Annotated in this window: 58 protein-coding genes, 3 tRNA genes and 1 pseudogene (1 of these 62 only partly in view); 21 read left to right on the forward strand and 41 right to left on the reverse strand. The window is 59.0% G+C overall.

The genetic code is table 11. The features are described 5' to 3' along the window. The 8 genes in view from AGR13A_RS17895 to AGR13A_RS17925 are tightly spaced (at most 37 nt apart) and all read right to left on the reverse strand, a layout consistent with a single transcriptional unit that may run on beyond the window. Positions 1 to 426 carry the beginning of a DNA cytosine methyltransferase gene (locus AGR13A_RS17895; RefSeq protein WP_374701886.1) on the reverse strand. 1680 nt of this gene lie to the left of the window's left edge, so the window shows 426 of its 2106 coding nt (coding positions 1-426); its start codon is at positions 424 to 426; the stop codon falls past the left edge of the window. Positions 427 to 463: 37 nt separating this feature from the next. Continuing rightward, positions 464 to 880, reverse strand: coding sequence for a hypothetical protein (locus AGR13A_RS25005; protein ID WP_167377583.1), 417 nt, complete (start codon positions 878 to 880; stop codon positions 464 to 466). Further along, positions 880 to 1458 (reverse strand): hypothetical protein, encoded by a 579-nt coding sequence (locus AGR13A_RS17900; RefSeq protein ID WP_080838227.1) that lies wholly within the window; start codon positions 1456 to 1458, stop codon positions 880 to 882. Before AGR13A_RS17900 ends, AGR13A_RS25005 begins: the two co-directional genes overlap by 1 nt. Further along, on the reverse strand, positions 1455 to 1805 hold the full coding sequence (locus tag AGR13A_RS17905; RefSeq protein WP_080838231.1) for a hypothetical protein: 351 nt from the start codon (positions 1803 to 1805) through the stop codon (positions 1455 to 1457). The genes AGR13A_RS17900 and AGR13A_RS17905 overlap by 4 nt, the downstream gene beginning before the upstream one ends. After that, positions 1802 to 4411 (reverse strand): DNA methyltransferase, encoded by a 2610-nt coding sequence (locus tag AGR13A_RS17910; RefSeq protein ID WP_080838234.1) that lies wholly within the window; start codon positions 4409 to 4411, stop codon positions 1802 to 1804. The genes AGR13A_RS17905 and AGR13A_RS17910 overlap by 4 nt, the downstream gene beginning before the upstream one ends. Further along, entirely contained in the window at positions 4411 to 4596 is a 186-nt protein-coding gene (locus tag AGR13A_RS17915) for a hypothetical protein (RefSeq protein ID WP_080838237.1), read from the reverse strand. Before AGR13A_RS17915 ends, AGR13A_RS17910 begins: the two co-directional genes overlap by 1 nt. Beyond that, entirely contained in the window at positions 4593 to 5042 is a 450-nt protein-coding gene (locus AGR13A_RS17920) for a GNAT family N-acetyltransferase (protein ID WP_080838240.1), read from the reverse strand. Before AGR13A_RS17920 ends, AGR13A_RS17915 begins: the two co-directional genes overlap by 4 nt. Continuing rightward, positions 5039 to 5539: a hypothetical protein gene (locus tag AGR13A_RS17925; protein WP_080838244.1), complete on the reverse strand. Its 501-nt coding sequence runs from the start codon at positions 5537 to 5539 to the stop codon at positions 5039 to 5041. Before AGR13A_RS17925 ends, AGR13A_RS17920 begins: the two co-directional genes overlap by 4 nt. Before the next feature lie 178 nt (positions 5540 to 5717). Here AGR13A_RS17925 and AGR13A_RS17930 point away from each other — a divergent pair, with 178 nt between their 5' ends. Beyond that, positions 5718 to 5981 carry a hypothetical protein gene (locus AGR13A_RS17930; protein ID WP_139786091.1) on the forward strand — a complete coding sequence of 88 codons (264 nt, stop codon included), beginning with the start codon at positions 5718 to 5720 and terminating at the stop codon, positions 5979 to 5981. A gap of 176 nt (positions 5982 to 6157) precedes the next feature. Here AGR13A_RS17930 and AGR13A_RS17935 read toward each other — a convergent pair. Together AGR13A_RS17935 and AGR13A_RS17940 are read right to left on the reverse strand one after the other, a co-directional pair. Continuing rightward, positions 6158 to 6234: transfer RNA gene (locus tag AGR13A_RS17935), tRNA-Met, on the reverse strand. 19 nt (positions 6235 to 6253) lie between these two features. Next, positions 6254 to 6562 (reverse strand): transcriptional regulator, encoded by a 309-nt coding sequence (locus tag AGR13A_RS17940; protein ID WP_080838250.1) that lies wholly within the window; start codon positions 6560 to 6562, stop codon positions 6254 to 6256. Here AGR13A_RS17940 and AGR13A_RS17945 point away from each other — a divergent pair. From AGR13A_RS17945 to AGR13A_RS18025, 18 genes are all read left to right on the forward strand, one after another. Next, entirely contained in the window at positions 6561 to 7256 is a 696-nt protein-coding gene (locus AGR13A_RS17945) for an XRE family transcriptional regulator (RefSeq protein WP_080838254.1), read from the forward strand. The genes AGR13A_RS17940 and AGR13A_RS17945 overlap by 2 nt on opposite strands. Before the next feature lie 487 nt (positions 7257 to 7743). Further along, positions 7744 to 7938: a hypothetical protein gene (locus AGR13A_RS17955; protein WP_080838262.1), complete on the forward strand. Its 195-nt coding sequence runs from the start codon at positions 7744 to 7746 to the stop codon at positions 7936 to 7938. Between the two features lie 67 nt (positions 7939 to 8005). Further along, a complete protein-coding gene (locus AGR13A_RS17960; protein WP_080838265.1) occupies positions 8006 to 8191 on the forward strand; it encodes a hypothetical protein in 186 nt (61 codons plus the stop codon). After that, a complete protein-coding gene (locus tag AGR13A_RS17965; RefSeq protein WP_208612409.1) occupies positions 8191 to 8898 on the forward strand; it encodes a hypothetical protein in 708 nt (235 codons plus the stop codon). Before AGR13A_RS17960 ends, AGR13A_RS17965 begins: the two co-directional genes overlap by 1 nt. Continuing rightward, positions 8895 to 9185: a helix-turn-helix domain-containing protein gene (locus tag AGR13A_RS17970; RefSeq protein ID WP_080838268.1), complete on the forward strand. Its 291-nt coding sequence runs from the start codon at positions 8895 to 8897 to the stop codon at positions 9183 to 9185. Before AGR13A_RS17965 ends, AGR13A_RS17970 begins: the two co-directional genes overlap by 4 nt. A gap of 53 nt (positions 9186 to 9238) precedes the next feature. Then, complete coding sequence (locus tag AGR13A_RS25010; protein ID WP_167377584.1) at positions 9239 to 9382, forward strand: hypothetical protein; 144 nt, start codon at positions 9239 to 9241, stop codon at positions 9380 to 9382. Beyond that, positions 9382 to 9873, forward strand: a complete 492-nt coding sequence (gene ssb / locus AGR13A_RS17975) for a single-stranded DNA-binding protein (protein ID WP_080838271.1) — start codon at positions 9382 to 9384, stop codon at positions 9871 to 9873. Before AGR13A_RS25010 ends, ssb begins: the two co-directional genes overlap by 1 nt. A 35-nt stretch (positions 9874 to 9908) precedes the next feature. After that, positions 9909 to 10265: a hypothetical protein gene (locus tag AGR13A_RS17980; protein WP_080838274.1), complete on the forward strand. Its 357-nt coding sequence runs from the start codon at positions 9909 to 9911 to the stop codon at positions 10263 to 10265. Between the two features lie 24 nt (positions 10266 to 10289). Further along, complete coding sequence (locus tag AGR13A_RS17985; protein WP_308400299.1) at positions 10290 to 11219, forward strand: DUF2303 family protein; 930 nt, start codon at positions 10290 to 10292, stop codon at positions 11217 to 11219. A 14-nt stretch (positions 11220 to 11233) separates the two neighbouring features. Continuing rightward, positions 11234 to 11743 carry a hypothetical protein gene (locus AGR13A_RS17990; RefSeq protein ID WP_080838279.1) on the forward strand — a complete coding sequence of 170 codons (510 nt, stop codon included), beginning with the start codon at positions 11234 to 11236 and terminating at the stop codon, positions 11741 to 11743. A 2-nt stretch (positions 11744 to 11745) separates the two neighbouring features. After that, the gene (gene dnaN / locus AGR13A_RS17995; RefSeq protein ID WP_080838282.1) at positions 11746 to 12858 is read left to right on the forward strand and encodes a DNA polymerase III subunit beta; all 1113 of its coding nucleotides are present in this window, start codon (positions 11746 to 11748) and stop codon (positions 12856 to 12858) included. Positions 12859 to 12868: 10 nt separating this feature from the next. Continuing rightward, entirely contained in the window at positions 12869 to 13096 is a 228-nt protein-coding gene (locus AGR13A_RS18000) for a hypothetical protein (RefSeq protein WP_139786093.1), read from the forward strand. Then, positions 13083 to 14003, forward strand: coding sequence for a hypothetical protein (locus AGR13A_RS18005; RefSeq protein WP_080838290.1), 921 nt, complete (start codon positions 13083 to 13085; stop codon positions 14001 to 14003). The genes AGR13A_RS18000 and AGR13A_RS18005 overlap by 14 nt, the downstream gene beginning before the upstream one ends. A gap of 3 nt (positions 14004 to 14006) precedes the next feature. Continuing rightward, positions 14007 to 14429, forward strand: coding sequence for a DUF4031 domain-containing protein (locus AGR13A_RS18010; protein ID WP_080838293.1), 423 nt, complete (start codon positions 14007 to 14009; stop codon positions 14427 to 14429). Next, the gene (locus tag AGR13A_RS18015) at positions 14416 to 14658 is read left to right on the forward strand and encodes an Arc family DNA-binding protein (RefSeq protein ID WP_080838296.1); all 243 of its coding nucleotides are present in this window, start codon (positions 14416 to 14418) and stop codon (positions 14656 to 14658) included. Before AGR13A_RS18010 ends, AGR13A_RS18015 begins: the two co-directional genes overlap by 14 nt. Next, a complete protein-coding gene (locus AGR13A_RS18020; protein ID WP_208612410.1) occupies positions 14655 to 15152 on the forward strand; it encodes a hypothetical protein in 498 nt (165 codons plus the stop codon). The genes AGR13A_RS18015 and AGR13A_RS18020 overlap by 4 nt, the downstream gene beginning before the upstream one ends. Next, the gene (locus AGR13A_RS25015; RefSeq protein ID WP_167377585.1) at positions 15152 to 15322 is read left to right on the forward strand and encodes a hypothetical protein; all 171 of its coding nucleotides are present in this window, start codon (positions 15152 to 15154) and stop codon (positions 15320 to 15322) included. Before AGR13A_RS18020 ends, AGR13A_RS25015 begins: the two co-directional genes overlap by 1 nt. A 10-nt stretch (positions 15323 to 15332) precedes the next feature. Continuing rightward, a complete protein-coding gene (locus AGR13A_RS18025; protein WP_080838298.1) occupies positions 15333 to 16424 on the forward strand; it encodes a tyrosine-type recombinase/integrase in 1092 nt (363 codons plus the stop codon). A gap of 217 nt (positions 16425 to 16641) precedes the next feature. On the opposite strand, the gene AGR13A_RS18030 is transcribed toward AGR13A_RS18025, so the two are convergent. From AGR13A_RS18030 to AGR13A_RS18060, 7 genes and pseudogenes are all read right to left on the reverse strand, one after another. Next, entirely contained in the window at positions 16642 to 17397 is a 756-nt protein-coding gene (locus tag AGR13A_RS18030) for a sulfite exporter TauE/SafE family protein (protein ID WP_308400300.1), read from the reverse strand. Positions 17398 to 17682: 285 nt separating this feature from the next. Next, a complete protein-coding gene (gene pbpC, locus AGR13A_RS18035) occupies positions 17683 to 19761 on the reverse strand; it encodes a penicillin-binding protein 1C (protein ID WP_080838304.1) in 2079 nt (692 codons plus the stop codon). Next, positions 19758 to 25211, reverse strand: coding sequence for an alpha-2-macroglobulin family protein (locus AGR13A_RS18040; RefSeq protein ID WP_080838306.1), 5454 nt, complete (start codon positions 25209 to 25211; stop codon positions 19758 to 19760). Before AGR13A_RS18040 ends, pbpC begins: the two co-directional genes overlap by 4 nt. Positions 25212 to 25331: 120 nt before the next feature. Further along, complete coding sequence (locus AGR13A_RS18045) at positions 25332 to 25520, reverse strand: Trm112 family protein (RefSeq protein WP_035222506.1); 189 nt, start codon at positions 25518 to 25520, stop codon at positions 25332 to 25334. 11 nt (positions 25521 to 25531) lie between these two features. Beyond that, positions 25532 to 26203 carry an LON peptidase substrate-binding domain-containing protein gene (locus AGR13A_RS18050; protein ID WP_167377586.1) on the reverse strand — a complete coding sequence of 224 codons (672 nt, stop codon included), beginning with the start codon at positions 26201 to 26203 and terminating at the stop codon, positions 25532 to 25534. A gap of 68 nt (positions 26204 to 26271) precedes the next feature. Next, positions 26272 to 27239: pseudogene (trxA, locus tag AGR13A_RS18055) on the reverse strand (thioredoxin). A gap of 54 nt (positions 27240 to 27293) precedes the next feature. Beyond that, a complete protein-coding gene (locus AGR13A_RS18060) occupies positions 27294 to 27803 on the reverse strand; it encodes a prolyl-tRNA synthetase associated domain-containing protein (RefSeq protein WP_051796194.1) in 510 nt (169 codons plus the stop codon). Between the two features lie 258 nt (positions 27804 to 28061). On the opposite strand from AGR13A_RS18060, the gene AGR13A_RS18065 reads away from it, so the two are divergent. Continuing rightward, a tRNA-Gly gene (locus tag AGR13A_RS18065) sits at positions 28062 to 28136 on the forward strand. An 832-nt stretch (positions 28137 to 28968) separates the two neighbouring features. On the opposite strand, the gene AGR13A_RS18075 is transcribed toward AGR13A_RS18065, so the two are convergent. From AGR13A_RS18075 to ruvC, 24 genes are all read right to left on the reverse strand, one after another. Continuing rightward, positions 28969 to 29045 (reverse strand) — tRNA-Met (locus tag AGR13A_RS18075). A 136-nt stretch (positions 29046 to 29181) separates the two neighbouring features. Then, positions 29182 to 30378, reverse strand: coding sequence for a tRNA 2-thiouridine(34) synthase MnmA (gene mnmA / locus AGR13A_RS18080; protein ID WP_080838311.1), 1197 nt, complete (start codon positions 30376 to 30378; stop codon positions 29182 to 29184). 206 nt (positions 30379 to 30584) lie between these two features. Next, entirely contained in the window at positions 30585 to 31775 is a 1191-nt protein-coding gene (locus tag AGR13A_RS18085) for an OpgC family protein (RefSeq protein WP_080838314.1), read from the reverse strand. Between the two features lie 514 nt (positions 31776 to 32289). Beyond that, the gene (locus tag AGR13A_RS24710) at positions 32290 to 33369 is read right to left on the reverse strand and encodes a Tim44 domain-containing protein (RefSeq protein WP_139786094.1); all 1080 of its coding nucleotides are present in this window, start codon (positions 33367 to 33369) and stop codon (positions 32290 to 32292) included. Positions 33370 to 33594: 225 nt separating this feature from the next. Next, positions 33595 to 35190 (reverse strand): phosphoglycerate dehydrogenase, encoded by a 1596-nt coding sequence (gene serA / locus AGR13A_RS18095; protein WP_035222256.1) that lies wholly within the window; start codon positions 35188 to 35190, stop codon positions 33595 to 33597. An 83-nt stretch (positions 35191 to 35273) separates the two neighbouring features. Further along, positions 35274 to 36452 carry a phosphoserine transaminase gene (locus AGR13A_RS18100; RefSeq protein ID WP_080838317.1) on the reverse strand — a complete coding sequence of 393 codons (1179 nt, stop codon included), beginning with the start codon at positions 36450 to 36452 and terminating at the stop codon, positions 35274 to 35276. Between the two features lie 208 nt (positions 36453 to 36660). Then, positions 36661 to 37506 (reverse strand): outer membrane protein, encoded by an 846-nt coding sequence (locus AGR13A_RS18105; RefSeq protein ID WP_035222250.1) that lies wholly within the window; start codon positions 37504 to 37506, stop codon positions 36661 to 36663. 185 nt (positions 37507 to 37691) lie between these two features. Next, positions 37692 to 39044: a phosphoglucosamine mutase gene (glmM, locus tag AGR13A_RS18110; RefSeq protein WP_003497557.1), complete on the reverse strand. Its 1353-nt coding sequence runs from the start codon at positions 39042 to 39044 to the stop codon at positions 37692 to 37694. 191 nt (positions 39045 to 39235) lie between these two features. Beyond that, positions 39236 to 41200: an ATP-dependent zinc metalloprotease FtsH gene (gene ftsH / locus AGR13A_RS18115; RefSeq protein ID WP_035222247.1), complete on the reverse strand. Its 1965-nt coding sequence runs from the start codon at positions 41198 to 41200 to the stop codon at positions 39236 to 39238. 155 nt (positions 41201 to 41355) lie between these two features. Beyond that, a complete protein-coding gene (tilS, locus tag AGR13A_RS18120; protein ID WP_080838319.1) occupies positions 41356 to 42693 on the reverse strand; it encodes a tRNA lysidine(34) synthetase TilS in 1338 nt (445 codons plus the stop codon). A gap of 26 nt (positions 42694 to 42719) precedes the next feature. Next, complete coding sequence (ybgF, locus tag AGR13A_RS18125) at positions 42720 to 43733, reverse strand: tol-pal system protein YbgF (RefSeq protein WP_167377587.1); 1014 nt, start codon at positions 43731 to 43733, stop codon at positions 42720 to 42722. 158 nt (positions 43734 to 43891) lie between these two features. Then, positions 43892 to 44425, reverse strand: a complete 534-nt coding sequence (gene pal / locus AGR13A_RS18130; protein ID WP_035222239.1) for a peptidoglycan-associated lipoprotein Pal — start codon at positions 44423 to 44425, stop codon at positions 43892 to 43894. A 208-nt stretch (positions 44426 to 44633) separates the two neighbouring features. Beyond that, positions 44634 to 45941, reverse strand: coding sequence for a Tol-Pal system beta propeller repeat protein TolB (gene tolB, locus AGR13A_RS18135; RefSeq protein WP_035222753.1), 1308 nt, complete (start codon positions 45939 to 45941; stop codon positions 44634 to 44636). 20 nt (positions 45942 to 45961) lie between these two features. Next, positions 45962 to 47131, reverse strand: a complete 1170-nt coding sequence (locus AGR13A_RS18140; RefSeq protein ID WP_035222237.1) for a hypothetical protein — start codon at positions 47129 to 47131, stop codon at positions 45962 to 45964. 9 nt (positions 47132 to 47140) lie between these two features. Beyond that, on the reverse strand, positions 47141 to 47602 hold the full coding sequence (tolR, locus tag AGR13A_RS18145) for a protein TolR (protein WP_003506238.1): 462 nt from the start codon (positions 47600 to 47602) through the stop codon (positions 47141 to 47143). Between the two features lie 57 nt (positions 47603 to 47659). Continuing rightward, a complete protein-coding gene (gene tolQ, locus AGR13A_RS18150; RefSeq protein WP_003497570.1) occupies positions 47660 to 48379 on the reverse strand; it encodes a protein TolQ in 720 nt (239 codons plus the stop codon). A gap of 261 nt (positions 48380 to 48640) precedes the next feature. Further along, on the reverse strand, positions 48641 to 49081 hold the full coding sequence (gene ybgC / locus AGR13A_RS18155; protein ID WP_080838321.1) for a tol-pal system-associated acyl-CoA thioesterase: 441 nt from the start codon (positions 49079 to 49081) through the stop codon (positions 48641 to 48643). Beyond that, the gene (locus AGR13A_RS18160) at positions 49078 to 49614 is read right to left on the reverse strand and encodes an NUDIX hydrolase (protein ID WP_080838324.1); all 537 of its coding nucleotides are present in this window, start codon (positions 49612 to 49614) and stop codon (positions 49078 to 49080) included. The genes ybgC and AGR13A_RS18160 overlap by 4 nt, the downstream gene beginning before the upstream one ends. Continuing rightward, positions 49611 to 50138 (reverse strand): NUDIX hydrolase, encoded by a 528-nt coding sequence (locus AGR13A_RS18165; protein ID WP_035222231.1) that lies wholly within the window; start codon positions 50136 to 50138, stop codon positions 49611 to 49613. Before AGR13A_RS18165 ends, AGR13A_RS18160 begins: the two co-directional genes overlap by 4 nt. Then, on the reverse strand, positions 50135 to 50716 hold the full coding sequence (locus AGR13A_RS18170) for a DinB family protein (protein ID WP_080840299.1): 582 nt from the start codon (positions 50714 to 50716) through the stop codon (positions 50135 to 50137). Before AGR13A_RS18170 ends, AGR13A_RS18165 begins: the two co-directional genes overlap by 4 nt. Positions 50717 to 50751: 35 nt before the next feature. Beyond that, entirely contained in the window at positions 50752 to 50970 is a 219-nt protein-coding gene (locus AGR13A_RS18175) for a DUF2945 domain-containing protein (protein ID WP_080840301.1), read from the reverse strand. Positions 50971 to 51022: 52 nt separating this feature from the next. Further along, positions 51023 to 52063: a Holliday junction branch migration DNA helicase RuvB gene (ruvB, locus tag AGR13A_RS18180; RefSeq protein ID WP_080838327.1), complete on the reverse strand. Its 1041-nt coding sequence runs from the start codon at positions 52061 to 52063 to the stop codon at positions 51023 to 51025. Between the two features lie 125 nt (positions 52064 to 52188). Next, the gene (gene ruvA / locus AGR13A_RS18185) at positions 52189 to 52806 is read right to left on the reverse strand and encodes a Holliday junction branch migration protein RuvA (protein WP_035222226.1); all 618 of its coding nucleotides are present in this window, start codon (positions 52804 to 52806) and stop codon (positions 52189 to 52191) included. A 29-nt stretch (positions 52807 to 52835) separates the two neighbouring features. Then, positions 52836 to 53348 (reverse strand): crossover junction endodeoxyribonuclease RuvC, encoded by a 513-nt coding sequence (gene ruvC, locus AGR13A_RS18190; RefSeq protein WP_003523217.1) that lies wholly within the window; start codon positions 53346 to 53348, stop codon positions 52836 to 52838. 248 nt (positions 53349 to 53596) lie between these two features. On the opposite strand from ruvC, the gene AGR13A_RS18195 reads away from it, so the two are divergent. Further along, a complete protein-coding gene (locus tag AGR13A_RS18195) occupies positions 53597 to 55906 on the forward strand; it encodes a methyl-accepting chemotaxis protein (protein ID WP_080838330.1) in 2310 nt (769 codons plus the stop codon). The last annotated feature ends 4 nt before the right edge of the window (positions 55907 to 55910 follow it).

Raw genomic sequence — 55910 nt, forward strand, 5'->3', positions numbered from 1 at the left:
GCCGCCGAGGCGGCGAAGCTTCTTGCACCATTGTTGGAAGGTTTCGCCTTTCCGCTCCGGATCCGGCATCAATCCCCGGTCAGTCTGGACGAGCGGCCCCCACGTCGCAAATTCCTCGACGTTCTCCATGATGATGACATCGATCTTGCCGCCGCTTTTCTGAACACGCTCAACCCAGAACGGAATGATATGAGCGAGGTCGCGGATATTCCGCTCGACCGGCTTGCCGCCCTTGGCTTTCGAAAAATGCTTGCAGTCGGGTGAGAACCAGGCAAGGCCGATGTGCTGGCCCGCCACATAGTCCAACGGATCGACCTTGTAGATGTTCTCCGAAATGTGCAGCGTATCAGGGTGATTGGCGGCATGCAGCGCAAGAGCCTGCGGATTGTGGTTGATGGCAAGGTCAGGCGAGCGACCCAGCGCCATCTCGATTCCGGTGGAGGCGCCGCCGCCTCCGGCGAAGCTATCGATGATCAGCGGCAGACCGTGGTCCCAACGGTTCCTGCTGGAGAATTGTGGTGGCGGCGCCAGATGATTGAGCAGCGTTTCGGCATACATTATTGGCAAACTCCGGTTGGCGAAGATCGGAAAGTTCAGCGTCACTTGCGATCCGCAGGCGTCCACTGAGGAGGAATGCGTCCACGACCGTGCTCAGTTCTCGGCCGCTTTGGGTCGCAAACCAGCTGTCGCGCTCCGACAGTGCGATGAATGGCGTGCCGCGCGACCAGCCGCGCAGGTGATGCGCCTTGGTGACCGAACGTATTTCATCGATGCTCGAAAGAGGGATGCCGAAAGCGTCAAGCGTCTTGCGGCACTCATAGAGGGTGGGCGCTATCACCAGCACGATGCGGGGGCGCCGGGTGGCAAGACGGCTCAACATCAGCCATCCCCGTTGGTAGCGGTCGAGATATCGCGAGGATCTATCGCCTCGGCAACCACGGCGCCCACTTTCGTCAACTCGTAAGGCTGGATGAAACCTTGCTCCGCAACACCTATGGGACGAACGAGACCCTTCGCCTGCAGGTCTTTCAGGGCGTGCACGCCGTGGTTATGCCGAAGGCCTGTTTCGTCCTCGATCTGCCCGCGCCGCCAGTGCGTCCGCCCAACCTTTGGCATCTTCGCGAGCACGCGGCAGGCATAAAGGTCGAGGCTTTCCACGATCTCGTCGACCTGGCGCGGCGTGATGCGTTCGCCGCTATGGCGCGCAGCCTGCATCCGTTCAGGCATACAATATCGGTGGCGCTGCGCCAGATGTTCCGCGAGCGCCATAGCCGAGATGCCGCAGAGCTGGAGGATGCGGCGAGCAGAATATCCTGCATCGGTGAGCATGCGGCATAGATCCGAACGCATATGAGGTGGCAAGCCATCGAACTTTTCAGGGGTCACATCGAACGCACTTGGTGCGGCCGGATGTTTTCCCTGCACAGCATAATCCCTGAAAACCGTCACCATCGTCATGCGTAATTCCCCTGTCGTTCATGGTCTTGTGAATGTTGGGCGAGCAGCTTCCGCTCGTATTCGAGCCTCTTGTCGAGCCAGACCTCGATCTTGTCCCTGAGAGCTTCGTGGTCGTAAAAGAGGCCGCCGCGGAGACGGCGTTCGAACCACACCTGTTCAGCCGTGGACCGGCCGCCGGTTGCAAAATGCGTGAGGACGCTCTTCCCGTTTGGGATTTCTTCGATCTCGATGATGGAAGTGACGACCTGCACCCAGTCAGGAAGAGACGCAACGCGGCAGTAAAAAAACCGCTGTGCCGCCTGCTCCGCCCGATCCGTGACGATGTAGAGAGAGACCGGGTCGCTCACTCCGCAGCCTCCAACGTGTCGAAGAGACTTGGCATGTCTTTCTCACGGGCCATCGCTTCCACGTATTTGCAGCCATCGAGAAAGTAGCCCGCGTTAAGCTCAGTCGCGACGGCCTTCCGCTCCAGTTTGATCGCTCGGTACGGCACGGTCATCAAACCGCCGAACGGATCGAACACCGTCTCACCCGGCTCTGAATATTGAGCAATGGCCCGATCAACGATGTCGAACTGAAGCGGGCAAAGGTGCATTTCCTTACCCACCGCAGCCTGCAGCGTGTTCATCGAGAGCATGCGCGTAATATCGGTCCAGGTATCGTCAGCCGTGGAATGTGGTGGCAGCAGCATGAAGGTAGAGGGCAGCATGCCCCGCTCTTCCAGATGCTCGGCGATTTTCACATGGTGCTCAAAATCATAGACTGTCTCGAGCGAGTATCGCTTCCACAGTTTGAAGATCTGGTGATGCTCCAAACCCGCCATTTCTTCGGTCGAAAGCAGACGATTGCCCGAGCTCGGCATGAAGCCGTGGGCGTCAAGCTGCCAACGGGCGCGGCTGTATCCAGCAGGATTGTCCCAGTGCCCCTGCTTCCATTCCCGCTTCTGCTTTTTGACAGGAAAATCCGCGTATCCGTTCGAACTATCGGACGGAGGCTTACGGAATATCAGCAGATATTCCGGCAGGCCGTTACCCATGCGGCTGCCGTCCTTGCATTGCTCAGACCATCCCAGGCGATACGTCTGGTTATTTTCCCGGACAACATCCGTGGTGATCGTCTTGCGCGAGAGGAACGCGAATCCGTGGCGCTTGAACCGGGCGATGCAATCGTCGGAGAATGGGTAGACGGTTTGAAACCCTAGACCCGTCATACCACCGGGAACGATGCGATCCTTCACATGGATTGCGGCGACACGTCCCGGCGCCAAAACCCGCAGCAATTCGGGGATGAGGAAATCCATCTGCTGCCAGAAATGCTCATTGTCTTCGGTATGACCGAAGTCGGCATAGTTCGGCGAATACTCGTATTGGGTGGAAAACGGGATCGATGTGACAATCAGATCAACGCTGTTGGAGCCCATCTTCTGGCATTCCATCACGCAATCATTGTTGACCAGCCGATAGCCCGGGCCGGAAACTTCGATCCGCTCAACACCCATGGCGCGCGTGAGGGTTTCAGCCATCGCCGCAGACGACAGGCCATATTTGCGAATGATATCTGTCATGATTGCCATCTGCTCCACATGGCGACGCCATTTGGCTTCGAGGTTGTCGCGCACCGGTCGTTCCGCTTCGGTGTAGATGAGGTCGATGCGAACTTTGTGCGTCTGGAGAAAGCGCTGGATGCGGTGAACGGCCTGGATGAAGTCATTGAACTTGTGACCAATGCCGAGGAAAATCGCCCACCAGCAATGTCGCTGGAAATTGCAGCCCGAGCCGAGCATGACGGGCTTGGCTGCGATTTCGCGGATGCGCCCATGCGAGAACCCGACGATCGACTGTTCACGATCATCGAGGTCCTGTGCGCCATAGACGCTGACCACGTCGGGAATGGCCGCCTCGATCGCCAGCCGCTCAGCCTCCAGATCGTGCCAGATGATGCGGTGCGCATCGGGATCTTCGGCGCGCAGTTCCATCATCCTGGCAATGCGAATACCGAGGCTGTCGCGCTTCTCCCTTGCCGTATCGGAAAGAGACGCTGCAGCATTACGCAGAAGGCGACCCTGACCGCTCTTTTCCATACCGGCCGATGCATGATCGGCGGGCAACTCATGCCAACGCACCTCAATTTCCGGTAGCTCGTAACCGTCGTCAGAGCATCCGAGATCGGAGGGCTTCTGGACAAACAGCCCCCAGCTTGCAACCCACAGCCAGAACTCATGCTCCTTGTGCGGATGAATGGTGAGCGTGTCGGCCTTCTCCGAATTGCGCTTGAAAAACCGCGTTTTCGCCTGCCCGACATCCATGACTTCGAGGAACGCGGAATAGGCCAGCAGTTCTACATACTGGTTTGGCGACGGTGTCGCCGTCGCGAGGAACTTGAACCGGATGCCATCAAACAGGCGCATGAACTCGCGGAATATCTTTGTCCCACCGAACCCTCGAAGGCAGGCAGCCTCGTCGAGCGACGCGACAGTGAACAGGCGGGGGTCAAGCTTTCCCTCGCGCACCGTCTCGTAGTTCGTCATATAAAGGCCAGCCTCGCCGGCTTCGCCAATCGACCGGATGAAGGTGAGCGACGGCACGCGCTCGGGATGGCCTTCCTGCCAGGTATGAAGTTCAGCACGCTGCGTATCGGTGATACGAGGATGGATGCCGGTAACCAGCAATTCACAGTCCTGCCGGAACTCCTGCCGAACCCCGAGAGGAAGCACCAAAAGCCCGCGCCCGCCGAACCTGGCAATGACAATGCGAAGAATTTCAATCTGGATCACACTCTTGCCAAGCCCGAAGGCAGCGAAGATGGCCCGCCGCCCGCCGCGGCAGGCCCAGATGATGATCATCTTCTGGTGAGGCTGCAGAATCGGATTGATCTCGTCAGCCGAGACTTCGAAACCACCTTCCTGGGCGATTGCGACTTTCGATGCGAGGAACTGATTATAATCGCGGAGCATCAATCGCGCTCCCCGACATGAGCGATGGCAGCCTTGATGGCAGCCATGCAATCGTCCGCCGACGCACCATCGCTCCAGCGCTTCACCTGCCGACGGATTTCTTTCAGCTGCGCCTTGCGGCTTTCACCGACACGCTGGCGGAGACGATCACGATCGGCTTTCGATTTGCAGAGAGGCGGCGTCATCGCGTCGCCCTCCGCGCCAGGCGTTCCGAGAACACGAGCGCTGGCCCATGCACCTCGGATGACATGAAAAATCCCGGCTCACGACGGACGAGCGCGCGCATCGGCATATTCGTCAGCAGCGTGCCGAAACTCATTTCGCGAAATTGCTGGCTCACCGCGTGCGCGCGGGTCTCCAGCAACAACTGCCAGCCGACATTCTGGCGTCGAAACTCGGGTTCGACAAAAAGCATATCAAGCCACAGCAGGCCCGGCTCAGGCTCGTAGAAGACAGAAACACCGAGGCGCAAGAACCCGTCTTGCGTCGCGCGGCGGGCAATCAACGCTGTCTCATGCCCCGTCAACGGTCGACGGTTTGCGGGAATGGCGCCTTCCACCTGTCCGCGATCCATGCACTTCTGCGCATATGCCAGCGTATCGTCGTCGCAGGGCTTCAGGAGAAAGTTCATTGCTCTCCTCCCTTGACTACGCGGAGGCCGACTATCTCACCGCCGCGCGCGGCAACGACTGCCAAGGCCTGGCGGAATTTCGCCGTAGCCTGCTCAATCTCGTTCGAAATACGATCCATCTGCCGGCTTTCAGCCACACTGAAAAAACCATCTGAAGAAGCAGCAGCGCTGCTCGACATGAGTTCCCCAACCTTAGCGATCAGGGCTGCCTTTGCCTGCTGGACGCAGATGTCGGCCTGGCGATCAAGATCGGGATCCGATAACCGACGGCCCGAAAGCTCCGCCATCGCGGAAGTCACGACCGGAACGCCACAGTCATCTTCGAGCGCATGCACAGCCGAAAGCGGCATCAACTCTGGATCAGCCGCATTATTCATGCGGCCGATGTGGCTTTTAGAGATGGACGATATCTCGGCCGCACGCTCGATGCCGCCGACGAGTTTGATCAGGTCTCGCTGTGCGGACTTGATGCGGTGAAACCATGCGTCTTGGAACATGACAAAGCCTTTCCCGCGCCGGGAAATTTCCCTGCGTTTTCCCGTGGTGGGAATGAATTGAAAATGTGAGGTTCAGTGCGTCAGCAGATCACGGGGGATCACATGACGGAGACTTTCTTTTTTCATCGCCGGAGGGCAGAACAGCATGCGACAGTCCGCTACCAACCTGGGGCAACTCATGACCGATATTCCCACCGACGACGGCAGCCAGATCACGGGGCGCATCTTCGCGCTGGAGATCATTCTCCGGCAACTTCTGGAGACGCACCCCGATATCGAAAACTTTCTGAACGAGACGGATGCACGCCTCGATCGACAGGAGGCCGCGCTTTTGAAGGCTGCCCCCAACGAGGAGAGGTACATCGTCAACATGCTCGAAGGCGGGCGAATGACGGTGGACGAATTCCGCTTCCAGCTGGTCGGGCGGCGCACTCGGCGGTAGCCGGCACGGAAACCGCACGAGCAGACGCTCCGGAAGCAGTATCGCTGTTTCGGCAAGCGGTTTCGTCGAGGACCGGTCGCGACCGTAGCCCGACAGACGGAAAAAGGCGCATGACAGCCGGGAGCCCCCAACCGTCATGCGCCAGCGTACTCCCGGGAGGAAAGGGAGCAGGTATTTGGTTGCGGAGGCGAGATTCGAGCTCGCGATCTCGTGGTTATGAGCCACGCGGGATGACCTCTTCCCTACTCCGACGTGATTTCCTGAAAACCCGATCATTCTGCGGCCTCCACTGCTTCGGACCCAAAGACATCCGGTCTCTGAACATGTCGAGAGACCCCGAATGCCTTTTCGAGGCGGAGCACATACTCCGGAGGCACGGCCTTCCATTGCGCGACTGCTTGTGGCGTCACCCCAACGATGCGCGAGACTGCACTCGCTCCGCCGGCGCTTCGCTTCACAACTTCCAATCCAACACTGTTCGGGTTCTGTTTCATGGCCGAAATTAAAAGCACAGCTTTAAAATCAATGCAAGCGATACTTAAATGGACGAGCGATGAAAGTTCAACTTTCATCCGCCCCATGGATCAGAGCGAACTTTTTAAAAATATTGGATCGGCAATCCGGACTGCGAGGATCCGCCGAAGCCTTGTGATGCGGAACCTTGCTGAAGCAGCCAATGTCACCACCGGTGCAGTCGGGAACTGGGAGCGTGGCGCCAATGCTATTGCGATGGAGCATCTGCAGGTCATAGCACGAGTCCTGAAGATCGATCCGGTCGCGCTAAGCAACGGGGAATTGCGGTATCTGGAAGACGAAGAAGGTCTTGGTGACGCCGAGCGAGTTACGGATTTTGGCCCGGCACCAACCGGGCCGATGGATGTGGAAATCCTGGGAGTGGCCGTAGGTGGCGATGATGGCGACTTCACGCTGAACGGAGAGGTTGCGGGACACGTTCGTCGACCACCTGGCATCGCTCACCTCAGAAAAGTCTTTGCATTGCATGTCCTCAGCGACAGCATGGTTCCACGCTACGATCCAGGCGAGTTAATCTACTGCGGTGGTCGCGACCCGGTTCCCGGCGACCATGTCGTGATCGAAACCTTCCCCAGCGAAGGCGAGGCCGTCGGAAAAGCTTACGTAAAGAAGCTCAAAGGCCGCACAAAAAGCGTCATCACCTGCGAGCAATACAATCCACGCAGAGAGCTCGAGTTTGATGCATATGGAATTAAAAACATGTGGCGCATCATCCCACTGCGCGAGCTCCTAGGCTATTAGACCTCCAAGCCTCTGCGCGGATCCGGTCGTTTTCGAAAGAGAAAGCGGCTTGCAGCACGATGTTCCGCCCCTCCATCCCTTCTGACTGGCACGCCGAACAAACAAGCCTGCTTCCGAGTTCGCACAGCGGAGTGGAGGGAGCCACACCTTTCAGGCGATAAAGCTCTTGCGGCTTCCTCCATCGCGCCCGGCCGCAGTCACCACATTCAATCGACAAAGACATCACCTGTCCAAGGGTTGGGGGAATGCCTGCAGTCATCCTTTTTCTCCATCATGTTCTTGTTTGGTTCTAATGATTGATTCTTTTTCTTCAATTGTCGAATCGTTTTTTAGCACTTTCATTTTAAAGTATAGCTTGCACATGAATTAAAGCTGTGCTTACTATCGCGCCATCCAAGCCGAACCACATGGCATGGAAACGACCGGATGGCGCCCACGTCCCCTGCCCCGCGCCATCCGGTCCAACCTTCAGAGGATGGAGAGAATTATGCAGACTGCGAACAGCAAGGAAGAAGAACTCATTCAGGACATGGCCGACGCGATGCGTCGCTATGGTGAGGGCTGCACTTCCGAAGAACTGAACCGTCATTTCACGCAATCTGAAATCGCTCACTACGGCGCTCGGGCGCGAGCTCGTGCCAATGATCAGGCTGTTCGCCAGATCCGTAAGCGCGCGGCGTGACATCACGTCCGGTTTCGGTGACCGCCTCCGTCTTGGGGCGGCATCCGAAACGGATGGAGACGAACCTATGATCCAAATCTTGCCGATGTGCGCTTCACCTAAAGAGCAGGTTCAAACCGAACTGCCGCACCGGGTCGACCTGCTTTGCCGCGTGCTTTTCGCACTCGCTGTGTTCTTCGCACTGGTTTCAGCCACCGGTTTCGTCTGTGGCGTTTCTATGATTGCCAGAGACGCTATCGGAGGGATCGTTTGATGACATCGATCTCCGCCCCCCGCCTCTGCAACAAGCGCATCGACTTCTTTCGGCCGGACGGTTCGTTGATGGACCTTGCGCATCCCGAAGCATGTGAGATCGATTTCAACGAAGTGGCCTTTGGCCTTGCCAAAATCAATCGCTTCACCGGCACCTATCCCGGCCTCGGTTACAGCGACGCCCAGCATTGCGTAATGGGCGCGCAAGCGCTTCTGCGTGAAGGGGAAGATGAACTCACCGCGGCGCTATTCCTCCTGCACGATGCGCACGAATACAAGCTTGGTGACGACAGCCGCCCCAAACAGGATCTTTTGGCAGCGATGCTCGACGACTTTTCGCCGAAGGCCGCCGAAGCTTTTCGATCCGTAGTCGCCTCTGCGAAATCCGGATGGGACAGCGCCATCTATGCGGCAGCAGGACTGCCCGCCCCAAGTGCATGGACAAAAAAGCAGTCGCATGCCGTCGAACGCATGGATGTTCGCATGGCAGCGGCCGAGGCCGAGAGCCTGTTCGGCTCCGCCGCCCGCAAGAAATATCCTATGTCCAGGTTCCCAGCGCCACTAACAATTGGCGCGATCACGCCTTGGGCGCCGGCGAAAGCAGAGATCGCGTTTCTGGAAACCTTTGACCGGCTGATTGGCATCCAGCAGCGGATGAACGCAGCAAATAACAACCTGATGCATCGGAAGATCGTGAGCGGTCGATGAAACAGGACGCTATCAAACTTGCGGACCGGATCATGCTGCCTCGCAGGCAGCGCCAGATCTTTTTGGCACTTGCTGAAGCCCGGAGCTTCCTTTCTGCCGATCAGCTTGCCGATCGCATCTACAGCGACGACCCAGACGGCGGCCCGTTGGATGCCCGGGCTTGCACTTACGCATTTTTGAACCGCCTTCGCCAGTCGGTAGCTCCGCATGGCGTCTCAATCATCACCAGTCGCCATCTTGGTTATCGCCTTGAAATGCCGGCACGAGCGGAGGATCACCATGGCTGACAGCCCCCCCCCCAACCCGAGACACGATCGAACGACTTCAGCAGGAGCTTGCCATGCTGAAGAGACAGTACCTAACAGCTCCTAGCTCAAAAGAGCGCGACAACGATTTCGCAGCACGCGAGATCGCACTGGCGGAACGCTTCCGGGCAATCGGCGCTGAGCCTTCCTATCCACCACATTTCCTCTGGAGCCTCTGATGGCCGGTAGCGTCAACAAAGTCATTCTTATCGGCCATCTCGGCGCCGATCCCGAAATCCGAAAGACACAAGCCGGGGCCAGCATCGCCAGCCTTCGCCTTGCGACTTCCGAAACCTGGCGGGATCGCGACAGCGGCGACCGTAAGGAGCGCACCGAGTGGCACAGCGTCGTCGTCTTCACCGAAGGCCTCGTCAAGGTTTGCGAGCAATATCTGAAGAAGGGCTCGAAGGTTTACATTGAAGGCAAGCTGCAAACCCGCAAGTGGCAGCACTCCGACGGTGGTGATCGCTACACAACCGAAGTGGTGTTGAACGGCTTCAATGCGACGCTGACCATGCTCGACAGTCAGGGCGGTGGCAATCGTCCGCCCCCGGCGTCCGATCCCGACCAGTACGGGCAACAATCCAGCCGACAATCCGGCTCAAGCGGCTCTAGCCCGAGCACGGGCCGCGATTTCAGCCACGACATGGATGACGACATCCCGTTCTGAGGAACGGCTCACCTCTCTTTCAACCGGAGTAGACCATGCAGATCATCAGAGATGCGCAATCCCTCCTCGGCATGCTGGAAAGCGGCGATCTGAACGCCGAGCTTTCCAGCAAGCTGACGGAAACCCTCGAAAAGCTGCTCGAGCTTTCGAACGACAGGCCGAACGTCACCTACAAGGGCGGCGTTTCGCTCAAGCTCAACCTCGCCGTCAAGAATGGCATGGTCGAGATCAATGCGGAAATCCCGCCCCCGACGTTGCCAAAGCTGCCCCGGAAGGCATCGGTTTACTGGGTGATAGAAGGCGGTCGCCTGTCCACCGAGCATCCGCAGCAGCACGACATGTTCCCCGGCCCGCGCGAAATCGACCGCAGCCGCCCCAACCTCAACCAGTAAGACAGCCAGGAAAGGAAACACCCAGTGGCTACTGATATGCTCAACGCATCCGCCGTCGCGGCGATTGCAAATCTTGCAAAGGAAACCGGTCTCGATGTCCGCTTCATCGAGGCGCCCGACGATGCAGTCGGCGTTCCCAAAAAGGTCCCAGCCATCTTCGATCCGAAGGACGGAAGCGTCGTCGGCACCAAGAATCTATTCGACAGCTGGCGCACCAGCCCTGAAACGAAGCTCGGGACCGCGCGCGTCACGACGCTGGTGAGCTTCATCGAACTGGTAAACCGTCACAAGACGGAGCATTCCGTTATCTTCGCCAACATGGACTGGCAAAAACCGTCGCTTACGGCGGTGATCGATTACCACCAGAAGGAAAACGGCGGCGCGGCCGACAACGGCAAGCATCGCATCCAATACGAGTTCCCGCTCTCTGAAGAGTGGAAGGCGTGGACAGCGATGAATGGCAAGGGAATTTCCCAAACCGATTTTGCCGAATTCATCGAAGATCATATCGCCGATCTCGCCGCCCCCGACGAAGCGGAAGAACTCGAATTCCAGAACAAGTTCTCGTTCAAGGTGGCATTCCCGAACCAACTCGTCACCCTCTCCCGCGGTCTCCTGGTCACCGCCGAAACGCGTGTCAAAAATGTCGTGTCGCTGCAGAACGGCGCCGGCCAGATCGTGTTCGAGGAAGAGCATCAGACGCACGACAAGGAAGGCAACCGGATCGACGTGCCGGGCATGTTTATCCTCTCGGTTCCACCCTTCTTCGAAGGGGAAACGGCACGCATTCCCGTCCGCCTCCGGTACCGCAAGACGGGTTCGGGTCTCGTCTGGTCGTTCCATCTCTATCGCCCCGATCACTACGTCACCAAGCAGGTGCGAGACGATTTGACGCGCGCTGCAGCCGATACGGATTTGCCCAGCTTCCAGGGCACTCCGGAAATGCAGGTCTGATAGGAGCGGCAGCCATGACTTCAGAGAAAACCTGGTATCCGACGCTCATGATCGATGAAGTTTTGCCGACAGGTAAACCTTCTCCTGAGGCATGGCTGCCCTATCTGACCACCGCTTCCGCAGGTCAAAAGGCGCTCTTTCTGCCAGGGCAAGAACTATCCTTCAGGTACGTAGAGCAGCGCGGCAACATCGAGATCGTCATCAACCCAGACGGTACCCATGGGAATACCCCAAGGTGCGCCCACACACTCGAGATGTTTGATGGCGCGCGGCCGATCGAGCCTCAAGCCCAAGACGACGGGCGGCACGAAGCCAATTCCTTCTGGGAGTATGAAAGCGAGACATTCGCCGAAACGCTTGATGAATTCGCCAGCATTTATGCCGAGTGCCATCGCGAAAGCGAGCCCCTGAGCGTCGTTGTCGACACTTCCTACTGGTCACCGAAATTTCACTACCGGATTTCCGACGACTGCAAATCACTCATTCAGCAGCCGGCAACAGACGCCGAAAGCGCGGAGGAATAATCATGTTCACAGCCAGCAAATCAGCCCTTGCCGCCGCCCTTGCGCTTTCCAGCGATGTCGTCGAGCGGCGAAACACAATCCCGATCCTGGCCAACGTCGCGATCGAGCGGACGGACGACGGCCTGCGGGCTCGAGCAACCGATCTCGACACGGAAGCCATGGTCGAATTTTCGGCTACCGTCGCGATGGATTTTCAGCCTTTCAGCGTTCAAGCCCATCTGCTTCGCGATATCGTTCGAAAGCTTCCGGACGGCGCGGACATCTCGGCCGAGGCGAAAGAGCGGGAAGGCTCTCCCGATTCGGTTACATTCAAGGCGGGCCGGTCCCGGTTTTCATTGCAGGCGCTGCCGCCCAGCGACCTGTCGTCGATGGATGTCAGCAACCTGCCTCACAAGTTCACGATACCGGCGAAAGCCCTGCAGTCTGCTATTGCAGCGGTAGGCTTTGCGGTCTCAACCGAAGAGACGCGCTACTATCTGAACGGGATTTACATGCATCCCACGACCGACGGCATGCTGTTCGTTGCAACCGACGGGCATCGCCTCGCAAAGCGGATCGTGATGATTGACCATGTTCCGGTAGATGCGCCCGGCGTGATCATTCCGCGCAAGACCGTTGCAACTCTCTCGAAGATCTTGCCGAAAGATGGTGACGTTTTCGTCGAGCTCAGCCATGCAAGGATTTGTTTCATGGTCAGCGGGACACGCCTCGTATCGAAACTGATTGACGGCACTTTCCCTGATTATGTCCGGGTTATCCCCGCCAACAATGCCACCGAGGTGACGGCGGATGCCAAAGCCATCGCCTCGACCGTCGACCGTGTGTCGTCGGTTTCAACCGAGCGCGGCCGGGCGATGAAGTTCCACTTCTCGGAAGGCACGCTGAAGCTTCTCGTGACCAATCCTGACGCCGGCAGCGCGGAAGACGAAGTCGCCTATGAGGGGCAGGCTGAAATGGAAACGGGGTTCAACGCAAAATACGTCCTCGAGGCGCTTGAGCACCTGCCGGAAGGCACCGTTCGTATTGCCCTGGGCGAGAGCACCAGCCCGACGATTTTTCGCGCCGACGGCGACCATAAGGAAAATCTCATCGTGCTCATGCCGATGCGTGTGTGAGGCGGTGGACATGGATCAAACCACACTCCAAGCGATGAACGCCATCCAGCAGATCCTTGAGGGTCTTTCCGTCGAAAACAAACTGATGGCACTCGGCGCAGTATCAGCGCTCGAGATCGCCAATCATCACATGGGCCGAGACGAGAAGAATGAGCTAAGCCATCGGTTCGCCGCCAGCTTCCTCGGCACCTTTTCCGATCTCATGGAGATGAGGGGACGCACCAATGCTCACGGCTGAAAAATCTACCGATCCAAACCCTGCCCGGGCGCTCTATGAAAACTTCATGACCGGCGAATACGGGAAAAAGTGGGATGATCTCCCGGCCGGCGTTCAGAAGCGATGGGCTGATGCGCTTGCCGCCGGCATGGTCGCAATGACAAGCGTTCGAATTGAGCCTGTCGCGGATTTTGATATGGACGCATTCCGACCGTCCGCTCTTGAGAATGGGAAGATCGCAGTTTTGCCCACGCAAACCGATCTCGTTTTCAGTCATGGCGAACCCTATGCCGCCATGACGGTGGACTATCTTGGTTGCGAGTATCTGAGCCGCGACGTTGAGGCGATCGAGAAGATAGCCGCTGCGGGCAGCAAAGGCCCGACCGAGGTCGTCTATCTTTTCCGCGGAGCCAAATCGAAAAACCTTCCGCACAAGCCTGTCGGCTATGTGACCGCCGCCAGAGCAAAGGCGATGCGTGAGGGCCTTGCCGGGTCGATGACTGTTTATGAAGATCAGAATGCATACTTATCAGATCCGGTCTACTTATGCGCTTCACCTATGCTATCCGTGGCCGTGAAGGCTTTGGACGCTCACACGATGCAGAAACTGCGTGAAGCTCTTCGGTTTTCCGCGTCACGTTCTGTCATGTCGAGCGCCGACGAGCAGCGCATTCTCTCCGCCCTCTCCGCACAGGTGCAGGACGTGTCTTGCCGAACCTGCAACGACACGGGGATGGAAGCACGCCACCAGATTTGCCGGGATTGTGATGAGAACACTGCGGAAGGATGGCGGCTTGTGCCAAACGAGCCTACCGACGCAATGCTATCGAGCGCTATGATTGTTCTGAAATACGCTGATCCGTGGGTGCAAGCTCTGGAAATTTACCGGGCAATGCTCGCCGCAGCACCCGCAAGGCGGGAGGGCTAGACGATGGCCGTCTACGTTGACGATGTGCGCCACAAATTCGGAAACATGGTGATGTGCCATCTTTGGGCAGACACCGACGCAGAGCTCCTCGCTATGGTCGACAAGATCGGCGTGCAGCGAAAATGGATACAGGGACACAAGACCTTATCATTTGGAAAGCATCGTGACGCCTCCTGGGTCCACTTCGACATTGCGCTCTCAAAAAAAGCGCTCTCGATCGCTGCCGGCGCTATCCTCACCGACAAGTTTGGGCCAGTCGTTCACACCAGCCGTCTGAAAATTGCGTGGGGAAAAGCCAACAACCGCCCGGATGTTGTCGAGCGCGCTGAAGCGATGATCCAAAGTATCGAGGATTTGAGGACCGGTCTGTCGGCAATTGCCGAAGATCATGATGCTACGAAGGAACAAAGCTATGGCAAGAACTGATCCTCAATTCCCTCTAAGGATACCCGAGAGCATCAAAGCGCAAATCAAGTCGGAAGCCCAAAAAAATGGCCGCTCAATTAATGCAGAAATCGTTGTCCGTTTGGAGAACTCCTTCAGCGCCGAAACTGGTGTATGCGACGTTATTTTGCAACGGCTAGAATATCTTATCGAGAAAAAGGTGGGAGACGCCCTTTTGACTTTCACCAAGAACAACGGTGGCCAGTCATGAATGAACTTCAACTACCGAAAATCGCGATCTCTGTGCGCCAGCCGTGGGCTTGGGCTATCGTGTTTGCTGCCAAACCTGTCGAAAACAGAAGCTGGAAAAAAGGAAATCCTGGCCTCAAGTTTCGTGGCGAGTGCTGCGTACACGCATCGAAAGGGATGACGCGGGCTGAATATGAGGAGGCCGCTGATTTTATGGCCACCCTAGGCGTTACCTGCCCTGCACCTGGAGACCTCCACCGTGGCGGCATTATTGGTGTCACGACCATCGCAGATATTGTCACTGAACACGACAGCCGCTGGTTCTTTGGGCCGAAAGGACTGTTGTTGAGGAACACTCGGCCGGTCAACTTCATTCCTTCGGTTGGCGCACTGGGTTTTTTTGAGTGGAAACAGGCGACTGCAGAATCGGCAGAGGTCTCTCCGAAATGGTTGCAACCAAACCCAAAAAGAGAAGCCGTCGTAGATGACACACCTCCGCAATTGGACTTGTTCTGATGACGGCACCCGCCCTTGTGAAAAAGCAAGACATGATGCGCGCTGCCGAGGTTGCAAACACTTCTGGTTGCCGGATCGAAATAAAGGTGGGGGATGCGGTTATCACCGTAATCCCCAGTTCAGAAAACGACAAGGTAAAGGGAATTGACTACTCGCGCCCCGTACTGTGATATCTCGGGCATGCCGAGAAAACTCTACCCACATGTGCACAAACAGAAGACCCGCCATGACAAGTGGGTCTTTTATTTTCGTCTTGGAAAAGGAAAGCGCATTCGCTTGCCCAATCCAAATGATCCAGCCTTCAAAGCGGCATATATGGCTGCGCTGAACGGTTCGCCGGTCAAGGTGGAAACTGCACACGAAGGCACGCTGGGCTGGTTGTGGGAGAGGTATACGACGGAGAGCGCGAGGTGGGCAGGATACAGCGCCGCTACCCAAAAACAGCAGCGGCTGATCATGGCGAAGGTGCTTAAGACCGCTGCAAAGTCATCGCTAAAAGTCGTCACCCAGGACGTCATCCAGGAGGGCGTTGATAAGCGCCATGAGACACCGGCGCAGGCCGGGAATTTCCTCAAGGTTATGCGCGGCATGTTTGGCTGGGCAAAAAAGATGCGGCTGGTGGCCGTGGATCCATCGCTTGGCGTGGAGGCCCCCGACTACAAGAAGGGCGGCTTTCCAGCTTGGACCATTGAGGAGGTTAAGTCGTTCCGTCAGAAATACGAAATCGGGACAACTGCGCGACTGGCGATGGAACTTATGCTTTTGGCGGGCCTACGCCGATCGGATCTTGTAAGGGCCGGCCGCCAGCATATCAGCGGCAAGATCCTCTCAATGGATACAGAGAAGACAGGCGCGCGGATCACCGTCGAACTTTCCGACGATCTGATCACCGTCATTAATGCCACGCCTCGCAAGGGCCTGCACCTGGTCGAGACTTCCCGAGGAAAGCCTTTCGTCAAGGAAGGGTTCGGGAATTGGTTTCGAGACCAGTGTAATGAGGCGAAGGTGTACAAGTCCGCGCACGGCCTACGAAAGCTCAGCGCTACGCTGGCTGCTGAAGGTGGTGCAGCATCACATCACCTGCTTGCTCAGTACGGGTGGACCAACCTCGCAACAGCAGAAATCTACACTCGCGGCATCGATAGGCGCCGCCTCGGCATCGAGACAAGCCGCATCGTGGCGGATCAGATCGGGAACATAACCGCCCCTCACCCTGTTTCGGGTGAGGGAATGGGCGCAGAAAGCGAAACAAAATCAAATACTAAGAAATAAGGTGGCACACCTCTCGTGGACACCATTTTCCTGTTATCCGTTGCAGCCTGCTCAAGGCAGCAAGTCCTCGGCATACTACAAACGGAGGCAGCGCGCCTGCTTCGGCGTTTCCGACAGCATTCCATCGCCGCAGGCGAAATCGATGAAGGTCCGGTTCGCCCTTCCCAACTGAGATTGCCGTTCCCGGCCTCTGGCTGTTTCCACGGCTACAGGCCTTTCAAAGCCCCGTCACGCCATCCCAGATCAGCTTCACCGCCACCAGCGCCACGGAAGTGTAGGTCAGCGGATAAAAGATGGAGGCCCGCATGCGGCGCACCGTCCAGGCGCCGAGCCATGTCGACACGATCGCCAGCGGAACCATCAGGGCGGCTCGCCCGAGGTTCTGCGCGCCGAAACCGCCCAGGGCGGCGTAAGGCACGAGCTTCAGGACATTGGTGATTGCAAAAAACATCACATTGGTACCCGTGAAGACTTTGGGGTCCATCCGAAGCGGCAGGAGATACACCTGAAGCGGCGGCGCACCGGCATGCGCCACGAAGCTGGTGTAACCCGCAAGCAGGCTCCAGAATCGCCCAGCCATCGGTCGCTCCCTTGCAACCGTGGTCAGAGCACTTTTCGCGAAGACGACACGCAGCACGAACACCGCCGAGACCACGCCAACGACCAGACGGACGACGGCGTCCGAGGTGATCTCGGCGGTCATCCATCCAAACCCGATACCGACGACGGCTGCTGGCAAAAGCTGGCGCATGATCCTCCAGTCGACCCAGCTGCGCCAGGCCGCAACCCCGACCATGTCCATGACGACGAGGATCGGAAGCAGGATGGCGGCCGCGGTTACGGGCGACATCACCAGCGCCATGAGCGGAACGCCAAGCAAGCTCATGCCACCGAGACCGCCCTTGGAGAGGCCAACAAGCACGACCGCGAGAATGGTGACACCCAGCTCCAGAGGAGAGTTGAAAAGGGTCAAGCGCATCTCCTCGGCAATGCCGCAGGCATCCCTGCCGGATGCGGCACATAAATATCAGCCCTTCTTTTAACCGGGCCTTTTGACGGTAGATATCAGCGGCGACCGCGCTGACGATGATCGGTTCATTGGCGATCTCCTGATAGTAAGCATCCACGCGCAGAAATGTGAAGCCCGACATCAGCGAACAGTGGATCACAACGCTGAAAATCTGCACGCAGCCGCCCCACAGAGGCCCGTCGAGAGTTGCTACCGCGATGGCATGAAGCGCCGGCGTATTCTAAACGCTCACTCGATAAAAACCCGCACGCTCGAAGCGCGGCCATCGGCGTCGATCACCGTCAGCGTCGAAAATCCCTGCCCCTCCGGCCGCCATTCGCTGTTGCGGCGAAGGGAGACATCCGGCAGGGGCATGCCATTGGCGAGCCAGCGGAAGGGCGCACGCCCACCCTGCAGCTTCAGCACCAGCGGCGAAATGCCCGACTGGCTGGAAAGCTCGACCCTTGCCCCTTCCGGCGGGTAAACGATGCGGGGGGCACTTTCCCGTCTCGAGGCGGAAAGGAGACCGCTTGCGGTCAGGGTGAAACGCCGCTGGTTGGCGGGAAGGTCGCTCACGGCGACGCGGGCGACACCGGAAGGTGCCGCCGGCATCGGCGTGATTGCCACGCCGGATTTTTCGAAAGCCTCGAACAGAATAGGGGCCGCGGTCGCGTAACCGGCAATGCCGGGCACCGCCCCGTTGTCGGCACGCCCGACCCAGACCCCGAGTACATGCCGCCCGTCATAGCCCACCGACCAGGCATCGCGATAACCATAGCTGGTGCCGGTTTTGTAAGCGATGCCGCGCTGCTTCATGCCAAGCGGCGGCAGCACGCCGGAGAGAATGTCGGTAATATTCCAGATTGCCGCGTCGGAAAACAGCCGGTCACCCCCCAGTCGTTCAGGAAACGAGCGGATACCGTCTCCCAGCCGCACGGGATCACTACTGCCGGCAAGTCCCGTATAAAGCTGCACCAGATCAACAAGCGAAATGCCGGCACCGCCAAGCGCGATGGCGAGGCCCGGCGCTTCGTTTGCGGGAAGCACCAGCTTCACCCCCACCCGCCGGAAACGCACCATCAGCGCAGACGGGCTGACCGCATCCAGAAGCTTGACGGCGGGCACGTTGAGCGACAGTTGCAGCGCCTGCCGGATGCTGACATCACCCTGATAATGCATATCGAAATTGCGTGGCCGGTAACCGGAAAAATCGGCCGGTCGATCCTCGATGATGGTTTCCTGCCCGACAAGACCGTCTTCGAAGGCGAGGCCATAAATGAACGGCTTGAGGGTGGACCCCGGCGAGCGCACGGCCCGGCTCATCTCCACGAAACCACGCCTTGCCGTATCGAGATAATCCGCCGAACCGACTTCGGCGAGAATATCCCCGGTCTGCGCATCGGCCATGACGATAGCGACGGAGACCTTGTCTCCAATTTTTCCCGCCGCATGGCGGGCAACGGCTTCCAGTTCCCGCTGGATCGGCAGTTTCAGCGTCGAGCGCGCTTCAGCGACATTCGGAAACTTCGTCCGCGCGGCAACGGCCATATGCGGCGCATAGGACGGAAGATCTCGCCGGTTGGAGGGCACGTTGGCAAGCGCTGCCCGTTCCGCCTCCCCTTCACCCACCACCCGCTCGACGGCAAGCCGTTGCAAGACACGCTCCCGCGCATGCTTCGCCGCTGCCGGAAAACGATCCGGGCGGCGCTTTTCCGGCAATTGCGGCAGCGCCACCAGAAGGGCAGCCTCCGCCGTGTCCAGGCGGGCAGGCTCTTTGCCAAACCAGGCGAGACTTGCGGCGCGAACGCCCTCGATATTGCCGCCATAGGGCGCGATGTTGAGATAGAGATCGAGGATTTCCGCCTTGCTGAGCCGTCTCTCGATCTGGAGCGCACGTGCGGCCTGCAGGAATTTCGCCGAGAACGACCGGTCGGCGCGCGGTTCGATCAGCCGCGCCACCTGCATGGAAAGCGTCGAAGCGCCGGAAACGATCCTGCCGTTGCTCACCAATTGCCATCCCGAGCGCAGCAGCGCCCAGGGGTCGACGCCGTGATGATCGTAAAAGCGCTGGTCCTCATAGGCCACCAGCATGCGCAGGAACTGTGGGTCAACCTCGGCGGCCGTGGTTTTAAGCCGCCAGCGGCCATCCGGTGTCGAAAAGGCGCGCAACAGCCGGCCGTCGCGATCCAGCACCTCGAAGGATCGTTGCCGCGCAGCCTCAAGCGGCGGCGGATAGGCCTTGTCCAGCGCATCAAGACCGAAGGCCGCGCCGCCCATAAGCAACGCGACCGTAACGATGCCTGCGATGATTGCCTTTTTCCGGCTCATGGGGTTGCCGAGCGCACCTCCATGCGGCCGGTTGCCGTGCGGGCGGCAAATTGCGGCCGGTACATATCTTCAACCGAAGCTGCCGGATGATCATAGGTGCCGGGGGTAACGGCGCGGACCACATAAGCGAGGGCAATCTCCGAACTGTCGCCGGCCGAGCGGTCGAAGGCCGCCACGAAACGGTCGTAGCGGAATTCCGTATGCGCCGCTTCCGTTTCCGGCAGCCAGTCGAAATTCGACAGTTCCGCCGAATTGACGAGGCTCGGATTGTCGATTTCGAAACCGGAGGGCAACAGGTCCGTCACCAGAATGCGCGACTGCCAGTTATTTTGCGGGACGATATTCAGCGCCACCACATAACGCTCGTTTTGCGTGACCTCGCTCGGGTTCACCTCCTCGCCATCCATGGAATAATAGGTGCGAGTGATGGTGAAGCCCTCACCACCGGCGGCAAGCGGCTGCGAAGGCGGCGCCACCGTGGTGACCACGGCCGTGACCGGATCGGCCGAGGCATTGGCGATTTTCAGGGGAGCCGCCAGCAATTCATCGCCGCTCATCCGCTTGCCGAAGCCGCCGGTCTGCAGATCACCGTTCACATCGAGGCGGATATCCTTGTCCTCGCCTTTGACGGCGCGGGCGGCAAGCAGCATCCATGCCTGCTCCTGGGTGCTGGTATAGGGCTTCTTTTCCCATTCCTTCGCCACCGCACCGGCAAGCTGCGGCACGACAGCCGGAACCGGGCGGCTTTCCGCCGCAAGCGCGAGTGTCGCCGCGCCGTCGCGCAAAGCGGAACCGTAATCCGCCCTTGCGAAGCTGACATTGGTGGCGCGGCTTGCCATGTCGAGCGACGCGCCGAACACCGTCTTCGAGCGGGCCTGATCGCCATAGAGCGAAAGGGCGGCGGCAACCTGAGCCTTGGCAAGCGGCGTCGGGAAATCAGCAAGCGCCGTATCCGCGTAATAACGCAGATCGTTGATCGCCGCCTTGCGGTTACGCGCCAGCACGTAGAGCGAATAGGCGATCTCGTTGCCGCGGTCCTTGACATTGCTGTCATAGGAAAGACCGTTCTGCAGGTTGTTCAGCGCCTGCACCATGGCCTCCTCGGGAACATCGTATTTCTGTTCCCGTGCGCGGGTCAGGAAGTCACTGATATAGGCATCGAGCCACAGATCGCCGTAACCGGGTGACCAGAGGCCGAAACTGCCGGAGCTCGACTGGAAGGACAGTACCCGGTAGATCGCCTCCTGAACCCGTTTGCGGGTATCGGGGTCTTCCGCAACGCCGCTATCCCTGGTCATTTCCGAAACATAAAGCAGCGGCAAGGCCCGGCTCGTCGTCTGCTCGGCGCAGCCGTAAGGATATTTGTCGAGCATCATCACCAGCGCCGGAATATCGAAGGCGGGCGAACGCGTGACGTTAACGGCAACCGAAGAGCCGAGCAGCATGCTGTCGGCCAGAAGATCGCCATTGATCGTCAGGCTGCTATTGGGCGCAATCTTGATTTCACGCCGCGACGTGACCGGCAGAACGGCCGGGCGAACCGGAATGTTCAGAACCTGCTCCAGCGAAATGCCGGCAGCATTGGAAACCTTGATGGTGATTGCACCATTGCCGGGCTGTTCGCCCGTCAGCGGAACGGTCAGCGAGGACTTTCCACCTTTCTGAAGCGCCAATGTCTGCGATACCTCGCCCTGATCGACCGTCAGCGCCGTATTACTGGTCACATCCAGCCGGTAATCGCCGGCCCCGCCATCGGTATTGGCGATATCGAGCCGCAATTGCGAGACATCGCCGGGCGCGAGGAATTTCGGTGCACTGGCCGTCACCACGACAGGATCGCGGATGACAGCATCGGAGACCGCATGTCCCACGCCCGTCTTTGTCCAGGCCACCGCCATGATGCGGGCCGTGCCGTTGAACTGCGGGATATCGAAGCTCACCGTCGCCTTGCCGTCAGCATCGAGTTCGACCGGACCGGCGAAGAAAGCCACGAGCTTTTCGGTGGGTGGGCTGCCCTGAAGTGCTGCGCCCCCGCCATCGCCGCCCGTGCGCAGGCGACCGGTAGCGCCAAGCGAACCGTCGATCAGGCGGCCATAGAGGTCGCGGATTTCCAGCCCCAGCCGGCGCTGGCCGAAATACCATTCATCCGGCTTCGGCGGCTCATAGCGGGTGAGGTTTAATATGCCGACATCGACCGCGGCAACGATGGCATAGGCCTTTTCGCCCACGCCCGCACCGGCCACGCTGATCGGGATTTCAAGCGGCTGGCGCGGCAATGTCTTTTGCGGCGCGCCGAGCGTGACGGCAAGCCTGCGCTCGGCCGGATCGACGGCAAGCCACTTGATGCCGATGGCGCGCATCGGCATACGGCTTTCCTGCGCATCGCCGGGACGGAACAGCGTGGCCGTGACATAAGCGCCAGCACCCCATTCCTCGGTGACGGGAATGTCGATCTCGCCGCCATCCTCGCCGATCTCGGTATTCTGCACGGCAATCAGCTTTTCCGAACCGGAAGTGATCATCAATTCGCCGGCAAAGCGCGACGAAACCTTGAGTTTGGCCGTATCGCCGATCTTGTAGCTCTGCTTGTCGAGGGCAATTTCAAGCGCATCCGGCGTCTCCGTCGAGCTTGCCTCGACATAAAAACCGGCATCGAACTCAACGCTGGAGACAGGCGCGCCATTGCCCGCGCCCTCCACTTCCAGCCGGTAGCGGCCCCAGGTGACGGGCACGGAAATCTCGCCGCCATTGGCATCGACGGACAGACTGCCAGCCTCTTGCTGCTTGGTATATTCCACCGGCTCGTAACGCCAGGAATTGCCCTGACGATACCATTGATAGTTCCGCTCCACCTTGATGAGCTTCCAGTTGAGGCCGCTCATCGCCTGTTTGGCACCGTCGGCACTGACACCGATGATGTGGAAACGGCCAACGGAGTTCTGGGCGAGGTCGCCGGAAAATTGCGGTTTGATGCCAATGACAGGCGCTTCCGCCTTTATGGGCAGCGTCAGCGAGCGCTCCACGGCGCGGCCACCCGCCTCGCGCATGCGCACGGTGATGTTGGCGGAGAGAAGCTGCGTGGTGGATGGCAGGTCGGTCAGGTCGACATTGAAGCTCGCCTTCCCCTCTTCGTCCAGTGCTGGCAAATCGGCAAGCGTGGTGCGGTTTTCCTCTTCGCTTTCCTCATCCGCCAGACCGAAGAAATAACCTTCGAAATCCGCATTCGTGCGCGTCGGCTTGATGGCGACTTCGCCTTCCAGCGTCAGGCCAGCGGCGGGAGCGCCATAAAGATACCGGCCATCGACATCGATTACCGTTTCCGCGCCCGGATCGATCTGTTTCGCCTTACTGGAGAGATCGAACTCGGTGCGATCAGGCACGAAATCATCGACCAGAAAGTTCTTTTCGCTGATGGCCGACGTTTTCGGATCGGTGTGGATGCGCACTGTCCAAGTGCCGCGCATGGCATTTGCCTGCAACGGCAGATCGACCGCATGGCCGCCCAGCGCCTTGCCATCGCTAACGAAGCGCCGGTCCTCGACGCCGTCAGGGCGCGAGAAGATGAAGGTCAGCGGCAGATCCTCAATCGCCTTGCCGTCGACATCGCGGGCCAGCGCCGCCGCATGGACGGTCTCGCCGGCGCGGTAGATGCCGCGCTCGGTCCAGCTGAACACATCGATGGCACCGGGTGCTGCACGTCCCGTCACGCCGCGGTCCGACAGATCGAAGCCGGCGCGTGTCATGTCGAGGAACACATAATCCTTATCGCCATTGCGCGCCGTCAGGATGGCGGGAGCCTGCGCCGCCGTGCCGCGCATCAGGCCCGCGGAAAACACCGCCCTGCCATCCGCATCCGTCTTTGCGGTACCGAGCACTTCATTGTTCTTGGCGAGCAGCTGCAAATCGACGTCCGCAAGCGGCTTGGCGCTGCCAAGGGCGCGGACGAAGACGTTCAGGCCGTCGGTTCCGGCATAGGTGGTAATGCCGGTATCGGATACGAGGAACCATTGCGTGGCGCGGGAATCCCAGGTTTCCGGCGCAGTGCCCGGCGGCACGGCGGTCAGCACATAGATGCCCGGCTTGCGCTCCGGCAGGGCCTCATCCACGGGGAAGCTTGTCACCACGTCCTTGTTGAGATCGGGCTGGATGTCGATTGCGCCCTGCCAGACCAGCTCGCCGATTTCGTTTTCAATGCGGTCGGCATTATATCCGTCCATCTGCGTCAGAAATTGCGAGTTGGTAAGAAGCGCGGTGATGTTGCGATCGCCGACGCGGTAAAGCTTCAGGTCGGCCTTGTCGGCATTGACCGAGACGATGGGAATGCCGCGCCGCGCAGTACCCGGCAGCACGAAATTCTCACCCGTGAAGCGCACGCTGGCGGCGCGGTCACGCACGTAAATATCGAGATCGACCTGTTTTTCCAGCGGCTCGTCGACCGAGGAGGGCAGACCGGCGCGCAACGCGATCTTGTAACGCTGGCCATGGGTCAGTCCTTCGACGCAAATCTCGCTGCCCTTCGCCTCGATGGCCTTGGGTGCGGTTCCATCCAGCGTGATGAAGGAGGAATAATCGACACCGTTCTTCACCAGCGGTTCGGAAAACTGCACGCAGGCGCGCGGGCTGACGCTATCGGTATCCACCGTATTGTTGATGACACGGAAACCCTGACGCGCGCGCAGATCGGCATAGGCCGCCTTCGTCTGTGCATTGTCGGATAGCCCAAGGCTTTCCTTATAGGCATTGAGTGCCGCGCGGTAATTCTGGGTTCTTTCGAACGCCTGCGCCAGTCGGTTCAGCGCCTCGGTGCGGGCGCTGACAGTGCGGCTCAGCTGATAGGCGTTGATGGCTGCGGAGGCTGCCTGGCCTGCAATCGCATAATTGTCGGTAACCTGCGCCGCTTTCTGGGAAAGCTCCGCCCAGAGTGCTCCATCATCCGGCGAAATCGCAAGAGCCGCCTTGTAGGTCTCGACCGCATCCGGAATGTTGCCAGCTGCCGCCTGCTGCCTTGCCGTTTGCAGCAGATTTTCCAGCCCTTCCTCGCCCTGGCCATTCGCAACGAGGCCCGATTTCAGCTTGCGCGCCTCCTGTTGCAGGCTGTCCGTTACGAAGGAAAGGCGCTGTGGCGCACCGATATCGGCCTCAGCCGCCACTTCCACGATCTTGCCGGCAACGGCGCCGGGAAAGGCATTCAGCTGATTGAAATCCGACTTGAGGAAACACCATTTCACCTTGGGATTGTAGGTGAAGGCCTTGCAAGCCGCGTCGCCAACGCAAATCTCGCCGCATTGCTCCAGCGAGACATTCTGTTCGGTTCTGAGATCGAAACCGAAATAATCACCATTCTGGGTGGTGACGACCTTGCGGGAAGGCTCCGCTGCCACGGCTGGAAGAAAAGCAATGGCGGTTGAGACCACAACCAACGAGATCCGGACGAGCGCGCGCAACGACATCAGTTTTCTCCCCGCAACAGACATGTCGGGCGGGACTCTGGTCAAATCCACGCATGGTTGTCAACGCATCATCGTCAACTTGCGACATGACAATGCGTCGCGGACGCGAGGCGGACAGCACTAGTCTTCTATCTTGCGCGCTTCTGAAATCAGCATGATCGGCACGCCGTCGCGGATCGGGTAGGCAAGCCTCGCGCTTTCGGAGATCAACTCGTTGTGGGCCCGGTCGTAGGAAAGGCGCCCCTTCGTCAAAGGGCAGACCAGCAGCTCCAGCAGCTTCGGATCGACATTGCTCATCCTGTCGTCCATCGCGGCGGCCCCTATTGCAGCACGTTGCCGCCCTCGCCCGATCCTTGAGCAAGAACGATTTCGGTGATGGCGATCAATGTTTCGGCCCGCGTCTTCAGGTCGGGCGCCTCCAGCAATGCCTGTTTTTCGGCCGGCCCGAAAGGAGACATCATGGAAAGCGAATTAACGAGAACGCGGTTGCCCGCCCTTTCCACGCTTTCCCAATCCGCCTCCAGCTGGTTGGCATCGAGAAACGCGCGGAACACCCGCAGCAGGTTCTCACGGTCCACCGCACCCTCATCATATTCACCGGAAAGATCGGCGATGAAAGGCGCATGGCGGAAACTGCGATAGGGCTTGCCCGCATCCACCTCTTCCAGCAGGCGGAAACGGCATACTCCGGTGAGCGAAATGATGTAACGGCCGTCACCCGTTTCGGAAAAGGAGGTAATGCGACCAAGGCACCCGACGGCGCTGAGAGGACCGCCCTCCAGCCCCGCCTCGATGACGTTAAGAGCCGGCTGCACCATGCCGATGACACGGTGGCCGGCCAGTGCCATATCGATCATGGCGAGATATCGCGGCTCGAAGACATTGAGCGGAAGATGGCCTTCCGGCAAAAGCAGCGCGCCCGACAATGGAAACACCGGTACGGTTTCCGGCAGATCGTCGTTCTTCACATATCTCGCATTTCCGACATGCATGGGATCAAGCCCCCTGTTCACTGCTGCCCGGCCGGCGGATCAACCGCCACGGCCGGGATATGTCCGCATTACGAAAACAGTATAGCCGAAAGCTTCCTGCGACCGGCAACTGTTGCCGGGTCCTTGAAGCCCCAGGCCTCGAAAAACTCCAGAAGCTGGCGGCGCGCGCCGTCATCGTCGAAGGTCCGGTCCTTGCGCATGACATAAAGCAGATGATCCGCCGCCTCGTCGCGTCGCCCCTGGGCGTTCAGGACCTTGGCGAGCTTCACGCGCGCCTCGAAGTGATCGGGATTGATCTCAATATCGCGTTCCAGCGCCACCGGGTCGCCAATCTTTCGGGCTTCTTCATATTGCGCGATTTTTTCGAGACGAGCTGGATGCCCGCATCCTCGGCCAACTCTGCCGGCAGGGAAGAGAGGAGTTCGCTTGCCCGCTCATATTGACCGGCAGCAACCATACATTCGGCGATACCGGCAATCGCGGCCGGATTTTCCGGATCAGCCTGCATGACGGCGCCAAACAACTGCGCGGCGCCGTTAAAATCACCATCCGCCAGAAGCTGTTTCGCTTCGGCCAGAGCGGCTTCGATCTCCGCTTTCGGATCACCCGCATCGGGTCCGGCGATCTTGTCGATGAATTGCTTGATCTGGCTTTCCGGCACGGCCCCCATAAAGCCGTCGACAGGCCTGCCATCCAGGAAAGCAACAATGGCTGGAATGGACTGGATGCCGAGCTGGCCCGGAATGGACGGGTGATCATCGATATTCAACTTCACGAGTTTCACGCGGCCATTGGCCTCGTTGACGACCTTTTCGAGTACCGGCGTGAGCTGCTTGCAAGGACCGCACCATGGCGCCCAGAAATCCACCAGAACCGGCTGGTTGCGCGATTCCTCGAGAACATCCTTGGAGAAGGCGGCCGTCGTCGTATCCTTGATATGGCCGGAGGACGCACCGTTCAGATCCCCGCTATATTGCGCGCTGCCGGACATCTGCCCGCCATAGGAACTGCCGTAAGGATTGTTCGTGCCGCTCATGCCGGTCTCCCGTAATCTCTGTCGTATTGTCTTAATTGAAGCAAAGATCGTATCTCACTCGCTGACTTTCAAGACAAGCGGCGTATGACCCGTCGCCTCCAGAAAACGAATGAGGTCGCTGTTTCCGATCGTCGTCGTCTGGTCGTTGGAAAGCGGATGGCCATTGATCAGCTCGTTTTCCAGCAGCGCGCTGTCGAGCACGAAGGTAACCTGCCCGCCGGCATCGTTGATGGCACCGAAAACCGTGACGGAACCCGGCACGACGCCCAGATATTCCAGCATTTTTTCCGGTCTGCCAAAGGACACCCGGCTTGCTGCGCCAATCGTCTTGTGCACGCTCTTCAGGTCGACGACCGCATTTTCCTCGACGGTCAGAACGAAATACTGATCCTTTTTGTCTTTTACAAAAAGGTTCTTCGTATGACCGCCAGGGATAAGATCGCGCAGGGACTGGGACTCGGCAACGGTATAGACCGGCTCATGCTCCTTCGTCGTATGCGCAATGCCGAGCCCGTCCAGAAACGCGAACAAGTCCGTTGCCGTCTTCGGAGAATTTTCCACCATTTCCTGCCGCCCTGTCTTTGCCGATTCCGATATGTTTGCCGCCATGATTAAGGGCGCCACCCCGGCTTGGCAACGCGTGAAAATAGAACGGGACGAAAATTCTCAATCATTTCCGCCGCTTGTCGCATTTCTCAAAGAAATTTTCGCGTTTTTGTCATTTCCCTGTTGCATTCCAAAATCGATTGAGCGATATAGCGCCCGTCGCCGCCAGTCGGACGGCCCACGGTTCAGCTTACTACCCCGGACCGATGGATTTGAGCGGGTGTAGCTCAGGGGTAGAGCACAACCTTGCCAAGGTTGGGGTCGAGGGTTCAAATCCCTTCGCCCGCTCCAAATTTCCAAGCCACAGATTTTACATTGAAATATGTGACCTTTGCTTTGCGCAGGCCGGACAATTAATATTGTTCCGCGTTCAGGGTTGTCATGGTTTTCGTTCCGCGAGCAGGTACGAAATTGCCGGCGCCTGCGGAACTTATGGAAAGAACGAGCGTTTCTCACACGAGGCTCCTAACCTCAGTTCCCCTCTGAATTGCCCGCCGCGAGCGGGCATTTTTTTGCGCTGGGGTCGCCAACGAAAAAATGCGACGTGCCCTGGAACAGCTTTAACATAAAGGGCGTTCTCTTGGGTTGATCAACGCCGGGGAAACAAACTATGTCCTCAAACCTCAAAAGCCGCGCCCTGATTGCCGCATTCGCGATCCTTTTAGCACCGGCCGCATCTTTTGCCGCCGACATGATCGTATACAGCCATGATCAGGCTCCACGGTACAAAACACATTATCAGCAGCGTGCCATACAAAGCGCCTATTCGAATCATGCTGAAATGCGCTGCAGCGAGAATGTCGTATCCTACAGATCGCCCTATGAGCGACACACGGAAGTGGTCACGCTCTGCCATCCGCCACTAAACTGGCGTACAAGCCCGTCAACGGCAACAATATGGTCGCCATGATCTTGCCATAATTCATTCGATGTGCTTTTGTTCACCCGCCCTTGTGGGAGGGGGTAGAGGTTGAGACCCGCCGGCTGCATTGACAGCAGGCGGGTTTCCCTTTTTTTGGCGACAGGCTATGGGCCAGCACAACGCCAGAGCCGCTTGCAGCCTTCGAAGTGTGAAAAGCGCACGCGAATGCGCCAACCGGCTTTTTTTGATTTTAGGTGAAAATGGTAGCGGGAGAGGGACTTGAACCCCCGACACGCGGATTATGATTCCGCTGCTCTAACCACCTGAGCTACCCCGCCACAGGGGAAACGTGACAGCCATGTGACCGTCCGCTCCATCAGGATGAGCGGCTTATAAGGTGCCGCTCCCCAAAGTGTCAAGCGCATGATGCGCAAAAAATTCGCTTTCCACGAGAGCGATAAAAACCCAACTGTTTCAGGCGGCAGCCGGCTTTTCCAGAAGCGCCTTCAGCGAAGCCTCGGCTTCCACCGAGCGTTCCGAACGTTCGATGAAGCCGCCGCCATAAACGCGGGCATCGACGCCCGGTGCGGAATAGAGCACGCAGGCCTGACCGGGGGCGACGCCGGCCTCACCGGTCATCAGATCCACATAGATACCGTTTTCATCGGCATGCAGGATCGCTTCCGTCGGCGGGCGCGTGGACCGCACCTTGGCGAAACAGGCAAAGCCCTGCCCGGCATCCGTTGCAAGCTCACCATCGCCAAGCCAGTTCATGTCACGCAGATAGACCCGGCGGGTTTCCAGCGCTTCGCGCGGGCCAACGATGACCCGGCGGCCCCGTGCATCGAGATGCACGACATAAAGCGGCTCCCCGGTCGCGACACCAATGCCGCGGCGCTGGCCAATGGTATAATGCACGATGCCATCGTGGCGGCCGAGCACGCGACCGTCCAGATGGACGATATCACCGGCCAATGCTGCATTCGGCTTCAGCTTGTTGATGATATCGGTATATTTGCCCTGCGGCACGAAACAGATGTCCTGGCTGTCTGCCTTTTTGGCAACGACGAGACCCATATCTTCCGCCAAAGCGCGCGTCTCGGCCTTGGAGAGGCCGCCGAGCGGAAAGCGCAGATAGTCGATCTGCTCCTGCGTCGTGGCAAACAGGAACCAGCTCTGGTCACGGTCACTATCGATCGGGCGATAGAGCGCACGCCGCCCCGGCTGGCCGGAAACGGGATTGGGGCGCGAACGGATATAATGGCCGGTTGCCAGCGCATCGGCGCCCAGTTCCTGTGCGGTGGCGAGCAGATCGGCGAATTTTACCGTCTGGTTGCAGGCGACGCAGGGGATCGGTGTTTCACCCATGGCATAGGCTTCGGCAAAGGGATTGATGACGGTCTCACGAAATCGCGCTTCGTAATCCAGCACATAGTGGGGAATGCCGAGCGTTTCGCAGACCCTGCGCGCATCGTCAATATCCTGCCCCGCGCAACAGGAGCCGGCGCGGTGCACGGCCGCACCATGATCATAAAGCTGGAGGGTAATGCCGAGGACATCGTAGCCCTCGCGCTTGAGGATACCGGCCACCACTGAAGAATCGACGCCACCGGACATGGCGACAACGATCCGGGTATCTTCCGGCCTCTTGTCAAAATCGAGCGTATTCACGTTTTTTCCCATCGTCAGTCATAACGGGGGTAAAGGCCCCGCCGCCTGTCGGTCATCCGCCACGTGAGTATCAGCCGAAAATCGGACTGTTCTGGCTCACTACCCTGCGGATTTAAGGGCTGCATATAGAAAGGAATGGCCGCGCACGCAAGTACGGGGCGGAAAACCGCCCCGTAAAGCCGTCAGATTCAGGCATTGAGGGTCTGTCAGGCGCCAGCGGTCTTCTGGCCGCTGCTGCCGATCCACTTGTCGCGTTCCCTCCACAGGGCCGGCAAGGCCAGCAAGCCTATGGCCGTGAAGGCGATCAGCGTCTTGCTGACCTGCGACAGTTCCGCCGTGCGGCCATCCAGATAATAGACGCCATAGACGATGGCCACGTGCCAGACATAGACCTGCAGCGAATGGCGGCCGAGCAATTGCAGGAACTTCAGCGACAGCACCCAGATCACGCCCTTGGCAATGGAGCGCACAAGCGGACGATGGTGTTTCGGGCCAGCGATCACCAGCCAGGTCAGGCCGACACCCACGGCAAGGAAGTTGATGAGATAGACCGGACCGAAATCGGCGCGGATTTCCATGGTGGAAAATTTACCCATCATGAATTCCGGCATCAGACCCCAGGCCGTGGCGATGCGCAGCGGCAGGAAGAACAGGCAGATAAGCAGCGCGGCCTTTGGCAGCCAGGTGTGCTGCGGCGAGAAGATCGCCTTCCACGGAATACGGTTCTGCGCCGTCATGGCGCCCATCACCAGCGCCGAATAGAACACCAGCTGCCAGCCGAGCAGGTTGAAGCTGACGCGGATGCCCTGCTCATCCGCACCCTTGACGAGTTCGTTGAGCGGCGTTGTCACGATCTGCTGAAGACCGAGCTGACCGGCCATCCAGACCAGCAGGGAGCCGGCCATCACATAGGCCCACTTGCCGTCGAGGCAGAGCTTCACCAGCACCGGCGCAAACAGCATGTAGACGATGTATTGCGGCAGGATATCCATGAAGGTCGGCTGGAAGAGGAATGTCGCAATCGCCGCCAGACGCAGCGGATCGTCGAATGTCGTCATGCCGAGCCAGTTATACCAGATATAAGGCGCATGCGGGATGACCATGCGGAAGAACAGCACGGCGATGACCAGACCCATGGCGTAGCGATAAAGCTCCATCGCCCGGTTCCAGATCATCTGTTTACCGGCATCATAACCGTACTTCATCATCTTGCGGGCATAGACCATGCCGATCAGCAGACCGGACAGAAACACGAAGCCCTGCGCGTCTTCCACGAAGGCAAACTGACGGTGGTTGATTTCCACCAGCCAGAATCCGCCTGCAAACACCAAGTGGTTGATCAGCATGAAGACGAGGAAATAACCACGCATCCCGTCGATCAGGTCAAAGCGTTTCATCTCGATAGCTCTCCGTTCTCGCGGGCCGTGCATTGCCCGGCCACCCAGCCCGGCTTGCGGGAGGCTGGCCGGGAATTGGATTGTCAACGCTGTTTTGCGCCTGAGGTTCCCTTTCCAAAGCGGTTTAGAACCGGCACGAAAAGTCACATTGACGTGTATGTCCCGTGGTTAAGACGCGGGGACTGAATGCCGGATGAATGAAAAAGGGCAATTCCGTGGAGCAGGCGAGCTATGCGCCAGCACGACACCTCGTTGAAGAGGGCGCAAACCCTTGCATGGCAGGGAGAAACGGACGCCGCCACGCACGGGGGCGATACAGATATCACCCGTGAGATTTATCAGTCATCTTTTTGAAGAGATCCGCTCTTCCGCCGGATCACCTCGGCACCGGCCGAATCAATGGAAAGCCAAAGACGGAAGTCGATGTCGGGATATCGCGGATCACGACAAACGAAAGCCCGGAGGTGCGTGATGACCTCCGGGCCGTTTCACTCACAAAGGACTATGTCTAACCTCAGGCGGCGGCCTGAATGGCGGCGACCTGCCAGTTGTCGTTGCCGGCGCGGCGTACGAAGGTCCACATTTCCACCGATTCGGACGGATGCTGCTCGTCTCCCTCGATCACCTTGCCGGAGGTGCGGTCACGCATCACATCGATGGCGGAGTAGCGCATCGCAACCGTTGCATAGTCCTGACCTTCTTCATGCCAGGCTTCAGCGACATCGCCCTGCAGCAGCGTCACGTCGCGCACGTCGTTTTTCACGCCGCTCGTGGCGTTGTCGCTCAGCTCCTCGGCCAGATAGGACATGGCTTCCGGCGTCGTCAGCTTGCGCAGGGTGCCGTAGTCCTCGGCCGCATAGGCGGACTGAACGTCTTCCAGCATTTTCTGGAAGGTTTCGAGATCTCCCTGGGTGATGCCGATCTCGTCACCTTCGGAAATGGCGTTCTCGTGCGCCACCGGCTTCGTCGTTGCGGCAGTGGCCGCGGCCGCGCCGCCCGCAGCACCGGCAAGCGCGCCGATCTTCGGAATCTTGAACGAAGACGCGGAAGGACCTGCCTGTGAGCCGCCATTAAAGGAAGAACCGGAATGATCCGTGCGCTGAGAGCCACCGGCTGCACCATAAGCGGGCTGACCCTGACGGCGCGATGCGAAGAAACGCATGGCGAGCATGACCAGACCACCGATAAGCAGTACCTGCAGCAACATGCCGAAGAAACCGGCCATGCCGCCAAAACCACCGCCCATCAGCATGCCGAACAGACCACCCATCAACAGGCCGCCCATCAGACCACCCATCATGCCGCCAAACAGGCCACGGCTCTGCTGCGGGGCCGCCTGCGCACCAGGACGCGCCGGCTGGGCAGCACTCGGAGCTGCCTGGTTGGTATTGGGGGTCATGCTGCGATTAATCGGCGCGGTCTGGCCCGGCGCAGTGGTGGTCGCAGGTGGTGCGGAATATGTCCGCGTACCACGGCTGCCGAAACCGCCGCCGGCCCGGCGTGCTTCTGCCATATCAACCGCCACGAAAGACACCGCGATACCAAGCGCGGCGACTGCGAACAAACCCTTGAAGCGCCGAAAGGCAGCAAACATCGTTATCTCCTGTTGGCCGCCCTCCCATGAGCGGCATGTCAGCAGCCGATATAGCAACTCATGATCATCATTTTTAGACCACTCGGCTTAAATTTTTTGTGATATGCAACCGAAACGCGAGATGGACACCTGACGCAGCAAAACCGCCGTTTGGAAAAACGAAAAACCCGGCACAGGGTCTCCCCTGCACCGGGCCTTATTGTCCCCTTGGGAGGAACGATAAGATCAGTCGACGTTGAAAGTCAGCGGCTTGACCTGGCGGATAGCAGGGTTGGCACGCAGCTTGTCCAGCACGGTTTCGGAAACCGGGCCATCGACATAAAGAAGTGCGATGGCGTCGCCACCTTCCTTTTCGCGGCCGAGCTGGAAGTTGGCGATGTTGACGCCAGCCTCACCGAGCGTAGTGCCCATGAAACCGATCATGCCGGGAACGTCGGTATTGGTGATGTAGATCATGTGCGATCCGACATCGGCATCCATGTTGATGTTCTTGATCTGGATGAAGCGCGGCTTGCCATCCGAGAACACCGTGCCGGCAACCGAGCGGATCTGGTTTTCCGTCTTGACCGTCAGCTTGATGTAACCGTCGTAAACGCCGGTCTTGTCGCGCTTGACCTCGGAGAGGATGATGCCCTTTTCCTTGATCATGACAGGTGCCGAAACCATGTTCACATCTGCAACCTGGCTGCGGATCAGGCCGGCCAGCAATGCACTGGTCAATGCCTTCGTGTTCATGTTGGCGGTTGCGCCATCATAAAGGATTTCGATTTCCTTGGTGGCGCTTTCCTGCACCTGGCCAACGAAGGAGCCGAGAACATCCGCCAGACGGATGAAGGGCTTCAGGCGCGGTGCTTCTTCCGCCGTGATCGACGGCATGTTGATGGCGTTGGAAACCGCACCCTTGACGAGATAATCCGACATCTGCTCGGCAACCTGAAGGGCGACGTTTTCCTGTGCTTCCGTGGTGGATGCACCAAGATGCGGCGTGCAGACGACATTCGGCAGGCCGAAAAGCGGGCTTTCAGTGGCGGGCTCGACTTCGAACACGTCGAAACCGGCACCGGCGACATGGCCGGACTTGATGGCATCGGCAAGGGCCGCTTCATCCACCAGGCCGCCACGGGCGCAGTTGACGATACGCACGCCCTTTTTGGTCTTGGCAAGGTTCTCTGCATTGAGGATGCCGCGCGTCTTGTCGGTCATCGGCACGTGCAGGGTGATGAAATCGGCCTGGGCCAGCAACTCGTCCAGCTCAACCTTGGTGACGCCCATTTCCTGCGCACGCTCGGGCGACAGGAAGGGGTCATAGGCCAGAACATGCATCTTGAGGCCGAGTGCACGCGAGCAGACAATGGAGCCGATGTTGCCGGCACCTATGACGCCGAGCGTCTTGCCGGTGATTTCGACACCCATGAATTTCGACTTTTCCCACTTGCCGGCCTGCGTGGAGCTGTCAGCGGCCGGAAGCTGGCGCGCAACGGCGAACATCAGCGCAATCGCATGTTCGGCTGTCGTGATGGAGTTGCCGAAAGGCGTGTTCATGACGATGATACCGCGGCGCGATGCAGCCGGAATATCGACATTGTCGACGCCGATGCCGGCGCGGCCGATGACCTTGAGGTTGGTCGCCGCCTCGATCAGCTTTTCGGTTGCCTTGGTGGCGGAACGGATGGCGAGACCATCGTAATTACCGATGATTTCGGCAAGCTTGTCCTTGTCCTTGCCGAGCTTCGGCTGGAAATCGACTTCGACGCCACGATCGCGGAAGATCTGGACGGCGGTTTCCGACAGTTCGTCGGATACGAGTACGCGAGGTGCCATGGTTCACGGGCTCCTTGAAAAACGGTGCAGTTTTGAAAGCGGGGAATGTGCGGCCCTGCATCAGCGCAGGGCCGGTATCAAAATCAGGCGGCAGCCTTGGAAAGTGCTGCCTTCTGCGTCTGGTAGGCCCAGGCGAGCCAGGGCATGACGGCTTCCATATCCGCCGTCTCGATGGTGGCGCCGGCCCAGATGCGCAGACCGGACGGGGCGTCACGGTAAGCGCCGATATCGAGGGCGACATTTTCCTTTTCGAGCAGGGCGACGACGCCCTTGGCGAAATCAGCCTGCGCGGCTGCATCCAGCGCCTGCACCTCGGGATCGACGATCTTCAGGCAGACGGAGGTGTTGGAGCGGGTTTCCGGCTTGACGGCCAGATTGGCGATCCAATTATTCTTTTCGATGAAGTCGTAAATCACCTTGGCATTGGCATCGGCACGGCCGATCAGTGCCTTGAGGCCACCGATGTTCTTCGCCCACAGCAGCGCGTCAATGTAATCCTCAACGCAGAGCATGGACGGCGTATTGATGGTTTCGCCGGTGAAGATGCCTTCGATCAGCTTGCCGCCGGAAACCATGCGGAAGATTTTCGGCAGCGGCCATGCCGGCGCGTAGCTCAGCAGACGCTCGACGGCGCGGGGCGAAAGGATGATGACGCCATGGCCGCCTTCGCCGCCCAGAACCTTCTGCCAGGAGAAGGTAACTACGTCGAGTTTGGTAAAGTCCATGTCCTGTGCAAAGGCCGCCGAAGTGGCGTCGCAGATGGTCAGGCCCTTGCGGTCAGCCGGGATGAAATCGGCATTGGGGACGCGAACGCCTGAAGTGGTGCCGTTCCAGGTGAAAACCACGTCGCGGTCGAAATCGACTTCGGCAAGGTTCGGCAGGAGGCCGTAATCGGCCTCGAACTTGCGCACGTCCTTCAGCTTCAGCTGCTTGACGACGTCGGTGACCCAGCCAGCGCCGAAGCTTTCCCAGGCGAGCATGTCAACGCCGCGTTCGCCGAGCAGCGACCAGAGCGCCATTTCAACGGCGCCGGTATCAGATGCCGGAACGATACCGATGCGATAATCGGCAGGAACGTTCAGAATTTCACGGGTGAGATCGATGGCCTGCTTCAGCTTGGCTTTGCCAACCTTGGCGCGATGCGAGCGACCGAGCGGCGCATCGGAGAGAGCATCTAGCGACCAACCGGGGCGCTTCGAGCAGGGACCAGAAGAGAAATGCGTATTGCCCGGACGAACGCCCGGCTTCACTATATCTGTCATTTGACTACCCTTTCAGATAGGCGCCTCTCGTTAGGGAGAGGTGTCCTGACGCCGTTGCTATTCCTGTCGCCGGTTTCAGTCAAGCGGAATATGTCGCTACGCAGAAGAATCTTGGTCCATATGCGTCATGGGCGATGCCGCTAAAACAAAAACCGCCCGCACCCGAGGAGGATGCGGACGGCTTGAAGCTATCAGTCTGGCGTGACGTTTATTTATAAACGGCAGGCTGCAGCGGAATATCGGCAGGCGGCATGTATTGCGCGGTATCGCAACCGTTGAAGACATAACGGCCGCCGACGCGCACTTCGTGCGAATAAAGACCCTTGTCACGGCCCGGACCACCATTGTTCTCGTAACCGAACATGTCGCCCTTGTTGATGTGGCGGAAACGATAGCCAATATCGGCCTTCAGGTTACAGGTGACGTCGATGGAGGCACCGGCCATCAGCGCATAAGCAAAGCGCCACTTGCCCTTGCCGCCATGTTCGGTGGTCGGGTCACAGCCGAGGCCGTTGGTGCTGCACGAGGTGTTGCGCAGCTTGTCCCACTTGACATAGGAACCACCGATACCACCACCGACATAGGGCGTAACGCGGCCATAGGTGCCAAGATCGACATAGGCATTGGCCATCAGTGTATAGGCACGGAGCGAGCTCAGATCAGTCGAGACGCAGGGACCGGGAACTGAGCCGCAGCCACCGATCGTGGAGCCGCGGAAATCCGACTTGCCCATATAATCGAAGGTCACGTCGCTGCGGAAATAGTTGTTGAACTGATAACCGACACCCGCGCCAATGATATAGCTGTCCTTGATTTTGGCGGTATCAAAATCCTGCAGATAACCGCCCGGTCCGCCCTGGTAATAATGGGCGCCGCGAAGCTTGTTGAAGGAATAACCAACATCGCCGCGCAGATACCAGCCGCTGGACTGCGTGATCTGAACTTCGGGGGCCTCAACATAGGCCGGCGCAGGTTCGGCTTGATAAAGATCGGCAGCGAAGGCGCTCGTGCCGGTCATCAGAACGGCCAGAATGCCGGCCAAAGCATTTTTCATGACTTCCACTCCAGAAGAGGCACCTGCGTTGCGACAGCAGATGCCAGTGAACTGTTCAGTCACGGAGATTGGCGTAAAATGGTTAAGTCCCGATTAACCACGATCATTCACTATATTTATTAGCGAATACTCAAAGAAAAAGCCGGCTGGACGGCCGGCTTTTCTATTATTGCTATCGGCGTAACTCAGGCAGCGGAACGAGCGCTTGAGATAACGCCAACGAGATCATTGACGATCTGCTCCACCTGCGCGCTGTCGTCGCCCTCGGCCATGACGCGGATCAATGGTTCCGTGCCGGAAGGGCGAATGACGAGACGGCCATTATTGGCCAATGCGCTTTCCGCATCCGCAATCGCCTGCTGCACGATAGGATTTTCAAGCGGCTTGCCGCCCGAAATACGCACATTCTTCAAAAGTTGCGGCACAGGCTCAAACTTGCGGCAAACCTCGCTGACGGTGCGGCCGGAGCGTTTGACCTTGGCGAGAACCTGCAATGCCGCAACGAGGCCATCGCCGGTCGTACCGTAATCCGACAGCACGATATGGCCGGACTGCTCGCCGCCGACGTTGAAATTATGGTTGCGCATGTGCTCAACAACATAACGGTCGCCGACCTTCGTACGGGCAAGGGTGAGGCCCTTGTCACCGAGGAAACGTTCGAGACCGAGGTTTGACATGACGGTGGCGACGATGCCGCCGCCGCGCAGCGTTTTGTCGTCAGCCCAGCTATCGGCAATCACAGCCATCAGCTGGTCGCCATCAACGATCTCGCCGCGTTCGTCGACGATGATAACGCGGTCCGCATCACCATCGAGCGCGATGCCGATATCGGCCCGCACTTCATGCACCTTCTTCTGCAGGGCTTCCGGATGGGTGGAGCCGCATTCGAGGTTGATATTGATGCCATTCGGTTCGTTGCCGATGGTGACGACTTCAGCGCCGAGTTCCCAGAGTGCCGCCGGGGCCACCTTGTAAGCGGCGCCGTTGGCACAGTCGATGGCGATCCGCAGGCCGCTAAGCGTCACATCACGCGGCAGGGTGCGTTTGACGAATTCGATATAACGGTAGATATCGCCATCCACGCGCTTTGCGCGACCGATCTCGCTCGGCTTGGCAAGCTGCGCGTAAATATCCTTGTCGAGAAGATCCTCGATCTCCAGTTCCAGCTCGTCGGAAAGCTTGTATCCGTCGGGTCCGAAAAGCTTGATGCCGTTGTCTGAAAAGGGATTGTGCGACGCCGAGATCATCACGCCGATATCGGCGCGCAGCGAGCGGGTGAGCATCGCCACAGCCGGAGTCGGGATCGGCCCGAGCAGGAAGACATCGAGGCCGGCTGCGGTAAAACCGGCGACCAGCGCGTTTTCCAGCATATAGCCCGAAAGCCGCGTATCCTTGCCGATGACGACACGATGGCGATGATGGCCACGGCGGAAGATCGTGCCGACCGCAATGCCCACACGCATCGCCAGATCCGGCGTCATGGGGAAGACGTTCGATTGTCCGCGGATACCATCGGTTCCGAAATAACGGCGTGCCATTTGAACTCCAAATCTTTTCCAGCATTCCGGCAAAAGCTGAAAACAGCCGGAAGCGTTTTTGGCTAGATGCCACAAACCACGATAAACAGCACGTAAATTACCGCAAAAATGGCTTATATCTTGTTACCAAACTGAAAAGGCCACCCGGAAAACCGGGTGGCCTTTTACAATCACTCGCTTGGCACTGGCGATCAGTGCGGCTGCGGCTCCATGCCGCCTTCGGCCTCACCATCGCCCTTGGCTTCGCCATCGCCCTTCACTTCACTCGGGCCGTCCTTCTTGGTGCCGGCCTTCGGCACTGCCGAACCGCGGCTGCCGGGAGAATCGTCGCCCAGATCGCGGGCGGGCTTCTCGCCCTTCAGCAGGGCCTTGATCTCGTCACCCGTCAGGGTTTCGTATTCAAGAAGGCCCTCGGCAATGGCGACGAATCCATCGTGGTTATCAGTCAGGATACGCCGTGCCTCGGTATAGGCCTCGTCGATCAGACGGCGAACTTCGGTGTCGATCGTCTGCGCCGTTGCTTCGGAGACATTCTTCGACTGCGAGACGGAATGGCCAAGGAAGACTTCCTGCTGGTTCTCACCGTAAGAAACCTGGCCAAGAGCATCGGAGAAGCCCCATTGCGTGACCATGGCGCGGGCAAGCTTGGTGGCCTGCTCGATATCCGAAGACGCGCCTGACGTGATGTTCTCCTTGCCGAAAGTCAGTTCCTCGGCAACACGGCCACCCATCATGATGACGAGGCGCGACACCATCCACTTGTAGCTCATGGAGTAGCGGTCGCCTTCCGGCAGCTGCATGACCATGCCGAGTGCGCGGCCGCGCGGGATGATCGTCGCCTTGTGCAACGGATCAGCCACGGCAACCTTCAGCGCGGTGATGGCATGGCCGGCTTCGTGGTACGCGGTCAATTTCTTTTCGGCCTCGGTCATGGCGGAGGAGCGGCGTTCCGCACCCATCATGATCTTGTCCTTGGCGTCTTCGAATTCCTGCATGGTGACCACACGCTTGTTGCGGCGGGCGGCCATAAGGGCAGCTTCGTTAACAAGGTTCATCAGGTCCGCACCCGAAAAACCGGGGGTGCCGCGGGCCAGAACCTTGAGATCGACATTCGGCGCCAGAGGCACGTTGCGGATATGCACCTTGAGGATGCGCTCGCGACCGACAATGTCCGGGTTCGGCACGACGACCTGACGGTCGAAACGGCCGGGACGCAGAAGTGCGGGGTCAAGAACATCAGGACGGTTGGTAGCGGCGATAAGGATGATGCCCTCATTCGCCTCGAAACCGTCCATCTCGACCAGCAGCTGGTTCAGCGTCTGTTCGCGCTCATCATTACCGCCGCCAAGACCGGCGCCGCGATGGCGACCGACGGCGTCGATTTCGTCGATGAAGATGATGCAGGGTGCGTTCTTCTTCGCCTGCTCGAACATGTCACGCACGCGGCTTGCGCCGACGCCGACGAACATTTCCACGAAGTCCGAACCGGAAATGGTGAAGAACGGCACATTGGCTTCACCGGCGACGGAACGCGCCAGAAGCGTCTTACCCGTACCGGGAGGGCCGACCAGAAGTACGCCGCGCGGGATTTTACCGCCGAGACGCTGGAACTTCTGCGGATCGCGCAGGAATTCGACGATTTCCTCGAGGTCCTGTTTGGCTTCGTCCACGCCGGCAACATCGTCAAACGTCACGCGGCCATGGGCTTCCGTCAGGAGCTTGGCCTTGGACTTGCCAAAGCCCATCGCGCCACGCGAGCCGCCCTGCATCTGCCGCATGAAGAACAGCCAGACGCCGAGGATGAGGAACATCGGCAAAAGCGTGCCGAGATAGCTCAAAAAACCGGAGGATCCATCGCTTTCAGGACGCGCCACGATGGTTACATTCTTGCTTTGCAACCGCTCCATCAGGCTGTCGTCGATGACGGGGGAATAGGTCTGAAAGGCCGTGCCGTTTTCGGTATAGGTTCCGAGAACCCGGTTACCGGTGACGGTCACGTCGCGAACTCGCCCGGAATCCACATCGCGAATAAACTGGGAATACGGAATTTCCCGCGAACCCGTTTGTGTCGGCGACGTCTGGAACATGCTGAACAGCGCGATCAGCAAGAGGGCGATCACGGCCCACAAGGCGAAATTTCTGAAATTTGGGTTCATCGAACTCCCCGAACTCACACGGGCATGTCTGCTGCCCGCTCTTACGTGCCCCTAACATAAGGACGACATTTGCCGTTGCCAAGGCGAAGGGCGTTATCTGATGCGTTTTGGTGTAAAAAGTATTCCAAGGCAATTCACGAATAAAGAGGCCGGATTTAAACCGGGGGCTGTAAATATGCAGACCGTCCAAATAAATTGGCGATTGCATTCGCCAACTCCAGGTCGAAGCGCGGCAGGAAAAGATCAAAAGGTGCGAGCCTCAGCGTGACCGTGATGGCCGCTGATAATGAATCCGGCCCATCGGCCGCTGCGGCAATTTGCGGCAGACCCGCCATTGCCGGTTTCGCCACCCCAGCCGGTACGGATGGAAAAAGCGCGGCGGCTTGCGTAGCGTCACCGATCCTGTGCGCTTTGACATGGACTGGAAAAGCCGATCCGTTCTTCACAAAGAAACGATCGTCCCAAAGCCCCTGTTGATACGCGCCTACTGGAAGCTCCGGCAGGTTTCGCTGCTCACGAAACATATAGAGCCCGTCCCTCCGACGATCGAGCAGGATGCGTCCGACCGTCAGTCGCCCCTTTTCACCCGTTTTGAGAAACCGCAAAACGCGCTCCATGCTGTTTGCGGCGGGAAAATATGCCCTTCCGCCCAGGGTGGCGACCAGCGCCGCCAGCCCATGCCGGAACTCGGGAAGATCGGGATCGATGCCATCGCCGGCCAATCTGGCCAGCGCGGCGTGAAAGACCTCTGTGTGACCGCGCAGGAAAATGGCTGTTTTTTCGGAAAGCGCCTGTCTTTTGAGAGAAGCCTCCACATCGATACGGACGAGGGAAGGGGCAAGTGCCTGCCGCACCCGCACTCTCTCATATCGGATATTCTCATTGCTCGGATCGTCAAACCAGCTGCGTGAGCAGGACGAGACGTAGTCGCGGATTGCCTGCCTCTCGCACATCAGAAACGGCCTCATGATCCAGTGACGGCCATCGTATAAGACTGCGTCCGCCATGCCGGAGAGACCGGGATTGTCAGAGCCGCCGCCGCGGGCGGCGCGCATCGCTACGGTCTCACGCTGGTCGCCGACGGTATGTCCGGTCACGACAAGATCGGCGCCGATCTCACGGGCAACCTCGGCAATCAGGCGGTAACGGGCAAGCCGGGAGGCTTCGGAAAGGCCCGAGGCCGGTTTGGCATCGTCCCATCGGCGAATGACGTGGGGGATGCCAAGCTCCGCACAAAGCACGCCGACCTTGAGCGCCTCATCGGCGGATTCCGCTCTCAGCGCATGGTCGACCGTAACGGCGGAAAGTCGCAAACGGTCCTGACCCCATTCCGCTGCTGCCTCATGCAATGCCAGCAACAGGCCGGTTGAATCACTGCCGCCGGAGATTGCGACGAGGATATGGGCGGGTTTGCGAAGATTTTCGACAAACGACCTTGCCGCCGCAAGCGGCGCAACTGTCCTTTGGCTCAGAATACGGGCATCAACCGGCATGGAAACACCCGCAACGCAGGGAAAAATCAGCAGCTCAGCCGCTTCTGTTCGCTGGCCACCTTGTTCAGCACGGTCTTCGAAGCACTGGGATAACGCTTCGGCACCTCGCGCAGGGTGGCGCAGGCGGTTTCGGTATTGTCGAGAGCGGCAAGCGACATGCCGAGCTTCATCAGCATTTCTGGCGCCTTGGGGGATTTGCCGTAGGTCTGATGGCCGTTCAGGAAGGTTTTTGCAGCCTCGTTGAACTTGCCCTGCGAATATAGCGCCTCGCCCAGCCAGAAGCTGGCATCCGCAGCCTTAGTGCCCTTGGGGTAACCCTGGAGATATTGCTGGAACCCCTGCTCCGCCAGCTTGTAGTCACCGGAAAGAACATGGCCGTAAGCGGCCTGATAGATATCGCTCTCGCTGGTCAGCGCCGCCGTATTGACCGGATCGGTCTTGCGCGGGCTATTGCCGGTGGTCACACCGGGAAGATTGCCTGACGAGTTGTTGGCGCCCTGATTGAGCGTACCGCCAATCGGCATTCCCTTGGAATCGAGTTCGATGGAGCCGAGTGTCGTCTCTCCCGGTGCGCCTGTCGGAGCATTGGAAGGAGCAGACGGCGAAACGGAAGCGCCACCCTCGGGTGGCGTTTCGATAATCGTTGCAACGTCGTCGGTCGGTGGTGTGGCCGGACTTACCGGACTGGCCTCCGCCTTCTTTTTCGGCGTTGCGGGACTTGCGGCCTTGCCGCCGGCATTGCCGCTTTCCAGTTCCTGGAAGCGGAACTCATTGTCCTCCTGCGCCTTGCGGATCGTTTCCTGCATCTGCAAAAGCTGGAAGCTCATTTCCTCGATACGGCCGTTGAGCTGCCGGATCTGTTCTTCAAGCTGCTGAACCCGATAGGCTTCATTGGCCTGAACCCGGACGACCGGGGCCTGTTGAGAGTTGATCGTGCCGAAGCTACCCCCCGCACCGAACAGCGGACCGGAAACGGCGATGCCGCTCAGGCCGGTGCAGGCTGCAAGCCCCAGCATTCCCGCCACGACAAGTTTCTTCATCTCATTCGTCCTGCCTTAACTGATTTGCACCGGAATGGCGCAAGCCGGATTTTTTCCATATCAACCAAAAAAGCAACTTAACTTCGGCCAAACTATGAAAAAAACAAAAGGCGGCCCGAAGACCGCCTTCCATTTGAGATCACAATAACGTCAGGCAATCACATGCCCGCGCCACCGAGAACCGTAACGGCGCGGCGGTTCTGCGACCAGCAGGAGATGTCGTCGCAAACGGCGACCGGACGTTCCTTGCCGTAGGAGATCGTCTTCATGCGGTTTGCCGGAACGCCCTGGGAAGCCAGGAAGTCACGGGTTGCAGCAGCGCGGCGAGCGCCGAGTGCAAGGTTGTATTCGCGTGTACCGCGTTCGTCGGCATGGCCTTCGACCGTGATCGCGTAGTTCGGGTAACGGGCGAGCCACTGGGCCTGGCGCTGCAGGGTCTGCTGCGCATCGGCGCGGATCGAGGTCGAGTCCGTATCAAAGAAGATGCGGTCGCCGACATTGACCGTGAAGTCCTGCTGGGAGCCCGGCGTTGCGGAACCCGCGCCACCAAGGCCGAGTTCACCGGCGCTGTTCGGCATGTTCTTCTTGTTCGCGCAGCCTGCGAGAGCAAGCGCGAGCGTCATGGCGATGACAGCCGGGTTACGGGCCAGTTTCTGCATCGGGCTGAGTGCCGAAATGTGTGTACGGCTCATCGCCGGTCTCTCCTTGGAATTTCAATAACGTTGCCAGACACTAACTGATCGCGGTTAATAGCCGGCAAACGCTTATGGTTAACAGAAAGGAAATGTCCCACTTTTTTGCTCCCTCACAACAGTTTGCGGCAAGAAAGAGGCGCATTCCCGCATGGCATGCATAAAACATGACGGCGCCGGATATTCCGACGCCGTCATGACAGTCATATCAGTCCAGAAGCGGCGACCATGCCGGGTCCGAGGCAAAGGTCGGCGTCTTGATGAGCTGTTCGTTATAGCCCGTCAGGTCGATCGAATAGAGCTGCGGACCGCCGGCACCGGCGTTCTGACGGAAGAACATCAGCACGCGGCCATTCGGCGCCCAGGTCGGGCCTTCATTGTGGAAGCCGCTGGTCAGAATGCGCTCGCCCGAACCGTCGGTCTTCATCACGCCGATCGAGAACTTGCCGCCCGACTGTTTGGTGAAGGCGATCAGATCGCCGCGCGGCGACCATACCGGCGTGGAATAGGAGCCGTCACCGAAGGAAAGGCGCTGCTGGCCGGAACCATCCGCATTCATCACATAAATCTGCTGACGGCCGCCACGGTCGCTTTCAAAGGCGACGCGCTGCCCATCCGGAGAAAATGACGGCGCCGTATCGATCGCGGACGTGTTCGTCAGCCGCGTCGTGGTGCGCGAGCGCAAATCCATGGTGTAGATATTGGCGTTGCCATCCTGCTGCAGGCTCATGATGACCTTCTGTCCATCAGGCGAGAAGCGCGGCGAGAACGTCATGCCGGGGAAGTTGCCAACGACTTCGCGCTGTCCGGTTTCCAGCTGCAGCAGGTAAACGCGCGGCTGCTGGCCTTCGAAGGACATATAGGTCACTTCCTGACGGTTCGGCGAGAAACGCGGCGTCAGAACGATGTCGTTCGAGTTGGTGAGGTTACGGACGTTGAAACCGTCCTGATCCATGATCGACAGCTGGCGCTTGCGGGCCGTCTTCGGGCCGCTTTCGGAGACGAAGACAACGCGCGTGTCGAAGTAACCCTTCTCACCCGTGATCCGCTCATAGATGGCATCCGCGATGATGTGGGCGACACGGCGCCAGTTTTCCGGCTGGGTGAAGAATTGCTGGCCGGTCATCTGCTGGCCCGCAAAAGTATCCCACAGGCGGAATTCGGCGCGCAGGCGGCCATCGCTTTCGCGTGTCACGCGGCCGGTCACAAGCGCCTGGGCGTTGATGACCTTCCAGTCTTCAAAACGCGGCTGCTGATCCGGGCTGGTAATCTTTTCGATAAATGCGCTCTTGTTGACCGGCGCGAAAAGACCGGAGCGCTGCAGATCGGCTGCGATGACGGCCGAAACCTGGGCACCGATGCCGTCTCCCGACATGAAGTCGGTGATGGCGATGGGCAAGGGCTCGACGTTACCCTTGTTGATGTTGATTTCCACCCGCGCAAAAGCCGGTGCGGAGAAAACCGACATGAGGGCCGCGACAGCGAGCACCAGCCGGATCGGCGAGAATATTTTCATGTTGCCAGGCCTTTCAGCATTCATAGCAATTCACTGGGATCGAAGTTCACAACGACTTCGTTCCATGCGTCATATTTGTCGGCAGGAAGGTTCGTGAACGGAGCAGAACGCATGATGGCGCGATAGGCTCCGCCGGAAAGAGCACGACGCGTTCCTTCGGAACCGCCGGTTGCTTCGATCTCGGGCCGGCCGATGATGGTTCCATCACGGTCGAGCTTCATGGTGACCCGAACGCGAACGTCCGAGGCATCCGCCATGCCGGGAATGATCTGCCAGTTCTTCTGGATCGCGCCACGCAGCGCATCCATTTCCGTCTGGCTGAGCGTCGAACCGCCCGTTGTCTTCTTACCGCCAAGCGAAGCGGTTTGCGTCGACCGCTTCGCGCCGCCACCGGAGGGCGCCTGCTTGTTCAACAGGGCTGCAACATCGTCGGCGTTGAAATCGCTTTCCTTGGACGAAGCGGATTTCGCCGTCTCCTGCTTCTTCTCGCCCGGCTTCTTGTCGGAAGGCTTGTCGGTGGACTTTGCCTGATCGGGCTTGGTCTCGGCCGGTTTTTCAGCGGGCTTCTGCTCTGCAGGCTTGGTTTCAGCCTGTTTCGGCTCTTCCGGCTTCGGCGGTTCGGGGCGAGAATTCGGGCGCGGTACATTCTGCGGCACGGGAATCTCGGCCGGCTCCTGCGTGGCCGGCGGCGGTTCTTCCGCCTTGGTTTCCTGCGGCGGCGGCTCCGTCTTCGGCTGCGGCGCAATTTCAGGCTTGGTTTGCGGCAAGGCGGCCATTTCCTGCGGCTTGGGAGCCGAGGTCTCTTCCTTGACGATTTCCTTTACCTCGTTCGCCTTGGTATCGACGACCGGCTGCGGCTTTTCCTGCTTTGGCGGGGCCGCGGCGCTGATATTGTCGTTGGGCTTGGTGGTCGGCGTCGGCGGCGCGTCAAGATCGGCCGTGTTGTTGCCGACATTCTGGGCGTTCTCGATGATGTCAGGACGTGTGGTCGGAACAGGAGCGGACTTTTCCGCCTTCGGTGCCTTCTTGTCGCCCTGCTGGATCTGGGTCAGTTCCTCAATGGGCACCAGTTCCACCGGCAAGGCCTCGGCCTGCGACACGTCGAGCGGTTCCGGCGAGCCCAGGGAAACGAGGGCGAAAGCCAGAAGCGACGCATGCACAATCGCGGATGTGGTGATGCTGCCCTTCATCGTTTTACGTCAATTGTCCTGTTTCTGCTGGGTCACAAGGCCGATATTCTTGAAGCCCGCCGCCTGGATACGCGCCATCACATCGGCGACGACGCCGTATGCGGCAACGGAATCCGCGCGCACGAAGATACGTTCGTTATAACCAGTCGTGGCGATTGCCTGCAGCTTGTCGGCCACTTCGGCCGCCTGGATTTCAGTTTCCTGCAAATGGATCTGGCCATTGGCATTGACGGAAATGGTGATCGGCTGCGTGTCCGAATTCAGCGCATTGGCGGATGTCTGCGGCAAGTCGATCGGTACGCCGACCGTCATCATCGGCGCTGCCACCATGAAGATGATGAGCAGCACGAGCATGACGTCGACCAGCGGCGTCACGTTGATCTCGCTTATCGCGCCGCCTTTGCGCCGTCCGCCGCGCCCACCCCGGCGTCCACCGGAACCGCCGCCGCTGCCACCTGCTGACATACCCATATCATCTACTCCATTTTGCCTTGCGGCAAATTACTGCACAGCATGCATTGGGGCCGCTTATTGGGCGGCCTGCCGTGTCTGAAGTTTTTCATCGATCTGGCGCGACAGGATCGCGGAGAACTCGTCGGCGAAGCCTTCCATACGGGCGGAAAGCTTGTGCGCGTCGGCCGTGAATTTGTTATAGGCGATAACCGCCGGAATAGCCGCGACAAGGCCGATAGCCGTCGCCAGAAGCGCTTCGGCGATACCCGGCGCCACGACCGCAAGGTTGGTCGACTTCGAACCGGCAATCGCCTGGAACGAGGTCATGATACCAACAACCGTACCGAAGAGGCCGATGAAGGGACCAGCCGAGCCGATGGTGGCAAGCGAACCGAGGCGAGCCTCATATTGTTCGCCTTCACGCGCGATCGTTACGTCCATCGCGCGGTCGATACGCATCTGCAGACCGATGGGCGAACGCGCGCCGCGTTCGAATGATTTTTTCCACTCCCGCATGGCGGAAACGAAAATTGCCGCTAGACCGCCATTCTGGCGTTCCGCCAGCGTGCGATAAAGCTCCTCGAGCGACTGGCCAGACCAGAAGACCTGTTCGAACTGGTCGAACTGGCGCTTTGCCTTGCCGAAGCTCACATATTTGTCAAAGACGATCGCCCACGTCCAGACCGAGGCGGCGATAAGTCCGATCATCACGAGCTTCACGATGAGGCCCGCCTGCATAAACAGTGCCCAGAGACTTACATCGTGCGTCGCCGCTGCCAAACCTGCCTGTTCCATAAATATCCAATCCCCGAATCCAAACGCCCGGTACGGGACCGGGCGATTCAAACGCGTGTTAACGCTCGAAGTCATGCGGCGACAGCCGCCAACCCCTTTGCCATACCCCGATACTTGCCAGTAAGCCTTACTTGCCAATAAATTTGGTGAAAGGAAGGCGTGCGCCGCACAAATGCCAGTTGCTAAAGTAAGACACCATTATGGTTAAAGGAGTGTTACAACCGCGCCACGCCTGGTGGATTTACTGGACCGGGCCGTCAATTACTTCAGGAATTTTTCCGCCACCGTCTCCGGAAGACGCCTTGGGCGACCATTGGCATTGATGACGGCAATGATGACCTTGGCGGCAACCAGCAGGGTTTCACCACGCCGGATTTCCTGATTGAGCACCATTTTCGCGCCGCCGGCCTTTTCTGTCACAGTGGTGATTGTCAGCACATCATCCATCCGCGCCGGGGTCTTGAAATCGATCTCCATGCGGTGGACGACGAAAACAAGGCCTTCCTCGTCAGCCGTCAGAAGCGCGCTCTGCTCGCAACCGAGACAACGCAGGTAATCGGTGCGTCCACGCTCGAGAAAATGCAGATAGCGCGCGTGATACACGAGGCCGGAAAAATCCGTGTCCTCATAATAGACGCGTTGCGTCAGGCGGTGCCCATGTTCGATGAGTTCGCCTGAAAGCGAAACCAAAAGCTCGCTCATATTGTCTCCCTGGAAAGTTCGGCCGCATCGAAGCAACCTTCGCGGACGATAAGATGCTCGTGGCGCTGGGGCAGGTTCTCGATGCGGTCTGCAATAAAACGAGGCCTGAGATCGTGATCCAGCAGGGTGGAAGATTGCGCGGGCAACCAGCGGAACTCTACCTCGACGCCATCCAGCACCCGGTGCACGATATCGCTACCGTGGAAAGGAAAAGCCTGGCGAAGCGAAACCAGATAATAAAATGCCAGCTCATGCGCCGCATAATCGTCATAAGCGAAAAAATTCTCGGCCGACCAGAGGAGGCGCTCAACGGTACAATCCCGATCAAGCTCCTCCCTGATCTCGCGGATGATGGTTTCCTGCGAGCTTTCGCCTATTTCCGCCCGCCCGCCCGGCAAGGCCCAATAACTGTCCTTGGTGCCGCGCTGGACGAGAATATGATCGTTCTGAAAAATAAGCGCCGCGACGCGCATGCTGAAAAGCTGCGGTTTCCGGTCCAGCCGGATCATGTGGCGTTCGGAGGCAGAAGTCATTTATCGTCCAGATCGCCGTCATGCCAGACGAGATGTCTCGTCGTCTTCGGCAGGTGTTCTATTTCGTCAGCGATGAAATAGGGCGGAATATCAAGCTCCGTCAATGCCTGCCGGGTCGCCGCGACCCAGCGGAATTCTAGCTCGTTATCGCCGTCCTGAACGCGATGGATGATCGCGGTGGGATGAAAAGCCAGCGTCTCCGGCAGGTCCATCAGGTAATAAAAACCGAGTTCGTGCCAGTCCTTGCCCTCGTAGTGGAAAAAATTCTCAACCGCCCATAAAAGCCGCCCGACCTTGGCCTCGACGCCAAGCTCCTCCACCATTTCGCGCGCCAGCGTTTCCTCCGAGCGCTCGCCCATTTCGGCGCGGCCACCCGGAAAGGTCCAGAATTTTTCGTGCGATGCCCGGTGCACCAGCACGTGGCCATCACGAAACGCCAGCCCTGCGACACGCATCTGGAAAATGCGCTTAGGCTTGAACTTCATGCGGATGCGGGTGTCTTGCGTCTTGTTATCGTGCGTCATTGTCCGGACCTGCGGGCTGGAAACATCAAATCGGTTTCCGTCCACCCTAACGCATCCATCTCTTCTTTTCTTGCCTTTGCATCATCGCCCACAATGAATTCATCCAGTTGCGGCGGCTTGATCGTGGTGCCGGACAACATGGCATGCGCCTGCCCCCGATGATGCGTCTGGTGCTGGAAGAGGTGGGACAGGATATCGTCGCAGCGATCCTGCTGGATGCGCGTGCCGCGATGGATATTGACGGTTGCAGCAAGGCCGTCTTCATCGAGCCCGTCGACAAAGGCGATCAGCACCTCGTCCAGTTCCATCTGGGCGCGCTGCAGCGCCGGCACCGTGGCGAAGGGCTCCTCTGTGGCAAAGGCCGCCAGACCGAGCGTCCCGCCCTGGAGGGCATCGATATAGAATCGGTCGACGGTGTAGATGTGGTTCAGCGTGGCGCGGAGCGTTGGAAAGAAGCTGATACGACGGGCGATAAACTCCTCCTGCGAAAGCTGAAGACAGGCTTGATGCAGCCGGAAATTGGCCAGCCGGTTGTTGCGCGCGAGTTTGCGGAAGATCCGCAGCGGATCGTAAGGCATATGGATTCCTCCATTGACGCCGAATATCGGCGTTTTCAATCGACGCGTTCAAGCTCCGATCTGCTTTTCAGAACCCTGGCGCCGTCTTCCTGTTCGATCAGATAGGCAGGCTCCTGCCTGCTCGCTTTCCGCTTTATTCTGGAGCCGGCGATGGTGCGCTCGACATTATCCGTGAAAGTCTCGACGATTTTACCTTCACCAGTACCACTGCCCCAGTTCCACCGGACCTTCGTGCCCTTGCGATACACCAACATGATCATCTCCGTACCAAAGATGATCAAATGCCGGCACGCCGGGCTTGTTCCCTCAATCCTCCTCCAGCGTCAGCCGGAACTGCGCCGCCTCAAGATTCTTGGGCGGCTGCATTCCCAGATGTTTCCAGGCCGTCCCGGTCAGAATACGCCCGCGCGGTGTACGCTGGATAAAGCCCTGCTGGATCATATAGGGTTCGATGATATCCTCGATGGCATCGCGCGGCTCCGAAAGGCCGGCGGCAATGGTTTCGATGCCGACCGGGCCGCCGCCGAAATTGACGGCGATCATGGTGAGATACCGCATGTCCAACTGGTCGAGACCCATTTTGTCGACCAGCAGCCTCGTCAAGGCCTCGTCGGCGATCTCACGCGTGACCGCTTCCGCCCGCGCCACCTCGGCGAAATCGCGCACGCGGCGCAATAGCCGGCCGGCGATGCGCGGCGTGCCGCGGGCACGCCTTGCCACCTCGCGCGCGCCCTCGTCGGTCATATTCAGCCCCATCAGCCGCGCGCCGCGCCGGACGATCAGCTCCAACTCATCCACCGTGTAGAAGGCCAACCGGACGGGGATGCCGAAACGGTCGCGCAGCGGCGTCGTCAGCAAACCGAGACGCGTGGTCGCGGCGACGAGGGTGAATTTGGAAAGATCGATCTTGACCGAACGGGCCGCCGGCCCTTCGCCAATGATGAGATCGAGCTGGAAATCCTCCATTGCCGGATAGAGGATTTCTTCAACCGCAGGATTGAGACGGTGGATTTCATCGATGAAGAGCACGTCGCGCTCCTCAAGGTTGGTCAGAAGTGCGGCAAGATCCCCCGCCTTGGCGATGACAGGGCCGGATGTCGACTTGAAGTTGACGCCAAGCTCCTTGGCCATGATCTGCGCCAGCGTGGTCTTGCCGAGGCCGGGCGGTCCGACGAACAGCACATGATCCAGCGCCTCGCCACGGTTCTTGGCGGCCTCGATGAACACCTTAAGATTGGCGCGGGCTTCCGCCTGGCCGGTAAAATCGTCCAGCGACTGTGGACGCATGGTGGTGTCGATATCCTCACCGCGCTTGTCCGCAGAAATCAGTCTGTCCGCATCGCTCATTCAGGGCATTCCATTGTTCTAACCGAATTCATGAGATGGTCTTCGCCGCTATATCATGACTGTCGCGTCAAGGCGCTTCACGAAATTCAATATCGCGCCCGAACAGCATGTGTACTGCGTTCAGCCTATCGCGAAAGCTCTTTCAGCCCGAGCCGGATCAGCCTGGCGCTGTCGCCGCCCTCCCCGCCATTCTTCAATGCGGCAGCTACCGCATTGGCCGCCTGATCGCGTGAATAGCCGAGATTGGTGAGTGCGGAAACGGCATCCGCCACCGGCGCGGATGCGACACCTTCGCCAAGCTCCTGCTTCAATCCTATCGAGGCGGAGGCCTCTCCCGCAAAGGCGGGCGCCTTGTTGCGAAGCTCGGTCACGAGGCGCACCGCCACCTTCGGCCCCACACCGGGCGCACGCGAAATCATCACCTTGTCCTGAAGCGCAATGGCATTGGCCAGTTCGGAGGGCGACAAGGTGGAAAGGACGGCCAAGGCCACTTTCGAACCCACACCCTGCACGCTCTGCAACAGGTTGAACCATTCCCGCTCCAGCGCCGAGAGAAAGCCGAAGAGTTTCAGCTGGTCCTCGCGCACATAGGTTTCGATGAACAGCACCACCGCCTCACCGACGGAGCCGATTTTCGACAGCGTGCGGGCCGAACAATAGGCGACATAACAAACGCCATGCACATCCACCAGCACGTAATCCGCGCCGATTTCCTCGATGCTGCCTTTCAGTTTTCCGATCATGATGCCGCCCGCTGCAATGAGACTTTATATTAACCGGCCGCCAGTAGCCGCCGCATTCTGTCACCGCCGCGATTATGGGCGTGGCAGATGGCGATGGCGAGCGCGTCCGCTGCATCGTTACCCTTGAATTCGGCCTTCGGCATCAGGATTTTCAGCATCATGTGAATTTGCTGCTTTTCGCCGTGCCCGACACCGATGACGGCTTTTTTGACCGCATTCGGCGCATATTCGAAAACAGGCAATCCCGCCCGTGCCGGAACCAGCATGGCGATGCCACGCGCCTGACCGAGTTTCAGCGTGGCCACCGCGTCCTTGTTCACGAAAGTCTGCTCCACCGCCGCCTCGTCGGGCTGATGGCTGTGCACTATATCGGCCAGCCCGTCATGCAGCTGGCACAGGCGGGAGGCAAGATCCATATCGCCATCCGATGTCACGGTACCGGAGGCGACAAACCGAAGGCTGTTGCCGAGAGTGTCGATGACACCCCATCCCGTGCGACGCAATCCGGGGTCGATGCCGATGATTCGAATCGTCTTTTGCATAAGTTACCTTATCTTTCCGGCTGCGACCCTGCCAGTGATAAGTGAACAAAACGACAACATTCATCAAATTTGCAGTGCAGCATTTACCTCTGCTTAAACCGCGTACCGCATTGTTCCCCCACAAAATCAAAAAAGGGGAGCTGCGGGCATGATGATCCGCAGCATAATATTCAAGCCATATCAGTCATCCGGTGGCGCCAGTTATGCTTGGCGTGGGAACTGATCCGGCATTGGGGGCTGCAACAGCCATGCTGAACCGTTTTCATTCCATATCCACCAAAGTGCTGGTGATTTTCCTCGCACTGATGGCGATCTCGACCGGGGCTCTGACACTTCTTGGCTATCAAAGCAGCAGCGGCGTTCTCGAAGAGCAGGCGTCGAAATCCATGGAAAGCATTCTCGTCTTCCGCGGCGACATGCTTCAGGAGCGCCTTGAACAGCTGAAGACACAGGCGGATTCCATCGCCAAGATCGAATCCCTGCAAATGGCCGTGGTCTCCATGCGCAGCGGCTGGGGCACCGTGCAGAAGAGCTCCGGCGACGCCAAAGCGGAATTGCAGCGCGTCTTCGTCAAGGAAAACCCCTTCACCGACAGGGAAAAGCTGATCAAGCCCGAAAACCCGAGCGGCTTTTATTATTCCACCCATGAGAAGACCCAGACGGATATTGGCGGCTATCTGAAGGAAACACCGTTCAGCGACGTTCTCTTCATCGATCCCGCCGGCACGGTCTATTATTCCTATCTCAAGGGACCCGCTTTCGGAGAAACGATCACGGGCGGCGCCTGGACGGAAAGCGGCCTTGGCGCTGCATTTGCCCGCGGAGCCGCCAACGCCGAAAAAGCCGTGAACGACGTGGCGCAGACGAGTTTTTCCGGCCTGCGGATCGACGCTGCAACGAATGAAGCTGGCATTTATTACGGCATTCCGGTCGTCAAATTCGGCGCGTTCAAGGGCATTGTCCTCTTCCGCGTCAAGCAGGAGATCTTCAGCCAGATACTCGAAAAAGGCGTTGCCGCCGGCAGCTCCGAAAAATCCGCGATCATTTCCGCCGATGGCAAGGTTCTGGGCGTGGAGGGCGGCAGGCTCGTCAGTCTCGATCCGGCAATCTACGGCTTCCATGGAGAAGCACTGAACGCGGCCGGCATGACGATAGCCAAGATCGACCGGCCGGATGGCGAGGCCAATGCCTATGCGCGGCCTTTCGCTTTTGCCGGTGAAAAATATCTCGCTGTCGAAAGCATGTTGCGCAGCGAGTTGAATGCAGGTTCCATCTCGATTGCCGGCACACTTGCCGTGATCGGCCTTGGTGTTCTGGCCGCCATGTGCGTGGCGACAGCCTTTTTCGCACGGCGCCTGTTCGCGCCGCTGGAAAAGCTTGCCGGGCTGACCGGCGAAGTGGCGGCTGGCAGGCTGGATGCCGAAATCGGCAATCAGGACCGCAACGACGAGATTGGCCGCATGGCGCAGGCACTCGGCAGTTTCCGCGAAAAGCTCATCCTTCAGCGGGAGATGGAGGAGACCGCATCGCGCACGCGGGAGGAAGCCGAAACGGCGCGACGCGCGCATCTTGCCGAGCGCGAAGCCGAGGCCGGCACGCTGCAGATGGTCGTGCGGTCTCTGGATGAGGGTCTGGACCGCCTGGCGAACGGCAATCTCGCCTATCGCATAGACACGGTCTTCCCGGAGGATCTCGAAAGCCTGCGCCATAATTTCAATACGGCGCTTGCCCGGCTCAGCGAAACGATGCAGGCCATCGGCGGCAATTCCGCCGCCGTTCGTGGTGGCTCGGAAGAAATGCGGGTGGGAGCGGATCAGCTGGCGGAACGCACGGAACGTCAGGCTGCCTCCATCACCGAGACGGCAAGTGCCATCAAGGCGATCACCGAAGCGGTTCGTGACCAGATCGACCGCGCCGAACAGGCGACAAGGATCGCTCGCGATGCCAGCACGGAAGCCACGGCTTCGAGCCGCGTGATGGAACAGACCATCGCCGCCATGGAGGCGATCCAGACCTCATCGCGTCAGATCAACCAGATCATCGGCGTCATTGACGAAATCGCCTTCCAGACGAACCTGCTTGCCTTGAATGCGGGTGTCGAGGCCGCCCGTGCGGGCGACGCCGGCAAGGGCTTTGCCGTCGTGGCGCAGGAGGTGCGTGAACTGGCGCAACGCTCCGCCGCGGCCGCAAAGGAGATCACCAGCCTGCTGAAGCGCTCGACCGACGAGGTTTCCGCCGGCGTGGTGCTGGTCGAAAAGGCGGGCGCTTCGCTGACCGGCATCGGCAAACATGTGCAGACCATCAGTTCCCGCATCGAGGAGATCATGGAATCCACCCGCGATGAGGCGCACACGCTTGCGGAAATCAACAGTACCGTCACCAGCCTCGATACCATGACCCAGCAAAACGCCGCCATGGTGGAGGAAACGACGGCAGCTATCCACAATCTCGCCTCCGAAGCGGGCGAGATGGATGGCAGGCTCGGACAATTCGTGCTGGCCCCTGACCCGGATGCGAGAGGATATCGTGAAACCCGGCAATTCCGGCGGGCAGGCTGAGACA

Source organism: Agrobacterium genomosp. 13 str. CFBP 6927 (assembly GCA_900012615.1).
Taxonomy (GTDB): Bacteria; Pseudomonadota; Alphaproteobacteria; order Rhizobiales; family Rhizobiaceae; genus Agrobacterium.

What these genes read in the sequence shown, in the direction of transcription:
- AGR13A_RS25005 (WP_167377583.1), bottom strand. Translation starts at nt 880, where the DNA reads ATGTTGAGCCGTCTTGCCACCCGGCGCCCCCGCATCGTGCTGGTGATA.
- AGR13A_RS17900 (WP_080838227.1), bottom strand. Translation starts at nt 1,458, where the DNA reads ATGACGATGGTGACGGTTTTCAGGGATTATGCTGTGCAGGGAAAACAT.
- AGR13A_RS17910 (WP_080838234.1), bottom strand. Translation starts at nt 4,411, where the DNA reads ATGCTCCGCGATTATAATCAGTTCCTCGCATCGAAAGTCGCAATCGCC.
- AGR13A_RS17915 (WP_080838237.1), bottom strand. Translation starts at nt 4,596, where the DNA reads ATGACGCCGCCTCTCTGCAAATCGAAAGCCGATCGTGATCGTCTCCGC.
- AGR13A_RS17920 (WP_080838240.1), bottom strand. Translation starts at nt 5,042, where the DNA reads ATGAACTTTCTCCTGAAGCCCTGCGACGACGATACGCTGGCATATGCG.
- AGR13A_RS17925 (WP_080838244.1), bottom strand. Translation starts at nt 5,539, where the DNA reads ATGTTCCAAGACGCATGGTTTCACCGCATCAAGTCCGCACAGCGAGAC.
- AGR13A_RS17930 (WP_139786091.1), top strand. Translation starts at nt 5,718, where the DNA reads ATGACCGATATTCCCACCGACGACGGCAGCCAGATCACGGGGCGCATC.
- AGR13A_RS17945 (WP_080838254.1), top strand. Translation starts at nt 6,561, where the DNA reads ATGGATCAGAGCGAACTTTTTAAAAATATTGGATCGGCAATCCGGACT.
- AGR13A_RS17940 (WP_080838250.1), bottom strand. Translation starts at nt 6,562, where the DNA reads ATGGGGCGGATGAAAGTTGAACTTTCATCGCTCGTCCATTTAAGTATC.
- AGR13A_RS17955 (WP_080838262.1), top strand. Translation starts at nt 7,744, where the DNA reads ATGCAGACTGCGAACAGCAAGGAAGAAGAACTCATTCAGGACATGGCC.
- AGR13A_RS17960 (WP_080838265.1), top strand. Translation starts at nt 8,006, where the DNA reads ATGATCCAAATCTTGCCGATGTGCGCTTCACCTAAAGAGCAGGTTCAA.
- AGR13A_RS17965 (WP_208612409.1), top strand. Translation starts at nt 8,191, where the DNA reads ATGACATCGATCTCCGCCCCCCGCCTCTGCAACAAGCGCATCGACTTC.
- AGR13A_RS17970 (WP_080838268.1), top strand. Translation starts at nt 8,895, where the DNA reads ATGAAACAGGACGCTATCAAACTTGCGGACCGGATCATGCTGCCTCGC.
- AGR13A_RS25010 (WP_167377584.1), top strand. Translation starts at nt 9,239, where the DNA reads ATGCTGAAGAGACAGTACCTAACAGCTCCTAGCTCAAAAGAGCGCGAC.
- ssb (WP_080838271.1), top strand. Translation starts at nt 9,382, where the DNA reads ATGGCCGGTAGCGTCAACAAAGTCATTCTTATCGGCCATCTCGGCGCC.
- AGR13A_RS17980 (WP_080838274.1), top strand. Translation starts at nt 9,909, where the DNA reads ATGCAGATCATCAGAGATGCGCAATCCCTCCTCGGCATGCTGGAAAGC.
- AGR13A_RS17990 (WP_080838279.1), top strand. Translation starts at nt 11,234, where the DNA reads ATGACTTCAGAGAAAACCTGGTATCCGACGCTCATGATCGATGAAGTT.
- dnaN (WP_080838282.1), top strand. Translation starts at nt 11,746, where the DNA reads ATGTTCACAGCCAGCAAATCAGCCCTTGCCGCCGCCCTTGCGCTTTCC.
- AGR13A_RS18000 (WP_139786093.1), top strand. Translation starts at nt 12,869, where the DNA reads ATGGATCAAACCACACTCCAAGCGATGAACGCCATCCAGCAGATCCTT.
- AGR13A_RS18005 (WP_080838290.1), top strand. Translation starts at nt 13,083, where the DNA reads ATGCTCACGGCTGAAAAATCTACCGATCCAAACCCTGCCCGGGCGCTC.
- AGR13A_RS18010 (WP_080838293.1), top strand. Translation starts at nt 14,007, where the DNA reads ATGGCCGTCTACGTTGACGATGTGCGCCACAAATTCGGAAACATGGTG.
- AGR13A_RS18015 (WP_080838296.1), top strand. Translation starts at nt 14,416, where the DNA reads ATGGCAAGAACTGATCCTCAATTCCCTCTAAGGATACCCGAGAGCATC.
- AGR13A_RS18020 (WP_208612410.1), top strand. Translation starts at nt 14,655, where the DNA reads ATGAATGAACTTCAACTACCGAAAATCGCGATCTCTGTGCGCCAGCCG.
- AGR13A_RS25015 (WP_167377585.1), top strand. Translation starts at nt 15,152, where the DNA reads ATGACGGCACCCGCCCTTGTGAAAAAGCAAGACATGATGCGCGCTGCC.
- AGR13A_RS18025 (WP_080838298.1), top strand. Translation starts at nt 15,333, where the DNA reads ATGCCGAGAAAACTCTACCCACATGTGCACAAACAGAAGACCCGCCAT.
- pbpC (WP_080838304.1), bottom strand. Translation starts at nt 19,761, where the DNA reads ATGAGCCGGAAAAAGGCAATCATCGCAGGCATCGTTACGGTCGCGTTG.
- AGR13A_RS18040 (WP_080838306.1), bottom strand. Translation starts at nt 25,211, where the DNA reads ATGTCGTTGCGCGCGCTCGTCCGGATCTCGTTGGTTGTGGTCTCAACC.
- AGR13A_RS18045 (WP_035222506.1), bottom strand. Translation starts at nt 25,520, where the DNA reads ATGGACGACAGGATGAGCAATGTCGATCCGAAGCTGCTGGAGCTGCTG.
- AGR13A_RS18050 (WP_167377586.1), bottom strand. Translation starts at nt 26,203, where the DNA reads ATGCATGTCGGAAATGCGAGATATGTGAAGAACGACGATCTGCCGGAA.
- AGR13A_RS18060 (WP_051796194.1), bottom strand. Translation starts at nt 27,803, where the DNA reads ATGGTGGAAAATTCTCCGAAGACGGCAACGGACTTGTTCGCGTTTCTG.
- AGR13A_RS18085 (WP_080838314.1), bottom strand. Translation starts at nt 31,775, where the DNA reads ATGAAACGCTTTGACCTGATCGACGGGATGCGTGGTTATTTCCTCGTC.
- AGR13A_RS24710 (WP_139786094.1), bottom strand. Translation starts at nt 33,369, where the DNA reads ATGTTTGCTGCCTTTCGGCGCTTCAAGGGTTTGTTCGCAGTCGCCGCG.
- serA (WP_035222256.1), bottom strand. Translation starts at nt 35,190, where the DNA reads ATGGCACCTCGCGTACTCGTATCCGACGAACTGTCGGAAACCGCCGTC.
- AGR13A_RS18100 (WP_080838317.1), bottom strand. Translation starts at nt 36,452, where the DNA reads ATGACAGATATAGTGAAGCCGGGCGTTCGTCCGGGCAATACGCATTTC.
- AGR13A_RS18105 (WP_035222250.1), bottom strand. Translation starts at nt 37,506, where the DNA reads ATGAAAAATGCTTTGGCCGGCATTCTGGCCGTTCTGATGACCGGCACG.
- glmM (WP_003497557.1), bottom strand. Translation starts at nt 39,044, where the DNA reads ATGGCACGCCGTTATTTCGGAACCGATGGTATCCGCGGACAATCGAAC.
- ftsH (WP_035222247.1), bottom strand. Translation starts at nt 41,200, where the DNA reads ATGAACCCAAATTTCAGAAATTTCGCCTTGTGGGCCGTGATCGCCCTC.
- tilS (WP_080838319.1), bottom strand. Translation starts at nt 42,693, where the DNA reads ATGCCGGTTGATGCCCGTATTCTGAGCCAAAGGACAGTTGCGCCGCTT.
- ybgF (WP_167377587.1), bottom strand. Translation starts at nt 43,733, where the DNA reads ATGAAGAAACTTGTCGTGGCGGGAATGCTGGGGCTTGCAGCCTGCACC.
- pal (WP_035222239.1), bottom strand. Translation starts at nt 44,425, where the DNA reads ATGAGCCGTACACACATTTCGGCACTCAGCCCGATGCAGAAACTGGCC.
- tolB (WP_035222753.1), bottom strand. Translation starts at nt 45,941, where the DNA reads ATGAAAATATTCTCGCCGATCCGGCTGGTGCTCGCTGTCGCGGCCCTC.
- AGR13A_RS18140 (WP_035222237.1), bottom strand. Translation starts at nt 47,131, where the DNA reads ATGAAGGGCAGCATCACCACATCCGCGATTGTGCATGCGTCGCTTCTG.
- tolR (WP_003506238.1), bottom strand. Translation starts at nt 47,602, where the DNA reads ATGGGTATGTCAGCAGGTGGCAGCGGCGGCGGTTCCGGTGGACGCCGG.
- tolQ (WP_003497570.1), bottom strand. Translation starts at nt 48,379, where the DNA reads ATGGAACAGGCAGGTTTGGCAGCGGCGACGCACGATGTAAGTCTCTGG.
- ybgC (WP_080838321.1), bottom strand. Translation starts at nt 49,081, where the DNA reads ATGAGCGAGCTTTTGGTTTCGCTTTCAGGCGAACTCATCGAACATGGG.
- AGR13A_RS18160 (WP_080838324.1), bottom strand. Translation starts at nt 49,614, where the DNA reads ATGACTTCTGCCTCCGAACGCCACATGATCCGGCTGGACCGGAAACCG.
- AGR13A_RS18165 (WP_035222231.1), bottom strand. Translation starts at nt 50,138, where the DNA reads ATGACGCACGATAACAAGACGCAAGACACCCGCATCCGCATGAAGTTC.
- AGR13A_RS18170 (WP_080840299.1), bottom strand. Translation starts at nt 50,716, where the DNA reads ATGCCTTACGATCCGCTGCGGATCTTCCGCAAACTCGCGCGCAACAAC.
- AGR13A_RS18175 (WP_080840301.1), bottom strand. Translation starts at nt 50,970, where the DNA reads ATGTTGGTGTATCGCAAGGGCACGAAGGTCCGGTGGAACTGGGGCAGT.
- ruvB (WP_080838327.1), bottom strand. Translation starts at nt 52,063, where the DNA reads ATGAGCGATGCGGACAGACTGATTTCTGCGGACAAGCGCGGTGAGGAT.
- ruvA (WP_035222226.1), bottom strand. Translation starts at nt 52,806, where the DNA reads ATGATCGGAAAACTGAAAGGCAGCATCGAGGAAATCGGCGCGGATTAC.
- ruvC (WP_003523217.1), bottom strand. Translation starts at nt 53,348, where the DNA reads ATGCAAAAGACGATTCGAATCATCGGCATCGACCCCGGATTGCGTCGC.
- AGR13A_RS18195 (WP_080838330.1), top strand. Translation starts at nt 53,597, where the DNA reads ATGCTGAACCGTTTTCATTCCATATCCACCAAAGTGCTGGTGATTTTC.